This window comes from Mucilaginibacter achroorhodeus (assembly GCF_007846095.1).
Classification (GTDB): Bacteria; Bacteroidota; Bacteroidia; order Sphingobacteriales; family Sphingobacteriaceae; genus Mucilaginibacter; species Mucilaginibacter achroorhodeus.
The window spans coordinates 979,767-1,037,437 of record NZ_VOEI01000001.1 but is presented as its reverse complement, the minus strand read 5'-3'; the positions used below and the strand labels follow the sequence as shown (position 1 = coordinate 1,037,437).

The 57,671-nt window shown below is 43.7% G+C and carries 48 protein-coding genes (2 of these 48 cut by a window edge); 26 read left to right on the top strand and 22 right to left on the bottom strand.

The annotated features are described in order from the left end of the window. From FPZ42_RS04815 to FPZ42_RS04800, 4 genes are all read right to left on the bottom strand, one after another. Window positions 1-349, bottom strand: the start of a protein-coding gene (locus tag FPZ42_RS04815; protein ID WP_146269338.1) for a SusC/RagA family TonB-linked outer membrane protein. It extends 2,930 nt beyond the left edge of the window; the window shows 349 of its 3,279 coding nt (coding positions 1-349); its start codon is at window positions 347-349; its stop codon lies beyond the left edge, outside the window. Between the two features lie 295 nt (window positions 350-644). Continuing rightward, window positions 645-1,520, bottom strand: a complete 876-nt coding sequence (locus FPZ42_RS04810; RefSeq protein ID WP_146269337.1) for a hypothetical protein — start codon at window positions 1,518-1,520, stop codon at window positions 645-647. Window positions 1,521-1,529: 9 nt separating this feature from the next. Then, complete coding sequence (locus tag FPZ42_RS04805) at window positions 1,530-2,780, bottom strand: YdcF family protein (RefSeq protein ID WP_146269336.1); 1,251 nt, start codon at window positions 2,778-2,780, stop codon at window positions 1,530-1,532. Window positions 2,781-2,894: 114 nt separating this feature from the next. Next, a complete protein-coding gene (locus FPZ42_RS04800; RefSeq protein ID WP_146269335.1) occupies window positions 2,895-3,371 on the bottom strand; it encodes a hypothetical protein in 477 nt (158 codons plus the stop codon). Window positions 3,372-3,659: 288 nt separating this feature from the next. Here FPZ42_RS04800 and fumC point away from each other — a divergent pair, with 288 nt between their 5' ends. The 3 genes from fumC (at window position 3,660) to FPZ42_RS04785 (ending at window position 6,581) form a co-directional block, all read left to right on the top strand. After that, window positions 3,660-5,057 carry a class II fumarate hydratase gene (gene fumC, locus FPZ42_RS04795; protein ID WP_146269334.1) on the top strand — a complete coding sequence of 466 codons (1,398 nt, stop codon included), beginning with the start codon at window positions 3,660-3,662 and terminating at the stop codon, window positions 5,055-5,057. 84 nt (window positions 5,058-5,141) lie between these two features. After that, entirely contained in the window at window positions 5,142-5,777 is a 636-nt protein-coding gene (locus FPZ42_RS04790) for a fumarate hydratase (RefSeq protein ID WP_146269333.1), read from the top strand. Window positions 5,778-5,783: 6 nt separating this feature from the next. After that, complete coding sequence (locus FPZ42_RS04785; protein ID WP_146269332.1) at window positions 5,784-6,581, top strand: S1/P1 nuclease; 798 nt, start codon at window positions 5,784-5,786, stop codon at window positions 6,579-6,581. Between the two features lie 37 nt (window positions 6,582-6,618). Here FPZ42_RS04785 and FPZ42_RS04780 read toward each other — a convergent pair whose 3' ends face one another. Beyond that, window positions 6,619-8,670, bottom strand: coding sequence for a M13 family metallopeptidase (locus tag FPZ42_RS04780; protein ID WP_146269331.1), 2,052 nt, complete (start codon window positions 8,668-8,670; stop codon window positions 6,619-6,621). A gap of 576 nt (window positions 8,671-9,246) precedes the next feature. Between FPZ42_RS04780 and FPZ42_RS04775 the strand changes: the two genes are divergently transcribed. The 5 genes from FPZ42_RS04775 to FPZ42_RS04755 all read left to right on the top strand — a co-directional run bounded on the left by FPZ42_RS04775 (window position 9,247) and on the right by FPZ42_RS04755 (window position 15,240). Next, window positions 9,247-10,386 carry an acyl-CoA dehydrogenase gene (locus tag FPZ42_RS04775; RefSeq protein WP_146269330.1) on the top strand — a complete coding sequence of 380 codons (1,140 nt, stop codon included), beginning with the start codon at window positions 9,247-9,249 and terminating at the stop codon, window positions 10,384-10,386. Between the two features lie 57 nt (window positions 10,387-10,443). Continuing rightward, a complete protein-coding gene (locus FPZ42_RS04770; protein WP_146269329.1) occupies window positions 10,444-11,676 on the top strand; it encodes a peroxiredoxin family protein in 1,233 nt (410 codons plus the stop codon). A gap of 144 nt (window positions 11,677-11,820) precedes the next feature. After that, complete coding sequence (locus tag FPZ42_RS04765; protein WP_146269328.1) at window positions 11,821-12,795, top strand: lysylphosphatidylglycerol synthase domain-containing protein; 975 nt, start codon at window positions 11,821-11,823, stop codon at window positions 12,793-12,795. Then, on the top strand, window positions 12,779-13,909 hold the full coding sequence (locus tag FPZ42_RS04760) for a glycosyltransferase family 2 protein (protein WP_146269327.1): 1,131 nt from the start codon (window positions 12,779-12,781) through the stop codon (window positions 13,907-13,909). Before FPZ42_RS04765 ends, FPZ42_RS04760 begins: the two co-directional genes overlap by 17 nt. Window positions 13,910-14,001: 92 nt before the next feature. Further along, the gene (locus FPZ42_RS04755; protein ID WP_146269326.1) at window positions 14,002-15,240 is read left to right on the top strand and encodes a PP2C family protein-serine/threonine phosphatase; all 1,239 of its coding nucleotides are present in this window, start codon (window positions 14,002-14,004) and stop codon (window positions 15,238-15,240) included. A 3-nt stretch (window positions 15,241-15,243) separates the two neighbouring features. On the opposite strand, the gene radA is transcribed toward FPZ42_RS04755, so the two are convergent. Further along, a complete protein-coding gene (radA, locus tag FPZ42_RS04750) occupies window positions 15,244-16,683 on the bottom strand; it encodes a DNA repair protein RadA (protein ID WP_146269325.1) in 1,440 nt (479 codons plus the stop codon). Window positions 16,684-16,819: 136 nt separating this feature from the next. Here radA and FPZ42_RS19470 point away from each other — a divergent pair, with 136 nt between their 5' ends. Beyond that, complete coding sequence (locus FPZ42_RS19470; RefSeq protein WP_222431538.1) at window positions 16,820-17,029, top strand: GIY-YIG nuclease family protein; 210 nt, start codon at window positions 16,820-16,822, stop codon at window positions 17,027-17,029. Between the two features lie 312 nt (window positions 17,030-17,341). Here the strand turns inward: FPZ42_RS19470 and FPZ42_RS04740 are convergent, their stop codons facing one another. From FPZ42_RS04740 to FPZ42_RS04730, 3 genes are all read right to left on the bottom strand, one after another. Beyond that, complete coding sequence (locus tag FPZ42_RS04740) at window positions 17,342-18,892, bottom strand: Rne/Rng family ribonuclease (RefSeq protein WP_146269324.1); 1,551 nt, start codon at window positions 18,890-18,892, stop codon at window positions 17,342-17,344. 237 nt (window positions 18,893-19,129) lie between these two features. Then, window positions 19,130-19,975, bottom strand: a complete 846-nt coding sequence (locus FPZ42_RS04735) for a tetratricopeptide repeat protein (protein WP_146269323.1) — start codon at window positions 19,973-19,975, stop codon at window positions 19,130-19,132. Window positions 19,976-19,981: 6 nt separating this feature from the next. Then, the gene (locus FPZ42_RS04730) at window positions 19,982-20,284 is read right to left on the bottom strand and encodes an HU family DNA-binding protein (protein WP_146269322.1); all 303 of its coding nucleotides are present in this window, start codon (window positions 20,282-20,284) and stop codon (window positions 19,982-19,984) included. A gap of 175 nt (window positions 20,285-20,459) precedes the next feature. Between FPZ42_RS04730 and mutY the strand changes: the two genes are divergently transcribed. After that, on the top strand, window positions 20,460-21,503 hold the full coding sequence (gene mutY / locus FPZ42_RS04725) for an A/G-specific adenine glycosylase (RefSeq protein ID WP_146269321.1): 1,044 nt from the start codon (window positions 20,460-20,462) through the stop codon (window positions 21,501-21,503). 23 nt (window positions 21,504-21,526) lie between these two features. After that, on the top strand, window positions 21,527-21,946 hold the full coding sequence (locus tag FPZ42_RS04720; protein ID WP_146269320.1) for a single-stranded DNA-binding protein: 420 nt from the start codon (window positions 21,527-21,529) through the stop codon (window positions 21,944-21,946). A gap of 172 nt (window positions 21,947-22,118) precedes the next feature. On the opposite strand, the gene FPZ42_RS04715 is transcribed toward FPZ42_RS04720, so the two are convergent. The 4 genes from FPZ42_RS04715 to FPZ42_RS04700 form a co-directional block, all read right to left on the bottom strand. Continuing rightward, window positions 22,119-23,657 (bottom strand): YifB family Mg chelatase-like AAA ATPase, encoded by a 1,539-nt coding sequence (locus tag FPZ42_RS04715; RefSeq protein ID WP_146269319.1) that lies wholly within the window; start codon window positions 23,655-23,657, stop codon window positions 22,119-22,121. Window positions 23,658-23,828: 171 nt separating this feature from the next. After that, window positions 23,829-25,961 (bottom strand): carboxy terminal-processing peptidase, encoded by a 2,133-nt coding sequence (locus FPZ42_RS04710; protein WP_146269318.1) that lies wholly within the window; start codon window positions 25,959-25,961, stop codon window positions 23,829-23,831. A gap of 188 nt (window positions 25,962-26,149) precedes the next feature. Next, a complete protein-coding gene (locus tag FPZ42_RS04705; protein WP_146269317.1) occupies window positions 26,150-26,776 on the bottom strand; it encodes a hypothetical protein in 627 nt (208 codons plus the stop codon). 222 nt (window positions 26,777-26,998) lie between these two features. Next, window positions 26,999-27,637: a DNA-3-methyladenine glycosylase family protein gene (locus tag FPZ42_RS04700; RefSeq protein ID WP_146269316.1), complete on the bottom strand. Its 639-nt coding sequence runs from the start codon at window positions 27,635-27,637 to the stop codon at window positions 26,999-27,001. A 95-nt stretch (window positions 27,638-27,732) separates the two neighbouring features. On the opposite strand from FPZ42_RS04700, the gene FPZ42_RS04695 reads away from it, so the two are divergent. The 7 genes from FPZ42_RS04695 to FPZ42_RS04665 all read left to right on the top strand — a co-directional run bounded on the left by FPZ42_RS04695 (window position 27,733) and on the right by FPZ42_RS04665 (window position 36,281). After that, window positions 27,733-29,013 carry a replication-associated recombination protein A gene (locus FPZ42_RS04695; RefSeq protein WP_146269315.1) on the top strand — a complete coding sequence of 427 codons (1,281 nt, stop codon included), beginning with the start codon at window positions 27,733-27,735 and terminating at the stop codon, window positions 29,011-29,013. A 49-nt stretch (window positions 29,014-29,062) separates the two neighbouring features. Further along, window positions 29,063-30,538 (top strand): DUF5687 family protein, encoded by a 1,476-nt coding sequence (locus tag FPZ42_RS04690; RefSeq protein ID WP_146269314.1) that lies wholly within the window; start codon window positions 29,063-29,065, stop codon window positions 30,536-30,538. A 2-nt stretch (window positions 30,539-30,540) separates the two neighbouring features. Further along, entirely contained in the window at window positions 30,541-31,296 is a 756-nt protein-coding gene (locus tag FPZ42_RS04685) for an ABC transporter ATP-binding protein (protein ID WP_146269313.1), read from the top strand. Next, window positions 31,296-32,873, top strand: coding sequence for a M1 family metallopeptidase (locus FPZ42_RS04680; RefSeq protein ID WP_146269312.1), 1,578 nt, complete (start codon window positions 31,296-31,298; stop codon window positions 32,871-32,873). The genes FPZ42_RS04685 and FPZ42_RS04680 overlap by 1 nt, the downstream gene beginning before the upstream one ends. A 198-nt stretch (window positions 32,874-33,071) precedes the next feature. After that, window positions 33,072-33,446 carry a hypothetical protein gene (locus tag FPZ42_RS04675; protein ID WP_146269311.1) on the top strand — a complete coding sequence of 125 codons (375 nt, stop codon included), beginning with the start codon at window positions 33,072-33,074 and terminating at the stop codon, window positions 33,444-33,446. Between the two features lie 121 nt (window positions 33,447-33,567). Further along, window positions 33,568-34,650 (top strand): ligase-associated DNA damage response exonuclease, encoded by a 1,083-nt coding sequence (locus FPZ42_RS04670; RefSeq protein WP_146269310.1) that lies wholly within the window; start codon window positions 33,568-33,570, stop codon window positions 34,648-34,650. Further along, window positions 34,647-36,281 (top strand): ATP-dependent DNA ligase, encoded by a 1,635-nt coding sequence (locus tag FPZ42_RS04665; RefSeq protein WP_146269309.1) that lies wholly within the window; start codon window positions 34,647-34,649, stop codon window positions 36,279-36,281. Before FPZ42_RS04670 ends, FPZ42_RS04665 begins: the two co-directional genes overlap by 4 nt. A gap of 297 nt (window positions 36,282-36,578) precedes the next feature. Here the strand turns inward: FPZ42_RS04665 and FPZ42_RS04660 are convergent, their stop codons facing one another. The 5 genes from FPZ42_RS04660 to panC all read right to left on the bottom strand — a co-directional run bounded on the left by FPZ42_RS04660 (window position 36,579) and on the right by panC (window position 42,836). Beyond that, complete coding sequence (locus FPZ42_RS04660) at window positions 36,579-37,274, bottom strand: hypothetical protein (RefSeq protein WP_146269308.1); 696 nt, start codon at window positions 37,272-37,274, stop codon at window positions 36,579-36,581. A gap of 89 nt (window positions 37,275-37,363) precedes the next feature. Then, window positions 37,364-40,180 carry a carbamoyl-phosphate synthase large subunit gene (gene carB / locus FPZ42_RS04655; protein ID WP_146269307.1) on the bottom strand — a complete coding sequence of 939 codons (2,817 nt, stop codon included), beginning with the start codon at window positions 40,178-40,180 and terminating at the stop codon, window positions 37,364-37,366. A 283-nt stretch (window positions 40,181-40,463) separates the two neighbouring features. After that, window positions 40,464-41,444, bottom strand: a complete 981-nt coding sequence (locus FPZ42_RS04650) for an energy transducer TonB (RefSeq protein ID WP_146269306.1) — start codon at window positions 41,442-41,444, stop codon at window positions 40,464-40,466. A 24-nt stretch (window positions 41,445-41,468) separates the two neighbouring features. Continuing rightward, entirely contained in the window at window positions 41,469-41,819 is a 351-nt protein-coding gene (gene panD / locus FPZ42_RS04645; protein WP_146269305.1) for an aspartate 1-decarboxylase, read from the bottom strand. 186 nt (window positions 41,820-42,005) lie between these two features. Beyond that, window positions 42,006-42,836: a pantoate--beta-alanine ligase gene (gene panC / locus FPZ42_RS04640; RefSeq protein WP_146269304.1), complete on the bottom strand. Its 831-nt coding sequence runs from the start codon at window positions 42,834-42,836 to the stop codon at window positions 42,006-42,008. Window positions 42,837-42,996: 160 nt separating this feature from the next. On the opposite strand from panC, the gene FPZ42_RS04635 reads away from it, so the two are divergent. The 3 genes from FPZ42_RS04635 to glmS all read left to right on the top strand — a co-directional run bounded on the left by FPZ42_RS04635 (window position 42,997) and on the right by glmS (window position 47,207). After that, window positions 42,997-43,821: a glycogen/starch synthase gene (locus tag FPZ42_RS04635; protein ID WP_146269303.1), complete on the top strand. Its 825-nt coding sequence runs from the start codon at window positions 42,997-42,999 to the stop codon at window positions 43,819-43,821. A gap of 15 nt (window positions 43,822-43,836) precedes the next feature. Next, window positions 43,837-45,231: a DUF4270 domain-containing protein gene (locus FPZ42_RS04630; RefSeq protein WP_146269302.1), complete on the top strand. Its 1,395-nt coding sequence runs from the start codon at window positions 43,837-43,839 to the stop codon at window positions 45,229-45,231. Window positions 45,232-45,371: 140 nt separating this feature from the next. Further along, window positions 45,372-47,207 (top strand): glutamine--fructose-6-phosphate transaminase (isomerizing), encoded by a 1,836-nt coding sequence (gene glmS, locus FPZ42_RS04625; RefSeq protein ID WP_146269301.1) that lies wholly within the window; start codon window positions 45,372-45,374, stop codon window positions 47,205-47,207. Between the two features lie 74 nt (window positions 47,208-47,281). Here the strand turns inward: glmS and dtd are convergent, their stop codons facing one another. Together dtd and rsgA are read right to left on the bottom strand one after the other, a co-directional pair. Beyond that, entirely contained in the window at window positions 47,282-47,734 is a 453-nt protein-coding gene (gene dtd / locus FPZ42_RS04620) for a D-aminoacyl-tRNA deacylase (protein ID WP_146269300.1), read from the bottom strand. 106 nt (window positions 47,735-47,840) lie between these two features. Beyond that, entirely contained in the window at window positions 47,841-48,758 is a 918-nt protein-coding gene (rsgA, locus tag FPZ42_RS04615) for a ribosome small subunit-dependent GTPase A (RefSeq protein ID WP_146269299.1), read from the bottom strand. A 360-nt stretch (window positions 48,759-49,118) separates the two neighbouring features. Here rsgA and thrA point away from each other — a divergent pair, with 360 nt between their 5' ends. The 5 genes from thrA (at window position 49,119) to FPZ42_RS04590 (ending at window position 55,080) form a co-directional block, all read left to right on the top strand. Continuing rightward, window positions 49,119-51,569 carry a bifunctional aspartate kinase/homoserine dehydrogenase I gene (gene thrA, locus FPZ42_RS04610; RefSeq protein WP_146269298.1) on the top strand — a complete coding sequence of 817 codons (2,451 nt, stop codon included), beginning with the start codon at window positions 49,119-49,121 and terminating at the stop codon, window positions 51,567-51,569. Window positions 51,570-51,650: 81 nt separating this feature from the next. Further along, window positions 51,651-52,655: a homoserine kinase gene (locus tag FPZ42_RS04605; protein WP_146269297.1), complete on the top strand. Its 1,005-nt coding sequence runs from the start codon at window positions 51,651-51,653 to the stop codon at window positions 52,653-52,655. Between the two features lie 121 nt (window positions 52,656-52,776). Beyond that, window positions 52,777-54,087, top strand: a complete 1,311-nt coding sequence (gene thrC / locus FPZ42_RS04600) for a threonine synthase (protein ID WP_146269296.1) — start codon at window positions 52,777-52,779, stop codon at window positions 54,085-54,087. 4 nt (window positions 54,088-54,091) lie between these two features. Next, complete coding sequence (locus tag FPZ42_RS04595; protein ID WP_146269295.1) at window positions 54,092-54,478, top strand: hypothetical protein; 387 nt, start codon at window positions 54,092-54,094, stop codon at window positions 54,476-54,478. Beyond that, window positions 54,475-55,080 (top strand): HAD family hydrolase, encoded by a 606-nt coding sequence (locus FPZ42_RS04590; protein ID WP_146269294.1) that lies wholly within the window; start codon window positions 54,475-54,477, stop codon window positions 55,078-55,080. The genes FPZ42_RS04595 and FPZ42_RS04590 overlap by 4 nt, the downstream gene beginning before the upstream one ends. Window positions 55,081-55,156: 76 nt before the next feature. Here FPZ42_RS04590 and FPZ42_RS04585 read toward each other — a convergent pair whose 3' ends face one another. Both FPZ42_RS04585 and FPZ42_RS04580 read right to left on the bottom strand, forming a co-directional pair. After that, window positions 55,157-57,457, bottom strand: coding sequence for a TonB-dependent receptor (locus FPZ42_RS04585; protein WP_146269293.1), 2,301 nt, complete (start codon window positions 57,455-57,457; stop codon window positions 55,157-55,159). Window positions 57,458-57,527: 70 nt separating this feature from the next. Further along, window positions 57,528-57,671, bottom strand: partial view of a hypothetical protein gene (locus FPZ42_RS04580; protein WP_146269292.1) — the 3' end only. 186 nt of this gene lie beyond the right edge of the window; the window shows 144 of its 330 coding nt (coding positions 187-330); its start codon lies beyond the right edge, outside the window — the gene reads right to left on this strand; it ends in the stop codon at window positions 57,528-57,530.

Genomic DNA, 57,671 nt, shown 5'->3' with positions numbered 1-57,671 from the left:
TGTTAGCCTGCGGGGCAAGTTTAATGCGTAGTGCCTTGCCATCATAAGTAACTTCCTGGTTGATGTAACCGATAAAGCTGAAAACAAGCACAGCACCTCTATCAGCATTAATAGAGAAACGTCCCTGCGCATCAGTGCTGGTGGCAATGGTGGTATTTTTTACTTTTACGGTAACGCCCGGCAAGGGCTGGTTAGTTTCGTCTAACACGGTACCGGTTATGGTTTCAAAAGCCGGGGTTTTAGTGGATGCCTTTATGGCAAAAGCGGGTATAGCAAACATCATCAGCATAACTACGGTTATACCGGCAAATGCCTGCTTCAAAAGATTGACAGTAATCTTTTTTTGCATACATTTAATTATTAATTGTTAAAAGACTTGTAGTGTAAGTTGATTGGCAAGTGATCACTTGAACCGGACAATTGTTGGCGCAACTCCGGTTTTTGTGTTTTATAGCCTGTGATTAATACGGTTAGAAGAAGTGTTACATAGGCAATGTGTTTAACAATTTTGGAATAAGTAAACAAAGAGTTAGCTGAAATAGCAAACGAAGGGGTGTGCTGTTGCTATAATGGCAACAAAGCTACCGCCGCTGTCTTAACAAAACAGCGCTAATAGATTAATTTTCTGTTAAGAAAAAGGGTGTTTACCAACTCGTGTTGGTGTAATTAACGTTGTTTTTGCGGGAGGATGTTACTGCAATACCTTTGCTCCCATCAATAAAAGTGAAGCCTTCAAGTTCATCCTGGCGGCTATCAATGTCAATCTGTTTGATAACCTGCATGGTACCTGTATCTACAGACTTTTTAAGATCCACATAGGTTAAGCGCCATTTGCGGCCTTCTATCTGGTTTTGTGTTAATATCAGAATACCCTTTTTTGCAACCCAATGCAGGTTTTGTACCCATGGCGAGCAAGTGAATTTTTTGTACAGCACGCCCGGCTCAGATGTTTTGGTGCAACGGGCAAGTTTTTCAGGGTCATACAAACGCACCTCGTTGCCTTTGTTGCCGTAGTCGGCGGTGGCTACATACCATTTGTTGTTATATTTCACATATTCCGGGCGGGTCCCCTGTATGCAAGCATCATCTTCAATAGTGCTGATGAGATTGCCATCCAGCGTGCCGGTCTTTTGCAAACCGGGCCAGTTTACGAGGTATATCACAGCTTTCCACTGCGTACCTTCTTTATTTAACCGGATAGAGTTGCCTATGAAAACTTTGTCGCTGCCATTATAAGCTATTCCCGTAGGGTGGCCAATAACGTCCTGTCCGTTTTGGGTAAGTTTATATTCCTTGTTGATATATCTCAGGCTATCTTTTTCCCATTTAAACTCGCGTATCATGCCTACCTCTCGGTCTCCGTATAAGAAAATACGACCATTTTGGTTTGATGCCCCCTGGCATGCCCCTAATGAATCTACGGTAGTTTCCCGGATGATAGTTGTATCAATACCTTTTATGATAAAGGCGCTTGATAACCCGGCGACAAGCAATGCGGCTGCAGCAAGTTTAAATTTCATAATAATATTTTATGGATCCAAAGGTTCATCGGCATCAATTTGCAGCGAGCTGATGGATGGATAAAATTCAAGTGAGGTTTCAGATAAGCGCCTGCCCAATTTGTAAGGCAGATATTTCAGCTCCTGTATACAGCGCTTATCCATTTTCTCTATAAAATCGTTCTGGTATTTGTCGGTTATAATAAGCCCCGGCTTACTGAAAGGCATGCCGTACCTGAAAACCAAACGGGCATCATTACGCAGGTTGGTGGTTGTGTGGCGGGCATGTGGATCAATAATAACCGCGCTGGCAGGCAGGTGGAGCGTGTTGATCATGTAGTGGCGCATCTCAACTGCTTCGTTGTTTTTGGTTTTAAAAGGATGCACGCTTCCGCCTGATACTACTACAAAGGGAGCCTTACCTGCAAAGTACTCCCGCGCAGCAAAGCGGCAGCGTAACATACCCTCGCCACTCAGCGGGGTAGTCAAATTATCCGGACCTGCACCCGGCACCAATATATGGCTGTAAGGGTAGGCCGCCCATTTTACTGTTTTTACTTTTTGAACGGCAGGCTTGTTTAAACCCGCTGCCATAGGCTCATAGAAGCCGGCATTGTTGCGTTCGTTTATTTCCAGGTAAGTAAGTGCAGCGTGCAGGGGTGCAGCAAAAAATACATCGGCTGGTTTAACGGCGTCAGCAACTTCTGTTGCCGCATCGTACATCAAAGTATAGTAGCTTTTTTTATTCACATCAAAGCTGATGGAATCTATCTGCGGATAATTGGGCTTTTTACCCTCGGCGTACACAGCAATAGTGAAATTAATAGCCGAGGCGTCTTGCTGCCAGGCCTTTATTAAAAGGTTTGCCGGCGTTTCATCTTTATAAAGGTTATAGCAGCCAGATGGAATGAGATGTTGCTTTACCAGCCTGTCCAAAGCATTACCGGTTTTGTACAGCGCACCTAAGCGTCGGCTTACCAGGTCTATTTCTTCGTTACTGAACTTGAGTGTGGCAGGCAGGCAAAGTCCGTCTTTACAAGTTTTCATGCCGTTCTTTAACGCATCTGTTTTTGCTTTGGCAAGGGTGGCAAGCTCTTTATCGGAGGTAAGAATCGCCTTAGCTTGCTTGTCATTTTCTATCAGCGTTAGCAGATAATAGTTTTTTGATTTTACCCAGCTGCCGCCGTCAACCAGTTTATAACCGGCTACAGCGCCATAAAACTGCGCATGGGTAGCGTTAGCAATAAAAAAAAGCGAAACAATGAGAAAGATCTTTTTCACAGGATAAAGAATTATGACAAAATAACCCGGGCGCAGTTAAATAATTGTTACTGCCGCATTACTATCGTATTATGTAATACAGATGTTACGGATATTAAAAAGGGGAAGAGGAAATTACAAAAACTTACCCAACAGAAAACCAATGATAAGCGCAACTGCAATGGCTGCCCAGCTGATGTAGAGTGTAAGTTTGGATTGATCTGCCTTTTTCTGCAGATCGCGTATTTGCGACTCGTTTGATAACTTGAGGTTTTGCAAGCGCATGTTTTGCTGCTGCAATTTTGCTAATGTACCCCCAACTTCAACAGGCTTTTGCTGCTCTTTTCGGTACAGCGCCAGGAAACCTCCCGATTTGATGAGTTTCTCGCCCTTGGGTTTCAATATCACCTTTTGAGGAATATCATAAGGGCCGTGTTCTCCGGTGACTTTGATCAACTCTTCGCGCAGCAATATCTGTATCATGGAAAATGCAGCGGCTTCATCCCCGTCAAAAAGGATCATCACCTGGTCGCGGGTAAGGCTGTCCGGAACGCCAAAGGCTTCCAGCAGGGCATCAAGCATTTCACATTCAAACTCATTCAGATCAGTCATCCTTACAAATTTCGTAATAATTCTGCATTGATAAATATAAAATATTATTCAACATGTCACTACGGGCAATTGAGCGGTAATCTCAACGCTGCAGACACGCTTGATCTTCCTGTGAGATGCCCCGTAGTCCCTATAGCCGTCGGTACTCCTCGCCATGAAATATTTTAAATGTCCTCTCGCAAAGATAAGCTGTAGATTTCCTTTACACCTTAACAAAAAGATTACCCTTAACCTTTAGCATCCTCGGCATAAAAAACTAAATTTGCTGCCCTAAAACATACTATCGTTATGAGTTTCAGAACCGAACATGATACCATGGGCGCGGTACAGGTGCCGGCCGATAAATATTGGGGTGCGCAAACAGAGCGTTCTCGTAACAACTTTAAAATTGGACCGGAAGCTTCCATGCCGAAGGAAATTATAGAAGCCTTTGCTTACCTGAAAAAAGCAGCAGCTTACACCAATACTGACCTGGGCGTATTGCCTGCCGAAAAGCGCGACCTGATAGGCCAGGTTTGTGATGAGATATTAACCGGTGCTTTAGACGCGGAGTTTCCGCTGGTGATCTGGCAAACAGGTTCGGGCACACAATCAAACATGAACGTTAACGAGGTGGTAGCCAACCGTGCACATGTGCTGCAAGGCAACAAATTGGGCGAGGGCAAAACCTTTATTCACCCAAATGATGACGTGAACAAATCACAATCATCAAACGATACATACCCAACTGCTATGCACATTGCTGCATATAAGATATTGATGGATGTAACCATTCCGGGGGTTGAGAAATTACGTGATACCTTACATGCAAAAGCGGAAGCTTTTAAAAACGTGGTTAAGATAGGCCGTACCCACCTGATGGATGCAACGCCGCTTACACTGGGCCAGGAATTTTCAGGTTATGTATCTCAACTTAACCATGGCCTTAAAGCTTTACGCAACACTTTGGATCACCTTAGCGAATTGGCTTTGGGTGGTACTGCGGTAGGTACCGGTATTAACACACCGCAAGGCTATGATGTTAAAGTGGCTGAGTACATTGCAAAGTTCACTAACCTGCCATTTATTACTGCTGAAAATAAATTTGAAGCATTGGCTGCGCATGATGCCATTGTAGAAAGCCACGGCGCTTTAAAGCAAATTGCAGTATCGTTAATGAAGATTGCCAACGATATCCGTATGCTGGCATCTGGTCCGCGTTCCGGTATCGGCGAGATCCATATTCCGGATAACGAACCGGGCTCATCTATTATGCCGGGTAAGGTAAACCCAACCCAAAACGAAGCTGTTACGATGGTTGCTGCCCAGGTAATGGGTAACGATGTGGCTATCTCTATTGGCGGCTCAAACGGTCATTATGAGCTAAACGTGTTTAAGCCGGTAATGGCTGCAAACTTCCTGCAATCTGCACGCTTAATTGGCGATGCATGTGTGTCGTTTACAGATCATTGTGCTGCAGGGATTGAGCCGAATTACGAGGGTATTAAAAAACACCTTGAAAATTCTTTGATGCTGGTTACGGCACTTAACCCGCATATTGGGTACGATAATGCTGCTAAAATTGCCAAGACTGCCCTTAAAGAAGGCACATCATTACGCGAGGCCGCCATTGGCCTTGGCTTATTGACCAACGAGCAGTTTGACCAATGGGTACGCCCTGAAAATATGATTGGTAGCTTAAAATAGCCCCCCGCCTCCCTGAAGGGGGAGTAGAATTTTTGGCCTCTTCCCTTTTACGGAAGAGGCTTTTGAATTATCAGAATACGGTTTATGAAAAAGCCTTCCGCCTTTTACCTTTCGGCTTTAACCTTCATCAGGAATGTCATGGTGAGCCTGTCGAACCATCACGGGCCGGGCCAACGCGCTACCCCGCAAAAAGCTAAGGGCGACGGACTGTTCGCTTGCGTTCTAAAACCTTTAGCCCTTTACCTTTTACCTTTCACCGTACTAACATCTGCCTGCAAATTTAACCCCGATACACAAACGCCGGGGCAAGCCTACCTGCAGGGTGAGTGGAAGCAGGACAGTGTAACAATGCAGCAACAGTTGGTTAATTATTCTTTATATAACCTTAAGTTTAACTGTGATTCGTTTTTTGTGCGGATAAATACCTTCAGCAAGGCCAACGCCGGTGCAGATAGTTGTACCAAAAGCGGCCATTGGACAGAATACGCCAAAGGTGTTTACGAGCAAAAGAATGATACCCTGCACGTACGCGGCATTTTCTGTAATGCAGATTACAGCTACAAAGACCCATCTGGCTGTTTGCGATCAGGCGTTTACGAAGAATATTTTAAGGTGACGAAAAAAGCAGATTCGTTAGTTCAACTTAGTCCAACATCCGGCGTGTTGCCTATTGATCTGAAGCTGATAAAAAGAAGTACTTGCATCCCAAAACAACTATAAAAATAAATGAAACTTAATTTAATAAAACGTATTGCTTTAGGCCTGGCTTTGTTATACCTGCCGGCGCAAGCTATGGCCTGGGGAACTAACGGCCACCGTATTTGCGGACAAATTGCCGATAGCTACCTAACACCAAAAGCCCGTAAAGCCATACAGGCCATCTTAGGTAACGAATCTATCGCCATTACCAGCAACTGGGCGGATTTTATCAAATCAGACCCCAAATACGGCTACCTGTATAACTGGCACTTCATCAACTTGGAAAAGGAAATGACCAATTCTGAATTGCAGGAGCATTTAAAGAACGATACTACAGCTGATGCCTACACAAAGATCAATTACCTTGTAGCCGAACTGAAAAAGAAAACTACCAGTAAAGCAGACAGGCTGCTTGCTTTGCGCATGGTTATCCATATTGTTGAGGATATACACCAGCCTATGCATACCGGCCATTTTGCTGATAAAGGCGGTAACGACATAAAACTAACTTGGTTTAACAACCCAACCAACCTGCACTCGATATGGGATAGCCAGCTGATAGATTTTCAGCAATTGAGCTATACAGAATATGTTGCATGGATAAACCACACCACCCTCGCACAACGCAACGAGTGGCAGAAGGCACCACTGAGCCAATGGATTTTAGAATCAAACCACCTGGCAGCAAAAATTTACGCAGGTGTAAAAGATGGCGACAAGGTGAACGTTTACCGTTACAATTTCGATTACATAGGTACGCTTAACGAGCAATTGGTTAAAGGCGGCGTAAGGCTTGCCGGGTTACTTAACCAGATATTCGGATAACAAAAAAGGAGAGCTAAACGGCTCTCCTTTTTTGTTGCTACCAGATCTTCACCCGTTTATCCGGGTCTATCCACATTTTGTCGCCTTTCTTTACACCAAACGCTTCGTAAAACTCAGGCACATCGCTGAACGGGCCATTCACCCGCAAGAAGTTTGGCGAATGCACATCCGTAAGTATCTGGTTTGATAGGGTTTCTTTGCGGCTGTGGCCTAACCAGCCCAAGGCATAACCTAAAAAGTAACGCTGTACCGGTGTTAAGCCATTAATGGTTTTGCCTTCTTTGTATTGTTTGGTCTTTTTAAAAGCATCAAGGCCGATGACTATACCGCCCAGGTCGGCAATGTTTTCGCCGAGGGTTGCCTTGCCGTTCACATGCAGGTCGTTCACCTTATAGCCGTTAAACTGTTTCACCAGCATATCGGCACGTGTTGCAAATTTGGCGGAGTCCTGCGGTGTCCACCAAGGTTTAAGGTTTCCTTTTTCATCAAACTGACGGCCTTCATCGTCAAAGCCGTGGGTTATCTCGTGGCCAATGGTTGATGCAGCGCCGTAGCCGTAAACCACCGCATCATCAATTTTATCGTCGGCAGTGCCCGGTATCGTAAATATGGCTGCCGGCAGCACTATCTCGTTATTAGATGGGTTGTAATAAGCGTTGTAGGTTTGCGGAGTCATGCCCCATTCTGTACGGTCAACAGGTTTGCCCAGTTTGCTCGCGTTAAACTTGCGGTCAAACTGTGCGCTGTTCATGATGTTTTGCACGTACTTGTGCTTATCTATCTCAAGGCCCGAGTAATTGCGCCAGTGATCAGGATAGCCTACTTTTGGATAAACTTTGGCCAGCTTCTCATAAGCGCGTTTTTTTGTAGCAGGGCTCATCCAGTCGAGTTTATCAATGTGATCTTTAAACGAAGTACGCACCGCCTCAACCATCTCCTCATAACGCTTCTTAGTTTTCTCCGGGAAATATTCTTTCACAAATATCTGCCCTAAAACTTCGCCCATAACAGCTTCCTCAACATCCAATACGCGTTTCCAGCGAGGTAATTGTTCTTTTTTGCCTGATATTACAGTGCCATAAAAACGAAAGTTCTCATCAGCAACAGCCTTATTAAGGTAAGGGCTAAATTCCTCAAGCAGGTTTTTGCGAAGGTAATTTTTCCAATCGTCAAGGCTAAATTTGGTAAGCGCAGCATTTACAGCGCGCAGATACTCCGGCTGGCCAACGATAACCGAATCCACTTTCTCATAGTAAGCTTTATCAAAGGTTGCCTTCCAATCTACCAGCGGAGATAATTTGCTTAAGCTGGCCAGCGGCATTTTGTTATAGTTATGGTAAGGGTCGCGCAGGTCCTGTAAAGTCCTGGAGCTGTCGGCCAGGAACTTTTCTATAGCATAGGTTTGCTGCGCTGCCTTTTTAGCCGCCTCGTTGTTATTACCTAAGAAATTGAATAACGCAGGAAGGTGCTTTTGCTGGTAATCATTACGCACTGCTGCGGTGTGCTCGTCGTTTTTTAAATAATAGTCGCGGTTGGGCAGCCCAATACCGGTTTGGTAAAGCTGCAGCATCATCTTCTCACTGTTGCGCTCGTCCTGTCCGGCGTAAGCGCCTATCGGCGTGTTTACGCCTATGGTAAGTAAGGTGGCGAAGGCATCAACCAGGCTTTTGGTATCTTTTATTGCGTCTATCCTGGCGAGCTGCTCTTTCAACGGTGATAAGCCCAATTTCTCTATGGTAGCAGTATCCATACCGCTGTAATAGAAATCGCCTATTTTTTGCGTGTTGGTGCCTTTGGCTGCATTGGCCTTCATGGCATCCTCGTTTATCTTACGCATCTTGTTACGCAGATCTTCCTGTACCATGTTAAAGATGCTCCAGGCCGAATAAGCGGCAGGTATCGGATGCTCCTTCAGCCAGGTGCCATTCGCATATTTAAAAAAGTCATCTCCAGGCTTTACGCTTTTATCTATGTTATGGATAACAACATCATTTTGTTCGTAAACCTTTTGCTGGTTATCGCAGGCGCTAAGCGCTAACAAAGCAACTGCCGTGGCGGCAAGCTTACTTCTGTTCAATTTTATAGGCATTTTCTTAATTTGTATTAAAATAGGTACAGCAAGTGTATGGTATAATAGATAAGTCTCAATAAATAGACGCCAATTTTCAGGATTTTTGTCCATCTCAAGGGTTCGCTAAAAGTAGCTACAAAATTTTTTAACTCAAAAAACATCACATTAAAAGTTGAGCGCGCAACAGTTAAGCAATTTATGTTTAAACAGGTAATACCCCTTTAACAGGTTAGTATTCAATGATAATCGATTTATTTGGTAGACTTTTAAACCCCGGTATTCCTAAAATGAATAACCAATCGTGTTTATAGCTACTGTTAGCAAAGCCCTGCATAGGTTTTTATGGCCTGGTGTTTGTTAAAAGCTAAACGGTCCTGCATACATCTTTGAAAAATATTTCATCTACCTGTGAAAAATTCTTTGAGTTGAAGGGCTTTATTTTGAATTCTCAGGCGCCCAAGTTGAGATGAATATGTTCTTTTATTTTGGGTTTAATCAATAGTTTAAATTAATTAGGGGAAAAGGGAGCTTCAAAAGAGCTCTCTTTTTTTGTGCTTACCTTTTTGCTATGCATGCATAACACTATATTTACATATGCATTTTGAACTAACCGAAGAACAGAAAATGATACGCCAGGCGGCGCGTGATTTTGCACAAACCGAATTGAAACCCGGCGTTATAGAACGCGACGAGCACCAGAAATTTCCTGCCGAACAAATTAAAAAGCTTGGTGAGTTAGGGTTTATGGGTATGATGGTATCGCCGCAATACGGCGGCAGCGGCATGGATGCAATATCTTATTCGCTTGTGATGGAGGAACTTTCTAAGGTTGATGCATCGGCCTCTGTTGTGATATCTGTAAACAACTCTCTTGTTTGTTATGGCCTGGAGAAATATGGCAGCGAAGAACAAAAACAAAAATACCTTGTGCCGCTTGCAACGGGCGAAGTAATAGGTGCTTTTTGCTTAAGTGAACCCGAGGCTGGTTCTGATGCGACATCGCAGCGTACTACGGCTATTGATATGGGCGACCATTATTTACTTAACGGTACCAAAAACTGGATCACTAACGGTAATTCGGCCTCTACCTATATTGTTATGGCACAAACCGATGCCAGCAAAAAACACCGCGGTATAAATGCGCTGATAGTAGAGAAAGGTATGGAAGGCTTTACCATTGGCCTCAAGGAAAATAAAATGGGCATCCGTGGGTCTGATACACATTCATTGATGTTCAGTGATGTGAAGATCCCCAAAGAGAACCGTATAGGGGAAGAGGGCTTCGGTTTTAAGTTCGCGATGGCTACTCTTGAAGGTGGCCGTATCGGTATCGCTTCACAAGCCCTGGGTATTGCTGCAGGTGCTTACGAGTTATCTGTACAGTATGCGAAAGAGCGGCAATCTTTCGGTAAGCCACTTGCCGATCACCAGGCCATTCAGTTTAAACTTGCAGACATGGCCACTGAGATAGATGCAGCCCGTTTGCTTTGCCACCGTGCGGCATGGCTAAAAGACAATGGCCAGCCCTACGCACAAGCCGCGGCAATGGCCAAATTATTTGCATCAGAAACCGCGATGCGCACTACTGTTGAGGCAGTGCAGATACATGGCGGATACGGATATGTTAAGGAATACCACGTTGAAAGATTGATGCGCGATGCCAAGATCACACAGATATATGAGGGTACATCAGAAATTCAGCGTATTGTAATATCACGTGAAGTGTTGAAATAGTTTAACTGAATTTGCTACTTTTGAAAAGTATACAAATTTAGTAGACTTTTTTCGACCATGATCAAAAAGATATTCACCAGCGCAGCGTTTGTAGCTGCGTTGTTTCAAATAAGCGTTGCGCAAACCAAAATACAAACCGGCGTTTGGCGCGGGGTACTTAAAACCGCCTCGGCGAACGAGATCCCTTTCAACTTTGATGTTACTACCACCGGGAACAGCCAACAGCTCTACATCATCAATAGTACAGAGCGCTTTAAGGTTACAGATTTAAAAACCAAAGGCGATTCGGTACTGATCAAAATGCCTTTGTTTGACTCAGAGTTTAAGCTTGTCCGCAAAGGAAAGCAACTGGTTGGCCAATACATTAAACATTTGGGTGAGAAAGATGTTCCCATGGACTTTGTTGCTACGCCCGGCCAAAAGTGGCGTTTCTTTGACAACCCCGCCAGAGCTGATAGAAATGTGAGCGGCCGCTGGTCGGCAATTATTGGAGAAGGCGATGGCCGCGACACCACCGTTGGTGAGTTTAAACAAACCGGCCAAAAGGTTACCGGTACATTTTTAACCACCACAGGCGACTATCGTTTTCTGGAGGGTACTGTAAATGGCGATAGCCTTTACCTATCCTGCTTTGATGGCGGGCATGCTTTTCTATTTAAAGCTAACATTACAGATAATAATACCATCACCAGCGGGCAGTTCTATTCAGGCCTAACAGGCAAAACTGCCTGGACAGCAGTACGTAATGAGAATGCTAAGTTGCCCGATGCATACTCTTTAACAGCACTTAAGCCGGGTTATAAAAAGATAGATTTTACATTTAAAGATCTTAGCGGAAAGCCGGTATCATTAAGTGATGCCCGTTTTAAAAACAAAGTGGTGATACTGCAGATAATGGGGTCATGGTGCCCTAACTGTATGGATGAGACCGCTTATATGGTAAACTACTACAAAAAGTATCACAGTCGTGGGGTAGAGGTTGTTGGTTTGGCTTACGAGCGCACCAAAGATTTTGCAAAATCTCAAAAAGCCGTTACCCAGATCAAAAACCGCTTTAACGTGCAGTATCCATTATTAATAACAGGTTACACCAGCAACAAAGAAGAAACTGCCAAAAGCCTGCCTGCACTTACCAAAGTAGTTGGCTTCCCTACTACGATCATTATTGATAAAAAAGGCAACGTACGTAAGATCCATACAGGCTTTAACGGCCCGGGCACAGGTAAGCACTACACCGAGTTTATAGCTGAGTTTGAAAAACTAACTGATGACCTGCTTGCAGAGAAATAGGCAAGATTTTGTTAAAACAATTTTCAAACAAAGCTGTATTAGGTATCAACTTGTTACTTTGTTGTGCTTTTAATGTAGGATTAATTACAATTAATCCTTCGCCGCTGCACAGCGCTTTTTGTAACATTGCGCAAATACTGATACTTGACAGCCTCTGCCAAAAAGATACTCTCGTACCTGCTTAAAGCATCTATACTTGTTTTAACGGTTCTGTTCGTCTATAATAAACTGCTCACTAAGAACGATAGTTTGCAACAGTTTAAGGTGTTAACATCTGCTATCGGCAGAAACCAGGTGATATATACCATGGCAGTTGTAGTATTGCTGATGGTGGTTAACTGGTTGCTTGAGAGTTTTAAGTGGCAATATCTCGCCAGGAAATTAACGTCTATTACTTTATGGCAAGCTGTAGAGGCAGTTTTCTGCGGCCTTTCATGGGCTATATTTACCCCTAACCGCATTGGTGAATATGGTGGCCGCGTAATGTTTTTGCCAAACCGTAAGCGTATACATGGTGTATTTGCTATGGCTGTTGGGGCATTTGCTCAAAATGTGATAACCAACCTGGTGGGTATTTTGGCCTCACTATGGTTTGTATGGCATTTTCTTGACTGGAACATTTGGTTATTTGTGGGCGTTGCGGTTATCTCTATCACTTTCCTTGCCGTATTCCTGATGTTATACTTTAAGATAGGCACACTGATAAGCTGGCTGGATAAGATCAGCTTCCTCAAAAAATTCCGCCGTTTTTTTGACATCATGGGGCGGTATAATAAAGATGAACTGCTAAAGGTATTTGGCTATAGCCTTGCCCGTTTCTTTGTGTTCTCGTTCCAATATTATTTGGTTATTCATTTGCTGTTGCCTACCCTGCCGTTCTTTGAAATGATGATGACGGTAATGGTTTTCATATTTATCCAGTCGGCCATGCCATCGCTTGATCTGCTGGATATAGGCGTGCGCAGCTTTACGGCCATGCATTTATTTTTGTATATAACCAACCAGCAAATTGCTATTATTGCAGCGGTATCTTCTATCTGGCTTATCAACCTGATCATACCTGCCATTATCGGTTCTGTATTCGTATTTAAATTGAGATTCTTTGATCGTACTGCATAGTTCTGTTTCCTTATTGCTGACAGCCTTGTACCTGTTAGTAGTTGCTTACCTGATAAAAGGATGGGCAGCTTTAAAGCGCACCAAGCTTGATGGTGCACCGCTGCAAACACCCATAACCGTACTCATTGCAGCACGTAATGAAGCTGAGCGTATCCATTTAACCATTGAGGATATACTTGATCAGGATTATCCTAAACATCTAACAGAGATCATCATTGTTGATGACCACTCTACAGATGATACGGCCAATATTATCCGCAGTTATGCAGACCGTGGCGTAAAGCTGCTGCAGCTTAATGAAGACAAACCACTCAATTCTTATAAAAAGAAAGCCATTGCCGAAGCGATAAGCCAGTCGACCGGAGACCTGATGATATGTACCGATGCCGACTGCCGGATGGGTACCAAATGGTTATCTACTGTAGTGGCCTATTATGAAACTGAAAAGCCTGTAATGATCTCGTCGCCGGTTACCTATTTTGAAGAAACATCATTATTTGAGCGACTGCAGACATTGGAATTTAGTTACCTGATAGGCATCGGGGCTTCATTTATCGGAAACGGAAGGGCATCTACCTGTAACGGGGCCAACTTTGCTTACCGTAAAGACGTGTTTTATGAAGTAGGCGGCTTTAAAGGGATAGATGACCTTGCCTCCGGCGATGATGAACTATTATTGCAAAAAGTGGCAGAAGTATATCCGCATCAGATAGGCTTCCTCAAAAATCAGGAGGCGGTTGTCTACACGCACGCCAAACATACGCTCAACGAATTTTTGCAGCAAAGACGCAGGTGGGCATCAAAATCAACCAGGTATAAAGATAAAAAGGTAGTTGCACTGGCTGTTTGTATCTGGCTGTTTAACCTATCATTATTGGTCAACTTTGCACTTGGTTTCTACAATGTCAATTACATGATATTGTTCCTGGTGCAATTCATGCTCAAATATTTAATTGAGGTAGCATTTTTATTGCCTATTACCGGCTTCTTTAAGCGGCCGCAGCTGGTTTCGTTATTGATCATTCTTGGGCCTATCCACATTTTATATTTCGTATACGTGGGCCTGATGGGCAATACACGCAGATACGCCTGGAAGGGCAGGGTGGTAAGGTAGCGGTGTGATGGTTTAGCATCAATATTTAAAAAATGGGCTTTCGGCCTTTCTAAAATATATTATTTACCTATTTTAGACAGGGTATTAACAAAATGCAAAACAACCAGGCAAGCTCGGGCGAAGACGAACTCATCAGGCTGTTGCTTAAAAGGCAATCGGAGTTAAACTCTTTATTGGAGGTTACCCGTGCTATAAATAAAAATACCCCTACAGCAACACTTTTCCAGATGCTTGAGGTGATCCTGAAAAATTATCTCCAGATAGGCAAATTCAGGTTCATGATTGAGAAAAGTGGTAGTTTTAGCTGTATTGCCAAATATGGTGGTGTTATCGAATCGCCTATTGTACTCAATAATACCTGGAAACAACTCAGCAAACTAAAGGCACCATCATCTTTACGCGACCATGCGGATAAGGTGCTTAATACTTACAATTACTTCATCCCCATCTATCATAAGAATAAGGCACTTGCTTTTGCGCTCATCGGCGATTTTAATATCGCCGACGATATGCTCAGCAATGATCTTAATTTTGTTCAAACGCTTATTAACGTAATTGTGGTAGCGTTGGAGAACAAAAGGCTTTTCCGCGAACGTATTGCAGCCGAGCGCTTTCAGCGCGAGATGGAGCTTGCGGTGGAGGTGCAGAACATGCTGGTGCCTTTACGCGAGCATAAAGAACAGTGTGTTGAAGTGGATGCTAAATACCTGCCTCACCAGGATATCGGCGGTGACTATTACGACTTTTTCCGTCTTAACGAGAATGAGTTTATGTGGTGCGTTGCCGATGTATCAGGCAAGGGAATTTCTGCGGCATTGTTGATGGCCAATTTCCAGGCCAGTCTGCACGGGTTGGTTGCTATTGAAGACGACCTTACAACGGTGGTAGAACGTCTTAATAAGATTGTAATACGTAATACCAAAGGCGAGCGCTTTATCACGTTATTCCTGGCCAAGTATAACGAACGTACGCGCAAACTTTGTTACGTTAACGCCGGGCATAATCCTACCATTTTATATGCCGACGGCGGCGCAGTGCAGTTAAAGCTTGGTACCACTATGATAGGTGCATTTGATGAACTGCCTTTTTTAAATGAAGGCGAAATAGATGTTGATCCGGGAAGCCTTTTATTTAATTACACGGATGGGTTGATGGACCTTGAATCGACCAGTAATAAGAGTTGGGATGAGGACAAGATGATGGAATACGTGATTGATAACGGCCATCTTGACCCTGATGCTTTTAACGAGGGCTTAATGCATCACATTAACAACGTTGTTAAGGGTAAACTTATAGACGACATTACCCTGCTTACCCTTCGCATTACGTGATATTTAGCCAAACAATAGCCCAAATACTTCCTCTATCCGGCCAACCGGTTTTACATCGATAGTATAACGCGAGAGGTCGAGTTTACCCTTATCTTTTGCTGCAGATGGCATATTGTATTTGGAGATAAAGATCTGTTCAAAACCAAGCTTTTGAGCTTCTGCAATGCGTTGCTCTACGCGGTTAACCGCACGAATCTCGCCCGATAGTCCTATCTCACCTGCAAAGCAGACCTTAGCCGAGATCGGGATATCCTCATGTGAAGAAATGATGGCCGCCGCCAATCCCAGATCGATGGCCGGGTCTTCTACACGGATGCCGCCGGTTATGTTCAGGAAAACATCTTTGGCACCCAAACGGAAACCGCAGCGTTTCTCCAATACAGCAAGCAGCATGCTCATACGTTTGGTATCAAAGCCGGTTGCGGTACGTTGGGGTGTGCCGTAAGGCGATGCGCTCACTAAAGCCTGGGTTTCTATCAGCATCGGCCTCATGCCTTCTAATGTGGCCGATATAGTAATACCGCTTAAACCATCCTCGCGCTGCGATAGTAAAATTTCTGATGGGTTGGATACCTCACGCAAACCCTCGCCTTGCATCTCATAAATACCCAATTCAGATGATGAACCAAAACGGTTTTTAATGGTACGCAAAATGCGGTACACATGGTGGCGGTCACCCTCAAACTGCAGAACTGTGTCTACCATGTGTTCCAATATCTTGGGGCCGGCTATCATGCCGTCCTTAGTGATGTGGCCTATCAGGAAAACAGGGGTTGAGGTCTCTTTGGCAAAGCGCAGCAGCTCTGCCGTACACTCCCGCACCTGCGAAACGCTGCCGGGTGTAGACTCCACATGCGCAGAATGCAATGTCTGTATCGAATCTATAACCAGCACATCGGGCTGTAATTCTTCTATCTGCTTAAATATATTTTGGGTAGAAGTTTCTGTCAATATAAAACAGCCTTTTTCGTCTTCAGACTTCAGACTTTTGACTTTTGACTTTTCACTTTCGCGCAAGCGCTCCGCCCTCATTTTTATCTGGTGATCGCTCTCCTCTCCTGATACATACAGTACCTTCACATTCGGCATATTCAAGGCAAGTTGCAGCATCAGGGTTGATTTACCAATGCCCGGCTCACCACCTATCAGCACTAACGAGCCCGCAACAATGCCACCGCCTAAAACACGGTTAAACTCCTTATCAGGTGTAAGCAAGCGATGCTCTTCCCTAAAGGTGATATCTGCTACCTCAACCGGCTTATTGGCGCGCTGCATAGATGTAGAAGCACTATTGGTTTTCCAGGTAGGGACACTTGCGTTACCTTTCTCCAGTATTTCTTCAACAAAAGTATTCCATTGCTGGCAGCTTGGGCACTTGCCCAGCCATTTAGGCGACTCGTAGCCACAGCTCTGGCAGAAATAAGCGATCTTGGTTTTAGCCATGTGTTTGGATGTACAGATATTTTGCCAATAAAATTAGCAAAATAATTTAATATTCACCCCTTGCGTAATGCCGAATTTATTTCGGCATCCGACATGTAGAGCCGTATATTAAGGGAACCAAAAGTTATCACAAACCATGCTCATCAAACCTCCCTATGTCTACATAATGACCAATTCTTATCGAATAACCTTTTATATTGGTGTGATATCAGATCTACGTGCCCGGATTTGGCAATACCTTAACAATGAATGTTCCATTTTTGTTAAGAAACATAGAGTGTTTGATTTGGTGCGTTATGAATCTTTCGAACGCATCACTGATGCAATAGACCGCGAAAGCAATTAAATAATTGACATAAGGATTGGAAAATTAATCCCATAAAGTCGGAAAATCCGAAGATGAAAGATTTGAAACATGAGTTAGATTAGCGCGTTTTACTCAGCGCGTGGGATGCAGAAATAAATTCGGCATGACGTTGGACGCGAGACTATCGTTGCCTCAAACCATATTTTACAATCTCAGCGCGTGGGATGTGAAAAAATTCGGCACATGAGGGGCGAGAACAGTTATTACAAACAAAAAGAGCAGCCATTTCTAAAACGGCTGCTCTTTCCTTCATCTGCATACCCCAATAGTTATTGGGGTAGCACATCAATACTATAGCTTTATTTCTTCGTCCTTACTTGAGAAAAACCTGAATTCGGTTATCTGGTAAGCCGGATTGCTTTTTACCTTTATCCATTGGCCATATTTGAAATACCATTTCATCTGGCGGTTGAATATGCCTTTTTTGATGTAAGCCTCAATGTATGGGTGTACACAAAGCGTAATATTTTTCTCGTTTTGCTCTTCAAGTATGTAATTGAAGTTGTTTTCAATATCATCTAAAAGCAAAATGGTTGGCCGTATGGTGCCCGTACCGTTACAAGTAGGGCAAACCTCGCTGGTAACGATATTCATTTCGGGGCGCACGCGCTGGCGTGTTATCTGCACTAAACCAAATTTGCTCGGTGGCAAAATGGTGTGCTTAGCCCTGTCGTGGCTCATTTCGGCCTTTAAATAATCAAAAAGCTCTTTACGGTTGGTAGGCTTGTGCATGTCAATAAAATCAACAACCACAATACCGCCCATATCGCGCAGGCGCAGCTGGCGTGCAATTTCACGTGCAGCCTCTTTATTCACTTGGAAAGCATTCTCCTCCTGGTTCTCTTTATTGGCAGTACGGTTACCACTATTTACGTCAATAACGTGCAGTGCTTCGGTATGCTCAATAACCAGGTAAGCGCCACCGGCAAGGTTAACAGTTTTGCCAAAGGCAGATTTGATCTGTTTCTCGATACCATGGTGCTCAAATATCACATCCTTGTGCTTGTGCAGGCGTACAATGTTCTCCATCTCCGGGGAGATCTCGTGGATATATGATTTCACCTCTTCATACATACTCTGCTCGTTCACATGAATATGCTGAAAGTCGGGGTTTAAAATATCCCTTAGGATGGTAGATGTACGGCCTATTTCGCCCAAAATCTTCTTAGAAGGTTCTGTGCTGTGCAGCTTGGTTGCAAAGGTTTCCCATTTAGAGATCAGGTCTAACAGGTCCTTTTGCAGTTCCTGCACACCCTTGCCCTCTGATACGGTGCGAATAATAACACCGAAATTTTTGGGCTTAATGCTTTCAACCACCTTACGCAGGCGGTTGCGCTCCGTGTTGCTTTTGATTTTTTTGGAGATAGATATTACCTCAGAAAAAGGCACCAGTACAACATAACGGCCCGCTATTGACAGGTCGGAACTAAGCCTCGGGCCTTTTGTTGAAATAGGCTCTTTGGCTATTTGTACCGGTACAAGCATTCCTTTAGATAACACTTCAGAGATCTTGCCGGCCTTATTAATATCGGCCTCAAGCTTAAAGTTATCCAAAAGCTTCGATTGATACCCACCGCTACGTACTTGCTTGGTAAGCTTTATCAGGCTTTGTACCTGAGGCCCCAGATCAAGATAATGCAAAAAGGCGTCCTTCTCGTAACCAACGTCCACAAAAGCAGCATTAAGGCTCGGCATAATTTTTTTTATGCGGCCCATGTAAATATCGCCAACAGTATAATTGTTAGTGATCTGCTCTTTATGGAGTTCTACAAGTTGTTTATCCTGTAATAATGCAATAGTAGCCCCGTTGGGGGATGAATCGATAATTAATTCTTTTATCAATTGCTACTCCATTTCTTAAGCGGCGCAATCATAAAAGTTGCACCGCAAGTTAGTAAGTGGATAAAACACACAGAAAAATCCCGCACAAGGGCGGGATATAAGCGATCTGTTAAGAGAAAGCTTATTTCTTTTTATGTCTGTTTTTTCTTAAACGCTTTTTACGTTTGTGAGTAGCCATTTTATGTCTTTTACGTTTTTTACCGCTTGGCATAGTAATAATGTTTTTATGTGATCAATTTATTTTTTTAATTCCTTTATGTACTCGTCAATACGCTGGCCGGCCACCGGGTCGCCCATTAACTGTTTACATTTTTCGTAAGCGGCAATAGCCTCTTCTTTACGGCCCAGTTGCTTATAGCTTTCTGCCAGGTAAAAGTAGGGCTCAACCTCTTCTTTTTGCGCTATCAGGGTTTTAAACCTTTCAACCGCTTTTTCATACTGCCCGCTCTTCATCGAGAACATACCTAAATTAAGTAAGGCCTCGTGGTTGGTTGGGTCTTTCTTTACCACATCAAGCAATAGTGCAATACCCTGCATTGGCATACCGCCGCCGTTTACATATGCAGTACCTAAACCTGTTTTAACCTCAAGGTTATCGGGCTGCAACTGGTTGGCGTGGTTAAACGCTTCAGTAGCATTAACTATATAAGTGCCCTGCGCTGTTGTATCTTGTGTAAGCTTGTAAGCCGTGTTGAAACGGTTACCTGCTGCTATCCAATCTGCCGGGGCGTTGGTTTTGCGGGCCAGATCTAAATAATAGAAACCCGCCGGAGCAGCCTGGTTAGCCGCATCCCATGCTTTGGCCAATTGCTTTTGCAATGCAGCCTTTTCTGCATCACCAGCAGTTTTTAACTTATTTTCAAGAACGCTTATTTGCTGCAGCTGAGCGGGTGCTAAACCCTGCCTCGCCATAGCTGATACAGCTTCGGCACTAAGTGTTGCCTTAGGCTTTGCTGCCGACATTTTGGCACTTGCCTGTGTGTTGTTTTCTTTAGGTTTTAAAAAACCTTTAACGGGTAACGCGTACAAATAGCCCATAACAGCAATAACTGCCACAGTAACTACTATTTGTTTCGTTCTCATACCTTATTATTTGCTTGCTTTGGCAGATTTGTTACCGGTTTTTACTTTCTCTACGAAAGTTTTAGCTGGCTTAAAGCTTGGCACAAAATGCTCCGGGATAATAATAGCAGTATTTTTAGAAATGTTACGAGCAGTTTTTTTAGCTCTTTTTTTAACTACAAAGCTGCCGAAACCTCTTACATAAACGTTTTCGCCACCAACCATTGAGGTTTTAACTACCTTGAAAAACGCCTCAACAGTTTCCTGCACGTCCACTTTTTCGATACCTGTTTTAGATGAGATTTCAGCTATAATTTCTGCCTTGGTCATATCCTGTTTTCTTTTATTTAATTGTATAAATACTTAACTGTTTTGGGGTTGCAAAAGTATCGCTTTAAAATTAAAACTTAAAATAAATGCCGGATTTTTTTTGAGGGCATGCTTAAAGCGCAATTTAAGCTAACAAATTATGATACAGCGGTGATATACTGTTACTTTGCATAAAATGGATTTTAGTGCCCAACTGATTGCCTGGTACCAGCAGCACAAACGCGACTTGCCATGGCGAAATACTACCGATGCTTATATAATATGGCTGTCTGAAATAATACTGCAGCAAACGCGGGTTGAACAGGGAATGCCCTACTTTTACCGCTTTGCAGAACGCTACCCAACGGTTACAGATTTTGCTGCCGCATCTGAAGATGAGGTGCTTCGGCTGTGGCAAGGCTTAGGTTATTATTCACGTGGCCGCAATATGCTTAAAACTGCACAATTGGTGCAAGAAGAGTATGATGGCAAATTCCCAACCACCTACAATGAACTGATAAAACTGAAAGGCGTGGGCGAATATACCGCTGCAGCCATATCATCATTTTCTGCCAACGAGGCAAGGGCTGTTGTTGATGGAAACGTTTACCGTGTGTTATCAAGGTATTTTGGGGTAGATGAGCCTATCAATTCTCCTAAAGGTAAAAAGCTATTTCAGCAAATTGCCGATGATGTTTTAGATAAACAACGGCCTGCTTTACATAATCAGGCAATGATGGAATTTGGGGCAATGCTATGCAAGCCTAAGAACCCTGCATGCGGGATATGCCCGGTTAAACTACACTGCGAGGCCTTTAAGCATAACGCAATTAATAGTTTGCCTGTAAAGTTAAAGACTATTAAAATCAAGAAAAGATTTTTTAACTATTTGTTAATATTTGATGATAAAACGGTACTGATGAACAAGCGTGGCGACGGCGATATTTGGGCAAATATGTATGATTTGCCGCTTGTTGAAACCAATGCTTTGTTAGAACCGATGGATGTTCTTCAACTACCGGAAATGACTAAATTTGGGAAAACTAATATTTTAAAGGACAATTCAGGTGTAATCAAGCATGTTTTAACTCATCAGCAATTATTCATCAGGTTTTTGATACTGGACAAATTTCCTGAAAAATTACAGGATGGTTGGTTTTACGCCAATATTGATGATCTTGAGAAGCTCGCTATGCCTAAATGTGTTTTTATATTTATAAAAAATATTTTTAATTTCTAAATAATTCTCCGTTAATTTATGGCATGTCTGGAATTAATAAAGTTATACTCGTTGGTCACCTGGGCAAGGACCCTGAAATTAGGCATTTAGAGGGCGGGGTGGCAGTTGCGAGTTTTCCGTTAGCTACATCTGAAACCTTTAATAAAGATGGCCGAAAAGTAGAGCAAACTGAATGGCATAATATTGTGATGTGGCGGGGATTGGCCGATGTAGCTGCCAAATACCTGCAAAAAGGCAAATTGGTTTACATTGAAGGTAAACTACGTACCCGTTCTTTTGAGGACAAAGAAGGCATCAAAAAATACACTACAGAAGTTGTTGCAGAGAACTTTACGATGCTTGGCCGCAAAACCGATTTTGAGACCGAAGGCGCACCACGCAACGGTGCCCGCACAGCAGAAACCGACGGCTACCGTAACGACGCCGATGACTTACCGTTTTAATACACCTGATAATTATAAATTTATTGTTGTTTGAAAACCCGCGCTGTAATAAGTTCGGGTTTTTTTGTTGAATAACATTATACCTGCACTATGGTGTTAGTTAAATTTATCTGACAAGGGCTGACAAAAATCTGTCAGCGTTCACGGGTGTTCATCGCGTGAACGTGAACACTTAACCCGCCCAGCCTTCTCTGTCCAAACTGCGGAAATGTATCGCTTCGGCAAGGTGTTCCAGTAGTATTTCCTCGCTGCCGGCAAGATCAGCGATTGTACGGGCGACCTTCAGTATGCGGTCATAAGCCCGTGCCGACAAGCCAAGCTTCTCCATAGCCCGTTTCAACAGCGTTTGGCCTGCAGCGTTTATCTTACATATCTCGCGCACCATTTGCGGGCTCATCTGTGCGTTGGCATGCAGATCGGGCTTATTGCCGAAGCGCTGCGATTGCAGATCTCGCGCTTTTACCACACGTTCGCGGATCAATTCGCTTTTCTCGGCTAACCGCTCTGCCGATAGTTCATCAAAATTAACAGGCGTAACCTCAACATGCAGATCGATGCGATCCAGCAGCGGGCCGGAGATCTTACTCAGGTATTTTTGTACCGTTCCCGGCGGGCAGATGCATTCTTTCTCCGGGTGGTTATAATAGCCGCAAGGGCAGGGATTCATGCTGGCAACCAGCATGAAACTACTTGGGTAATCAACCGTAAACTTTGCCCGGGAAATAGTAACACGGCGTTCTTCCAAGGGCTGGCGCATTACTTCAAGGGCCGTACGCTTAAACTCGGGTAACTCATCTAAAAACAATACACCGTTATGCGCCAGAGAGATCTCTCCCGGTTGCGGATTACTACCGCCGCCCACGAGCGCCACATCGCTTATAGTATGATGCGGCGACCGGAATGGCCTTGTAGTAACCAAAGCATCAGCGGTAGAAAGCTTGCCTGCAACAGAGTGGATCTTGGTTGTTTCTAAAGATTCATGCAAGCTCAAGGGTGGTAATATAGAAGGCAGCCTGCGGGCAAGCATAGTTTTGCCTGCTCCCGGCGGGCCTATCAATATTACATTGTGGCCGCCTGCAGCTGCTATCTCAAGAGCACGTTTAATATTTTCCTGGCCCCGTACATCGCTAAAGTCGCTGTCATAGTTGGCAAGGCTATCATAAAATTCCTCACGGGTATTTACAACCTCGGGCTTCAAAGCATTATCACCGTTAAAGAAATCGGCAACTTGTTTGATATTTTCAACGCCATAAACTTCAAGGTCATTTACAATGGCTGCTTCGCGGGCATTTTGCTTGGGGAGGATAAAACCTTTAAAGCCTTCTTTGCGTGCCTGTATGGCAATAGGTAAAGCACCCTTGATGGGTTGTAAGCCGCCATCTAAGGAAAGTTCGCCCATGATAAGGTACTTGTTTAATTCCTCCGCTTCTATCTGGCCTGAGGCAGCTAAAACACCGGTTGCAATGGTAAGGTCGTAAGATGATCCTTCCTTTTTTATATCGGCTGGGGCCATATTTACCACTACCTGCTGGCGTGGCATGCGGTAGCCACAATTCTTTAATGCCGACTCGATCCTGAAATAGCTTTCTTTAACAGCAACATCCGGCAAACCAACAATAAAATACTTGGTGCCTGCGGCAATATTTACTTCAACGGTGATGGTGATAGCCTGTATCCCATAAACTGCGCTTCCAAAGGTCTTAACTAACACGTGACAGGTTATTTATAAGGCGGAAGATAGCGTTTTTTTGAAACATTGCACTTTCTTGTTAATCCTGAGGGGATGATTTTATTATTGCTGAATTAATATTTGCAAATGTGACCGTATAAACAAAAAAAGGGAACCGCACGCAGTTCCCTTTTTTGTTAGTATCTGATAATTTTATGGGTTAACTACCGCTGTTTTATTGCCAAGTGTAATGTAGTCTGTCAATATTTGACCGGCTTCTTTTTGCAGGAAGTCAAGATCTTCGTTCTTAGGTTTTGCTTCGCCCTTTTTAAGCGGACGTAGCCCAAGTGCTACACGGCGGAGATTATTACGCTCAAATACTTTTTGCTCGTCTGCATCTCTTTGCTTTTTCAGGTCAACTTCGTTAAGTGTTATTGATTTTTCAGCGTCTTGTTTTTTAGCATCCTGGATATCTTCAAGCAGGTACTTGTAGCTTTGGCTTGTTGCCATTCTCTCATCATGCATTTTGCGCAGTTCAGGTATCACGGTTGAGAAATTACCAACAGTGGTGTAGCTTGTTTTAGCGATCATATCAAACGGAAGTGCAGATGGTTCGGTATCTTCTCCGTATTTATCAAGCGGTATGATAGACGGGAACTGAACATCAGGTATTACACCTTTGTGCTGTGTTGAGCTGCCGCTGATACGATAGAATTTAGCTATAGTTAAGTTAAGCTGGCCAAATTTGTTTTGGCTGCCGGTGGCAACCGTTTTCGGTTTGCCTGTAAGTGACATCAGCTTATCCTTAAGTGTAGGCGCTATGATCTTATCAAGATCAATAGCGTTTTGCACGGTACCTTTACCGTAGGTTTGTGTACCAATGATCAGTCCGCGACCGTAATCTTGTATAGCACCGGAGAAAATTTCTGATGCTGATGCACTAAACCTGTCCACAACTATTGCTAACGGGCCGGTATAATTAACTGTTTCGTCCTCATCCTTATCAACCTCTACCTGGTTGCGTGCATCACGCACCTGTACTACAGGCCCGGTTTTGATAAACAAGCCAGTTAATTCAATAGCTTCCATTAAAGAACCACCACCATTTTGACGAAGATCAATCACAACGCCATCAACATTCTCTTTCTTCAGGCTGTCTAAGATCAGTTTTACGTCGCGAGTGGTGCTTTTGTAGTTAGGGTTTCCTGCTTTGTAATCAGCAAAGTCAAGATAGAAAGCCGGGATAGATATCACACCTATCTTCACCTTTTTACCATTGCTATCATAAGTGCGGATGTCTTTCTTAGCAGAAATATCCTTAAGGATTATCTTTTCACGAACCAACTCAATAACCCTTGGCTTTGCAGTTGGGGAAGCGCTTTTAGCTAATAATTGCAGCCTTACAACAGTGCCTTTAGGGCCGCGGATCAATGCAATGGCGTTATCTATTCTCCAGCCAACAATGTCCTGCCATTCGCCGGTTTTACCTTGCGCAACAGCAATAATACGATCATCAGCATTTACCAGTTTGCTCCTATCGGCAGGGCCACCAGGTGTTACACTTTTAATGGTTACATATTCATTTTCACTTAAAAGCGAAGCGCCTATACCTTCCAGTGAACGCGACATATCTATATTAAAATTAGCCGCATTTGATGGATTAAAGTAATTGGTATGTGGGTCAATCGCCTCGGTAAAAGCATCCATAAACGCCTGGAACACGTCCTGGTTGGATAACTTGTTAGATTGCGAAAGAATATTAGTGTAGCGTTTCTTGAGTGTTACTTTATTTGCCGCCAGGTCTTTGCCGGTAAGCTTTAAATTAAGCAGATCGTACTTAACACGTTTTGCCCAAAGTTCGTGCAGCTCATCATCAGATTTTGCCCATGGCAAGCTGTCCCTGTCATAAGTGTAAGTCTCGTTCTTAGTAAAATCAAAGTTTTTGTTTAACTCAGCAACTGAGAAGTTTACATATTCGTTGTAACGTTTCTGAAATATATTAAAGATATAAAATACACTATTAAGGTTACCTGCTTTAATATCATCATCCAGAATATTACGGAACTGGTCGATATTTTTTATATCGCCCTGTGTAAGATAGTTGTGATTTTCATCGAGCTTCTTAAGGTAGCTGTTAAAAATAATGTTCGAGATAGAATCGTTAAGCGGAACCTTTTTGTAGTTATAGTCTGTAATAAGCTTCGCAACGTAGGTTAAAACTACACTTTGCTGCTCATCAGGTTTAAGGTCATTTGGGCCTAAAGGTTTGTACGCTGGTTTTGACGGAGATGCATTGCAGGCCAGCGCAGCCGCTAAAACCAGCATTAAATATAATTTCTTGAACATATCTTTTACACTATTAAGATCGGGAACCTGGTTAAACATCAATACTTGTGCCTGTTTTAAATGCTACTATAAAAAAAGAGACAGCTTAATAGCCGTCCCGAATATATTGAATAAACAATATTACAATAATGTTTGCTTTGATTTTTTATAGGACCTGCATTTTACGCAATTGTTACAATGCCAGTATGTTATTTGGATTTGGCTGTGGTCTCAGCAGCATCTGCGTACCTAAGTTCTGATTTTGGAAGCCACGTTTTATTGGTCTGCAAAAATTTTAACTTTTCTTCAACCAGTTTCAGGTCTTGGGTGCGGCCGGCATTGCGCGCCATTTCACGGGCTTCGGTGAGGTCTTGTTGCGCTTGCGTAAGGTCGCCAAGGTCTGCCTTTACAAGGGCCAGGCAAATAAGGTTACTTATAGTGTGCGGGTAATCATTTTGCTGGCGCGATATTAAATTGCTTTGTAAATAGTACCACTTGGCTTCAGAAAGGCGGTTAGCTTTAACATATAGTTGTGCCAATTCGCTAAAGCGGTAACTGGCTTCACCGTATTGACGAAAGCGCATATTATGTTGAGCAGCGCGCATAATTACCCTTTCACCTGCCTCTAATTGTAACTGACTTATTACTGTAGGTATCGGTGCGAGTTTTTTGTTTGTAACAACCGGATAGGTAGCCATCAGCCGCTTCATAGCGTTGTACTTAGTTGAAGCGATCTGAGAATATCTTACATGTTTTTTAAAATCAAGCTTATACCACTGCGCAGATGCAGTAAGGTTGAAAGCAAAAAGGATAACCAATAGTAAAGAATATCTCATGTAATTTTTGAGGGGGAGATGGTAAATAATTAACCGTTTAACAAACTTAAAAATTAGTTTTCTGATTTACAATAGCTTAAAAACATCGCAGAACCCGGGTCAACACTTAATCTTTTTAACGCAAAGTAAACTTTTGTGCCTTTATACCGGCTTTTTAACTAAAAAGTTTCAATCAACCTTAAACGAATAAGTGCCTTACTTATTACGCCTGTAAAAAAGTGATCAGGTTTTACTTTTTGGCTTCCGTGTTTGCAGGTAAAAATGCCATAGCAACATGCTGGCAACTGTACGGTATGGTTTCCAGGTATCGGCAATAATTAGCAGATCTTCTTTAGGTGTATCTTTCTGCAGATTTTTTAATTGTTTGATCGCGTTAACAATTGCCAGGTCGCCAATTGGTAAAACATCTGTATGATGCAAGGCAAACATCAGGTAAACATCAACCGTCCAGTTGCCAATGCCTTTTAAAGCAGTTAGCCTGCTTCGTATGTCGTCATCTTCCATTTGCTCAAAATCTGAAAGATTTATCTGCCCGCCCAGTATAGCTTCTGCAAGATACCTGATGTAAGCCGTTTTTTGCCTGCTGCAATAACACTCCCGCATTTCTGCATCAGTTAAGACCAATACACGGGCTGGCGTAATTTCACCAACGCGCTCACGGAGTTTGTTTAGTGCAGAAAGTGCCGAAGCCAACGAAACCTGCTGCTCTAATATAATATGCACCAGGCTTTCAAAAGTATTAGGCCTGCTCCAGAACGGCGGGTAGCCGTGTTGTTTGATCACCATTGCAAAGTCAGTGTCCATAATTGTTAATTCGTCGCAAAGTTGATAGTAGTTGACCTGTGTAAACTGTTGAGGCATGTGGTTGTTAGGACAATAGAAAATGACGCGATAAAGAATTTTAAAATTACTAACTTTTTTAGGATTTAGCGGTTCTATTTCTGACTTTTACCATTATGAATAATCTGCCGCCTTTAGCCGAACGTATGAGGCCTGCATCTCTCGATGATTATGTAGGCCAAAAACACCTTGTAGGTAAAGGTGCTGTTTTGCGCAAAGCTATAGAGAGCGGGGCTCTGCCTTCAATGATATTCTGGGGGCCGCCGGGTGTGGGGAAAACCACCTTGGCTTATATCATTTCACAATCGCTATATCGTCCATTCTTCTCACTTAGTGCTATTAACTCGGGCGTTAAGGATGTGCGCGAGGTGATAGAGAAAGCATCTGTACTTAAGGAACAGGGCGAGGTATTGCCGGTGCTGTTTATCGATGAGATCCACCGCTTTTCCAAATCGCAACAAGATTCGCTGCTGGGCGCTGTTGAACGGGGTATAGTTACGCTGATAGGCGCCACTACCGAAAACCCATCCTTTGAGGTGATATCGGCTTTACTTTCGCGGTGCCAGGTTTATATCCTTAAAGCCTTGGAAGAGCAAGACCTGCTTGACCTGCTTGCCGAAGCCATGAAAGAAGATGTGGTGCTGAGCAAACGCAACATCACCATTAAAGAACATGAAGCTTTGTTACGCCTCAGCGGTGGCGATGCCCGCAAGCTGCTTAATATTTTTGAACTGCTGGTGAACGCCATCGACAGTAAAAAAATCGTGCTTACCAATGATGTGGTGCTTGAGCATGTGCAGCAAAACATGGCCCTGTATGATAAAGCTGGCGAACAGCATTATGATATCATATCAGCTTTCATCAAATCTATGCGGGGCAGCGATCCAAACGGCGCCGTTTATTGGCTGGCGCGGATGATTGCAGGGGGCGAGGATCCGCTGTTTATTGCCCGGCGTATGCTGATACTGGCATCAGAAGATATTGGTAACGCTAACCCTAATGCTTTGCTATTGGCTCAAAGCTGCTTTAATGCTGTACAGGTGATCGGGATGCCAGAGTCGCAGCTGATACTTTCGCAAACCTGTATCTATCTGGCAACTTCGGCTAAAAGTAATTCTGCCACTACTGCTATTGGTTCGGCTATGTCTTTAGTGCGTGAGACCGGCGATCTGCCTGTGCCTTTGCATCTGCGAAATGCGCCAACCAAGCTGATGAAAAATATTGGTTATGGTAAAAATTACAAGTATGCCCACAGCTATGAGGGCAACTTTGCCGATCTTGATTTTCTTCCTGAGCAAATACGCGGCACTAAAATTTATGAGCCGGGTAACAATCCACGAGAGGCCGAGTCAAAAGAACGTTTAAAGAAATTATGGGGCAGCAGATACAATTATTAGTATCTTAAGCACCGCAATTCTTTTTGCGTCACCTTACACACACTCATTAATGATACTCACTTTTTTTAACCATGAGCTAAAATCTTTTTGGCGATCGAGAAATACAGGTAAAAGCATTGCCGTAAAGATCTTCCTCGGTTTGATGATCCTTTACCTTTTGGCTTGTGTAATTGGCCTGGGCGTTGTGCTCGATAAGCTTTTAGAGGGACTTTTTCCGCATGACGACCTGGTTGTTGCCTTTTGCGGCATCTTGCTGGTTTATTTTCTTTACGACCTGGTGATGCGCTTGCAGCTGCAGGAACTCCCTACCCTGAAAGTTCAACCCTACCTTCACCTACCTATTAAGCGCAACAAAATAGTAGGTTACCTGGCACTCACGGCTATTTTCTCGGTGTTCAATTTGTGGCCTATTATTTTATTTACTCCGTCCATCGTAAAGATAATAGCGCCTGAAAATGGTGCTATGGTGGCATGGGCAGTTTGGTTATCCATTATCGCATTTTCTATTTTTAACAACTACCTCGCGCTTTACATCAAACGCCGCTCTAACCTCAATGGCTGGATCTTTTTAGTGGTTGGTGTATTGCTTTCTCTGGTTGTTTGCGGCGATTATATATGGCATTTATATTCAATTCAGCATGTATCAAATTTGTTCTTTGGTAACCTGATCAAGATGCCTGTATTAGTGGTTGTTCCGGTGTTGCTGGCAGTGGTGATGTTCTTTGTAAACTTCTACTACTTAAAGGCCAACCTTTATCTGGAGGAGCTAAGCTCTAAAAAAGCCGAAGACCGCAAAAGCAGTACAGAGATTCCCTTCCTTGGCAGATTTGGCCATATAGGAGACCTGGTGGCTAACGAGATCAAGTTAATACTCAGGAATAAGCGCCCTCGCAGCGCGCTTATCATGGGCTTGTTCTTTATGTTTTACGGTTTGATCTTTTACACGCAAAAAGCCTATGGCGAAAGCATGAAGGTTTTTGTAGGCATGTTCATGACCGGTATCTTCATCATTAGCTACGGGCAGTTTATGTATAGCTGGCAGGCTGCACATTTCGATGGGATTTTGGTTAGCAAAGTAAAGTTTAAGGATTTCCTTCGGGCTAAATACATCCTTTTCACCGCTGTATCTACAGTTGCGTTTATCCTAACGCTGCCTTACGCCTACTTTGGCTGGCGCGTAGTGATGATCCATTTTGTAATGTATTTATGGAACATCGGTATCAATACAACAGTAGTACTTTGGTTTGCCAATTTCAACCAAAAGCGTATCGATCTGAGTAAAGGTGCATCATTCAACTGGGAAGGTGTTGGTGCAAGTCAATTGTTACTGTCTTTCCCTTTGATAATTTTTCCTTACGTTATTTACCTGCCGTTTTACCTGCTGCACCGTGTTGATATCGGCTTCGCGTTTATGGCAATAATAGCTATTGTATTTATTGCGACACGCGAGTACTGGATAAAACAACTGAGTAAAGATTTTGAAAACAAACGATATAAAATAGCCGAAGGCTTCAGAAATAAATAGCCATGATAGAGATAAAAAACTTAAAGAAAATATATAACGGCGTTACCGTTGTAAATGTACCTGCGCTGCAAATTAATAAAGGCGAAAGTATTGGCCTTGTGGGCAACAACGGCGCCGGTAAAACCACGCTGTTCCGTATGATATTAGATCTGATACGTGCCGAATCGGGCGAGGTATTATCTAATGGCGAGGTAGTGGCTGGCGGCGAAAACTGGAAGAACTATACGGCCGCCTACCTGGACGAAGGTTTCCTGATAGATTACCTCACCCCCGAAGAATACCTGTATTTTGTTGGTGGATTGCACCAGCAGAATAAGGCGCAGGTAGATGAGCAAACGGCTGCCTTAACCGAATTTTTCAACGGCGAGATCATCAATAAAGGCAAGTACATCCGCGACCTGTCTAAAGGGAACCAATGTAAAGTTGGTGTAGCAAGCTGCCTGTTGCAAAAGCCTGATCTATTGATGCTTGATGAGCCTTTTGCCAACATTGACCCCAGCACACAGTTCAGGTTAAAGAATATTCTTAAAGACCAGAATAAGAACAAAGGGGTCACCACCATTGTATCCAGCCATGACCTTAACCACGTAACCGATGTTTGTGACAGGATACTACTTATGGAAAAAGGCGTGGTTATAAAAGATATTGCAACCAGTTCTTCAACCCTGTCTGAACTGGAAGAGTATTTTGGTGTTGGGCAAACTATTGGGGCTGCCAAGCAAACTATCGAGTTTTTAGATAAAGAAGAGAACCACTAATGCGCATACGGTTATCACTTTTAGTTTCGTTTGTGTTTGCCGCCCAGGTTTATGCACAGCAACCCGGCCCGGCTATTGATGTGCAAAATTACCGGTTTGGTATCACCCTTACCGATGCGACTAACCTGATAAAAGGGGATGCGAACATAACTACGAAGATTCTCAGATCAACCCGGGAGATCAGCTTCGACCTGACCAAAAAGAATGCTACCGGTAAAGGCATGTTGGTATCTAAAGTTAAGGAAGCAGGCAAGTCGCTCAAATTTACACAGGACAGTGCCCATTTGGTAATAAATACCGTGGCAGTAGCTGGGACGACACATACGTACCATATTTCTTATGAAGGTATACCGTCAGATGGTTTAATCATTTCTACCAATCATTACGGCAAACGTACATTCTTTGGGGACAATTGGCCTAATCGTGCCCATAATTGGCTGCCGTGTGTTGATGCGCCTGCTGATAAAGCTTCGCTTGAATTTGATGTTACTGCACCGGCTAAGTACACCGTTGTTGCCAACGGCCTAAAAATAGCTGAGCAGCAATTGCCCGGGGGAAATAAATTAACCCGTTGGAAAGAGACAGCAAGACTACCTGCAAAGGTTATGGTAATTGGTGTAGCCGAATTTGCCGTTGATAAAGTTGCCTCACCGGATAACGTGCCGGTTAGCACTTATGTGTTTCCGGAAGATCAGGAAGTTGGTTTCAGATCATACGCTGTAGCAGCAGAGATACTGCCATGGTTTGCAAAACGGATCGGTACTTTCCCGTATAAGAAGCTGGCTAATGTACAATCCAAAACCATTTTTGGTGGGATGGAGAACGCAGGCGCAATCTTTTACTTTGAAGAGTCGGTTAAAGATAAAGGTATTGAGGCTTTGATGGCGCATGAGATAGCACATCAATGGTTTGGCGATGCTATCAGTGAGAAAAACTGGCAGCATGTATGGCTTAGCGAAGGATTTGCTACTTACATGACCAACCTGTATTTAGAAAGCAAATACGGTGTAGATAGTTTAAATAAGCGCCTGATGGCAGACCGCAAACAGGTCTTTAACTTTGAGAAAAGCTATAATGCTCCGGTTGTTGATTCGGCATTTAAAGGCAGCTTGATGAAGCTGCTTAGTCCCAACGCCTATCAAAAGGGTGGATGGGTGTTGCACATGCTTAGGCGTAAAGTTGGGGATGAAGCCTTTTGGAAAGGCATAGCTGCATATTACAAACAATATAACGGCGGTAATGCCAATACCGACAATTTTAGGATTGTGATGGAAAAAGCCAGCGGGCAAGATCTTAAAAACTTTTTTAATCAATGGCTTCGCACAGCCGGTCATCCTATCCTGAAGATGACCCGCAGCTATGATGATAAAACTAAAGAGATGGTTTTACATATTGATCAGGAAACCAACAAGCCTTTCAATTTCACATTAGAAGTTTCCGTTGATGGCAAACTTTACAAGCGTGAAGTAAAAGATGTAATCACAGATCTGAAATTTCCTGCCGGTAGCGCAACTGCCGAATTAAAATTAGACCCTAATACAAATTTGCTGGCTTCTTTTGTAGATCAATCGAAGTAAAAGTTTCTAATTATTTATTGCTTAAGTTTGGATAATATTAAATAATTGATATTTAATTTTGATAATTTCAAAAATTCAAAACTTTATATCTTTTTTATTTGTTTTTTCGTATAATTGAATATTGATAGTCACCGGGACACGACTTCTAAATATTTGAGAGAGTTATAAACAGATTGTATTACTTCTAAATTTACTATCATGACAAAAGCCTATCAATCCATTTATGTAGCATTTTACAGATGGAGTTTCAAAATTTTCGGCCAGGGTAGCTTACCTCAGTTTAAGTCGTTATTTAACGTGAGCTTTTTGCTGGTAGTGGTGCTTACCAATGTGATGCTATTAACCAAGCTGATGCTTAAAAGCCATTTGCTTACTTTAAATATGGGCACTGTTGTTTTAATAACTGCAGGTGCAATTTTCTTCCTGCTATTAAGCCATTTTGTGTTGTTAAACAATAGGATGTTGAAGTCGCTGAATACTAAGCTCGCTACTGTTAGCCGCCACAACAAGAACTTTTTTAGCGTAGTGCTATTGGTGAACGTAGTGTTTGCCTGCAGCCTGTGCTTCTTATAAGATACCAACCAATTATAAACCGATTAAGGGCTTGGGTAATACTTACCTGAGCCCTTATGTTTTTAATGCACCAACATCCTCATTTAAAACTTATTCACCATCTGCAGGTTATTTGTAAACTATGGCCAAACCATTGCTTGAGTTTACAGACCGCGGCATTTACTGCGAAAAAGGCAAATTTTACATTGACCCCTGGAAACCTGTGGACGATGCAGTGATTACCCACGCACATGCCGATCACGCTTACTGGGGCCATAAACGCTACCTGGCTCATCATTTATCCCGCGAGGTTTTGTTATATCGTTTAGGGGAGATAAACCTGCAAACGGTTGAATACGGTGAAACCATTGTTAAAAACGGTGTAACTATATCTATGTTCCCGGCGGGGCATGTGATAGGTTCTGCGCAGATAAGGGTTGAATATAAAGGCGTGGTGTGGGTGGTGTCCGGAGATTACAAAACACAGGACGACGGTATTTCTACACCTTTTGAACCGGTTAAATGCCATCACTTTATATCAGAGTGTACTTTTGGGATGCCGGTATATACCTGGAAACCCCAGGCAGACATTTTCAGAGATGTGAACAGCTGGTGGCAAAGTAACCTGGAACATGGGCTGGCCACGGTTATAGTTGGCTATTCGTTAGGCAAGGCCCAGCGCATCCTGCAAAACCTCGATCTGAGTTTGGGCAAGGTTTACACACATGGGGTTATAGAGAATACAAATGAAGCTTTACGCCGGAATGGCGTGATACTTAACCCTACTGAGCGCATAACCTCAGAATCATCAAAAGAAGAAGTCAGGAAAGGTATCATTATAGCGCCGCCATCGTCCGTAGGAACGCCGTGGATGCGCAAGTTTGGCCCATACAGTTTTGGGTATTGCAGCGGCTGGATGGCTATTCGCGGGGCCAAACGTCGCAGGGCGGCAGACAGAGGTTTTATCATGTCTGACCACGCCGATTGGGATGGCTTGGTAAGCGCAATTGATGCTACTGATTGCGAATGCGTATATCTTACCCATGGTTATACAGCTACGTTTACAAGATATTTAAATGAGATAGGTTTTAATGCCCGCGAAGTGCATACGCTATATGGCGGAGAAGAAGAAGATGCTACTGTTACTGAAAAAGATGAGAAAGAAGAAATAAGCGAACTGCCGAAAGATGAGCGTTCACCGCAATTAAAGGAGGCTGCTGAATGAAGGTATTTGCAAACTTATTTCTGGCTTTAGATGAGACCAATAAGACCAACGAAAAAGTTAAGGTACTCAAAGACTATTTTAACAGCGTACCCGATACGGATAAGATGCACATGCTGGCTTTGTTTACCGGCCGCAAACCAAAGCGACAGATCAATGCTACTTTGATACGTCATTGGGCCATTGAAGCATCAAATATACCGGCCTGGCTTTTTGAGGAAAGCTACCATGTAGTGGGCGATCTGGCCGAGACCATGTCATTACTGATGCCGGCTACGGAGAGCAGCAGCAGCAAATCGCTTACCGAATGGATAGGCGAAATAAACGACCTGGCTGACAAAACCGAGGAGCAAAAGAAAGAATGGCTCCTGGCATCATGGGCGATGCTGGACAGCCAGGAACGCTTTGTATTTAATAAGCTGCTCACAGGCAGCTTCCGGGTAGGCGTATCGCAAAATCTGGTAGTAAAGGCCCTTGCAGATGTTACCAGGATTGAGGCACCTGCACTTACCCACCGCATTATGGGTAAATGGATGCCTGAGGATTATACTTATGACCAATTGGTGGAGGAGCAAACAGCCTCTGATGATATATCCCGACCGTACCCCTTCTTTTTGGCTTACCCTATACAGGAGACTTCCGAAAGGCAAAAATCAGCCGAAGATCTGAGCGCTGCACTCGGCGAAGCATCAGATTGGCAGGCCGAATGGAAGTGGGACGGCATCCGCGCCCAGATGATCAAACGCGATGGCGAGATCTTTATCTGGAGCCGCGGGGAAGATCTCGCTACAGAGAAATTTCCGGAACTGCATCCGTTTTTATATGGCCTGCCGGATGGAACTGTGCTGGATGGAGAAATATTGAGTTTTAGTAACGGAAAACCAATGCCCTTTAACGTGCTGCAAACACGGATAGGGCGTAAAAATATCAGTAAGAAAATACTTGCCGAAAGCCCTGTGGCAACCATTGTTTATGATTGCCTTGAGTACAACGGAGAAGATATCCGCTCTAAAACACAAACTGAGCGGCGGGAGATATTAGAAAAACTGCAAAGCCAAACCAATGATCCTGAAACCTTCAGGATATCATCATTAATAAATTTTAGTAGCTGGCAGGATTTGGAAACCCAACGCGAGCAATCGCGGGCTATGATAGCCGAGGGCATTATGCTGAAACGCAAAAGCGCTACTTACCAGGTTGGCCGCCGCCGTGGCGATTGGTGGAAATGGAAGATAGACCCGCTATCTGTTGATGCTGTAATGGTGTACGCCCAAAAGGGTCATGGTCGCCGCGCCGACCTGTATACCGATTACACATTTGCGGTATGGGATGGCGACAAACTGGTGCCGTTTGCAAAAGCTTACTCTGGATTAACAGATGCCGAGATCAATAAGGTAGATTACTTTGTAAAGCGCAACACACTGGAAAAATTCGGCCCGGTGCGTACTGTGAAGCCTGAATTGGTGTTTGAGATAGGTTTTGAAGGGATCAATAAATCATCACGCCATAAATCGGGGATCGCCTTGCGTTTTCCCCGAATATTACGATGGAGGCATGATAAGCCAAAGGAAGAAGCAGACACTATTGAGAGCTTGAGGGCTTTGCTGGATGTGGGGTATGAGGGCGAAAATTAAGGAGCGGGTGCTTATCGTAGGAAGGGAATCGCTTTGACTAACCCCTCCCTGCAATTGCGCTTCTACCTTCCGCACCCCTCCCCAAGGAGGGAATTGGAAAATATCTCCTCATCAACTAAAACGAAGCTCCGGTGCTATTCCCTCCCTTAAAAGGATTTCGGCGCTTTGATAAACTTCTCTTCGTCATTACGCTTACGTCAGCAGCGCCCCTTCCAGAGGCGGGAATGAGAAAATATGTTCCAAACAAAAAAGCGACGAAGTATTACTCCGCCGCTTTTTATTTATAAGTACATCTGCTTATGCAAATCTTACTTGCTTAGTTAGGCTGGTAGGCTCAAGTTGCAGGTATTCTGCAAATACCCCACGTACCTTGTCTACGATCTCGTTACGGTTAATGGTCTGGGCATCACGGCGGCATTTCAGGTAATGCTCACGGGCAATTTTCTCTGCCAGATCGCCAAGGGTTTTTACCTTAAGCTCTTTACCGAATTTTCCTGCAAGTACCAATCCTGTTATAGAAGCAACCATCCCTATATAACCAATGGTACTGTATACAAAGCTTACGGTAATAAACAGCAATAGCGATAACGCAAAGGCCCAAACTATACCTTGTTTAGGGCGCAACAGGTTCATGTGTAAACCCATTTCATGCTCAACATCAGCAACAACCTCAATGCGGTTGTCACGTGGGAAAAGCTCACAAAGCTTAGTTGTAGGCTTAAGATCGCAACGATCTACTTCCTTTTTGGCATTAATGGCATTGCGTAATTTATAAAAAGCCTGCTGCGTGGTGCAGCTGCCTGCCTGTACCTCTTTAACCTTATTAACAACCAGATCGCATAAAGCGCCAAAGGTTTTAACGTGGTTAAGATCATCATTTTCGAACCTGATATTGAACGAACACTCAATTTTCGCCAATATATCGCCTATATTTTCCGGGTCGATAGTGTTTAAATTGACTATCGGCGCGCCATTCTTAAAACTTACTTTCAATCCTGTAGCACTAAATTAAACAAATGGGGTAAGCCGCCGCAAATATACGGCGGCTTACCGGATAATTCAAAACTGATGCCAGTGCTGAATTACTTACTTAAATACATTGATTTTTCTTTATATAGATGCCTGAAGTAAGGATCCATCAGGTTAGGAATAAACCTGATAGCCTCGCCTGTCGATTTCATCTCAGGACCAAGCTCCTTATTTACTTCAGGGAATTTATCAAACGAGAACACTGGTTCTTTTATTGCGTAACCTTTAAGCTTACGCTGAATAGTGAAGTCCTTTATTTTGTTAACACCCAGCATTACTTTAGCAGCAATGTTAATGTATGGCACATCGTAAGCTTTAGCGATGAACGGCACCGTACGTGATGCACGCGGGTTAGCCTCAATTACGTAAACCTTATCATCTTTAATGGCAAACTGAATGTTAAGCAAACCACGAACGTTAAGCGCGCGAGCTACTTTTTCAGTGTATTCTTCCATCTGGCTGATCACGTTATCGCTCAGGTCGAACGGAGGCAATACTGCATACGAGTCTCCTGAGTGGATACCGGCAGGCTCAATGTGTTCCATCATACCAATGATGTGTACATCCTCACCATCGTGGATAGAATCTGATTCTGCCTCAGCCGCGCGGTCAAGGAAATGGTCTATCAATACACGGTTACCGGGGAGATTTTTCAACAAATTAACCACAGCTTTCTCCAGGTCCTCATCGTTTATCACAATGCTCATACCCTGGCCGCCAAGTACGTAGCTCGGGCGAACCAATACTGGGTAACCTACCTCGTGTGCAACTTCAAGGGCTTCTTCAGCGCTTTCGGCAACGCCATATTTTGGATAAGGGATACCCAGGTCTTTCAACAGGTCAGAGAAACGGCCACGGTCTTCGGCAATATCCATATTATCAAATGAGGTACCGATTATTTTGATGCCGTGTGCGTGTAACTTCTCAGCCATTTTAAGAGCGGTTTGGCCACCCAGTTGCACAATTACACCCTCAGGCTTTTCAAGGTCGATGATCTCACGGACATGCTCCCAAAAAACCGGCTCAAAGTATAGCTTATCTGCCATATTAAAGTCGGTAGATACGGTCTCAGGGTTACAGTTAACCATGATAGCTTCGTAACCGGCCTCTTTTGCAGCAAGTAAACCGTGTACACAGCTGTAATCGAATTCGATACCCTGGCCTATACGGTTAGGGCCTGAGCCCAATACGATGATCTTTTTGCGGTCTGATACTTTCGACTCATTTTCACCTTCGTAAGTTGAGTAGTAATATGGTGTTTGTGCGGCAAACTCTGCAGCACAGGTATCTACCATTTTATAAACCCTTCTTAAGCCTAATTCCTTGCGGCGTTGGTAAACATCCTCTTCAGTAACATTACCAAGAATGTAAGCGATCTGCGTATCAGAGAAACCTTTTTGTTTAAGGGTGTAGAAGAAATCATCAGGAATGTTGTTAAGCGAATACCTGCGTAACTCATTCTCCAGGTTTACCACATCCTGTATCTGGTTCAGGAACCAGCGGTCTATTTTGGTTACCTTACGGATAGACTCCATTGGTACACCAAGGCTCATGGCATCGTAAATGTGGAACAACCTGTCCCAGCTTGGATGCTCAAGGCTGTGCATGATTTCCTCGAGGTTGCGGCTCTGGCGACCGTCTGCACCTAAACCTGCACGACCGATCTCCAAGCTCTGACAAGCCTTTTGTAAGGCCTCTATAAAGCTACGGCCTATACCCATTACCTCACCAACAGATTTCATCTGCAGACCAAGCTCGCGGTTAGCGCCTTTAAATTTATCAAAGTTCCAGCGAGGGATCTTCACGATAACATAATCAAGCGTTGGCTCAAAGTAAGCCGAAGTAGTTTTGGTGATCTGGTTCTCAATTTCGTCAAGGTTGTACCCTATTGCAAGCTTGGCAGCAATTTTAGCGATAGGGTAACCGGTTGCTTTTGATGCCAGGGCTGATGAGCGCGATACACGAGGATTGATCTCGATTGCGATGATCTCCTCGTTTGCAGGGTTAACAGAGAACTGTACGTTACAGCCACCTGCAAAGTTACCAATGGCACGCATCATTTTGATGGCCTGGTTACGCATCTGCTGGTAACAACGGTCGCTCAGGGTCATGGCTGGTGCCACGGTTATGGAGTCGCCGGTGTGGATGCCCATTGGGTCAAAGTTCTCGATAGAACAGATGATAATTACGTTGTCCCGGTTGTCACGTAACAGCTCCAGCTCATACTCTTTCCAGCCCAATACTGCCTGCTCCACCAATACCTCGTGGGTAGGTGAAGCCTGTAAACCACGGCTAAGCGCGGCGTCAAAATCTTCTTTTTTATGTACAAAACCTGCGCCTTTACCACCAAGCGTGTAGCTTGGGCGTATAACCAGCGGGAAACCGATTTCCTGCGCACCTTCTTTACCTTCAAGGAAAGAGTTGGCAATTTTTGATTTGGCAACACCTACACCGATGTCAACCATCAGCTGGCGAAATGCCTCTCGGTTTTCAGTTTTCTCAATGGCTGCTACGTCAACACCAACCACTTTTACGCCATATTTTTCCCAAATACCGCGTTCTGATGCTTCAATACAAAGGTTAAGCGCAGTTTGGCCACCCATTGTAGGTAATACAGCATCAATTTTTTGTTCCTGAAGTATTTGCTCAATACTCTCGCAGGTAAGCGGTAAAAGGTAAACATGGTCGGCTATAACCTTATCTGTCATGATGGTTGCCGGGTTGCTGTTGATTATGGATACGGAGATGCCTTCGTCTTTCAGCGAAAGGGCAGCTTGCGAACCTGCATAATCAAACTCACACGCCTGACCGATAATAATAGGGCCAGAACCAATAATTAATACGGATTTGATGGAGGTGTCCTTGGGCATAGGGCTTTAAATCAAAAAGTTAAAAACGGGCGTTTAGCCATTTAACAACAAGTTCTATGCGCTGAGATTGTGAAGTATTTTCCCGACTCAGCATCGGGGTGCAAAGATAGTAAGTTGCAAGGATTTACCGTGTTAAATTTTCAAATTTAATGCGGGGCAAATAAAGGATGGGGTTTAGCAAACTTGAGGGTATGTTATTGGGTATTCATAGCTAATTCGAAGAAGTAAAATTGGTGCACTTAAAACGATATTTATATCCAATTTAACTTATGTGATGAGGTATCTAATTTATTTGCAAATCAAATGTTAGCGGCACATTGTATTTAGCACTTACCTGCTGCCCATACTTTGTTGCAGGTTTCCACTTCGGGCTCATTTTTATAGAACGTACAGCTTCATCATCAAGGCTTTTACCTGCGGAGAAAATTACTTCAATATCAGCCACGTCGCCGGCTTTAGTTATTGTGAAGCCTGATATAACTATACCGGTTTTGTTTTGTTCCCGTGCATCAGCAGGGTAGCGAACGGTGCGACCCAGAAATCTACCAAAGCCCATATAGCCATCGCGAAACTCCGGATTGGTAAACCTGTTTTTTGTGTACGTAGAAGTAATACCGTTAAAATTGGCAGAACCGGCCACCAATTCGCCGTTGCTGTATGTCTCTTTAAAGGTTGCGTTATTTACTTCGTCCTTGCCAGACCATTCTCCTTCACGCTTTCCATTTTTGACAGATCCTTCTTCTGCCACGGCAGTGAAAGAAATGTTATAAATTTTTAATATTCCGTTACCATCGGTGATCTGCTTAACCCCTGTGGAATCGTACCCGTCCGTAATAGTAAATTCAGATTTTCTAAGGGGCCATTTAGTTTCAGGTTGCGGCGTTTCAGTAATTATATGTTTCTTATGCAGATACAGCTTTCCATTAGGGAAATAGTCGTCAGACTCTCCGGTGAGTACACCTTTATCAAACGTCTCAGTTGACTTTCGTCGACCGTTTTCAAAAAAAGTTAATTTAACACCGTCAAAGCTGGCGCTATTCATGACAACAGACTTGCCTACTGCTTTTCTTTTACCGCTTTTGTAATATTCAACTACGTTAAAAAGCTCAGAACCTTTATCTGGTTCACTAATAACTCGGATATAATCTGCGCTGTCTTTTGATACGACCAAAGTACCGTCATTCTTTAGGAAGAATACATTCTGAGCTTGCGCAAAACAAAATATAGGGAAAATTATAAGGGCTACTGTAAGAAGAGATTTCATTTGAAGGGTTTAAGTCCCTCAAATTTACCTAATCAGCTTGTTATTTCCATCAGGGAAAATCAAAATAGGCTCGTATTGCTTAGCCTCTTCCATTTCCATATAGGCGTATGACATGATGATAACAATATCGCCCACCTGTGCCAAGCGTGCGGTTGCGCCGTTAAGGCAAATGGTACCGCTGCCGCGTTCACCTTTAATAACGTAGGTTTCAAAGCGTGCACCATTGTTGTTATTAACAATCTGCACTTTCTCGTTAGGGATGATATTAGCAGCTTCAATAAGGTCTTCATCAATGGTTATACTGCCAACATAGTTCAGTTCGGCCTGTGTAACCTTAACCCGGTGAAGCTTTGATTTTAATACCTCAATAATCATGGCGTAAAGGTAGGAATAATTTTAGTCGATAGTCCATAGGCAATAGTCCATGGTAAGTAAAGATTTGTTTGATTCATAGTTGATAGATCATAGTTCATGGTTAAAGAAATGATGTTACTGGCTGATACATTATAAGAGTAGCTGCTATGAACCATCAACCATTATCTATAAACCATAATTTACAGGCTAATAAATCAACATATTGTCTATCAATCTTGTTTTGCCAACGCGTGCGGCAGTAAGGGCAACAACAGATGTTGATGCGGGAGTTGCCGGGTATAAAGTTTTACCATCCACAATACGGAAATATTCGGGCTCAATACCTTCCTCTGCAGCCAGCAACTCCATTGCCTGTTCTTCTAACTCCGCTTCGCGGTTAATATCAAAATGATCTTTTATGTAATTAAGGGTTTTTGATAACACCAACGCACGCTTACGCTCAACATCAGATAAGTGAACGTTGCGCGAACTCATGGCCAGGCCGTCGGCTTCGCGTTCTATAGGGCACATCACCATGTTAACCGGGAGGCTGAGCAGCTCGACCATGCGGCTCACCACTAAGAATTGCTGATAATCCTTTTGGCCCATATACAGGCTGGTAGGTTTAACTATATCCAATAGCTTGTAAACAACTTGCGTTACACCCTGGTAATGGCCGGGCCTAAATTCGCCCTCAAGCAGGTGCTCAAGCGGGCCAATATCCAAATGCCATTGCTCATTATCGTCATACATTTCGTTCACTTCAGGAGCAAAAAGCACGTCGCAGCCGGCAGCTTCCAGTTTAGCCGTATCAGCCTCAATCGGGCGAGGATATTTCTCCAGGTCTTTAGGGTCGTTAAACTGGGTAGGGTTTACAAATATGCTGCAAACCGTTATAACATTTTCTGCTTTGGAGCGTGCTATTAAGGATAGATGGCCGTTATGCAATGCGCCCATAGTAGGCACAAAGCCAATTGTTATGCCAGCTTGCGCCGACAGGTATTCGCGGATGGACTGCCTTGTCTTAAATGTTTTCAAATCAGCTGAAAATTTGTGGCAAAAATTTGGCAAAGGTGTATAATTCTTTAAAAACTACCAAAACATAGTTGCACAAGTGGTTGCCAGTGTTTATAATAATGCTTATATTTGCAAACTCAAATTTTTTTGACTCTTACATTTACATTAATATCGATTAGTGATGGGTAAATCAAAACTACTGTTCATAACTCATGAAATGTCTCCTTTTCTCGAAATTTCTAAAATTGCAGAAATAACCCGCCAGTTGCCGCAAGCAATGCAGGATAAGGGGTTCGAGATCCGTATACTGATGCCGCGCTTTGGTAACATTAATGAGAGAAGGAACCGTTTGCATGAGGTTATCCGCTTATCGGGCATGAATATCATTATCAATGATAATGATAACCCGCTTATCATCAAGGTAGCTTCGATACCAGCTGCACGCATGCAGGTTTACTTCCTTGATAACGAGGAGTATTTTCAACGTAAACACGTATTTAACGATAAAGACGGAAAATTTTACGCTGATAACGATGAGCGTATGATCTTCTTCTGCAAAGGCGCTTTAGAAACCGTTAAGAAATTAGGTTGGGCACCTGATGTGGTACACTGCCATGGCTGGATGAGCTCTTTAGTACCGGCTTATTTAAAAACTACCTACAAAGACGACCCTACATTTAAAAACTCAAAGGTTGTTTACTCTATTTACGGTAACGATTTTACCGGTAACCTTGATGCTGATTTTGCGCGCAAAGCAGTAATGGGTAACATGACAGAGGAACACACCGAAGTATATAAAGAGGGCACTAACACCGCTCTTTATGCCGGTGCTATCCAGTATAGTGATGCGATAGTTTTGGGCAGTGCTGATGTAGATGCTGATGTGTTAAATATTGTTAAAAACAGCAATAAATCGGTATTAGATTACGTTTCCACTTCTGATTTCGAAAATTATTACAATTTTTACGAAGAAATCACCGATGAGCAATTGGTGGATGTTGCATAAGCTTTAAAAGATCATATGAAATTTTACAAATTAGGCTTATTAACCCTGTTAATAAGTCTTTTTATTTTTAGCAGTTGTAAAAGACAGGAAGGCATCGGCTTAGATGTTGACCCCGCTAACCAGATAAATGGCACTTTGCTTGTTGATACCAGCATTGTTCTTACTACCGTTCCGGAAGATACTGTGGTTACCAACGGCGTATCGGCCAGGGCACCGTTATCTTATTTTAATGACCCATTATTTGGTAATACAAAAGCAGATATTGGTGCCATGCTTAATTTGCCGGGTACCGTTGCTTACACAATTCCTACCGGAGAGATATCTATTGATTCGGCCGTACTAATATTGCCTTATGCATCTGATGGCTTTTATGGTGATTCATTACTTTCAACGTTTAAAGTAAACGTTCATCAATTAAGCCAAAATATTGTAACAACGCAAAATTATTACAATACCAGTCAGTTAACGTATGCCAGCGATATTATAGGTACTAAAACATTTAAGGCCCGCGCTCATGATACCCTGCAGGTGTATAACATTGTAAAAGGCAAGGCCGATACCCTGGCCAAGGTAGTGCCACAGGTCCGTGTCCCTATAAGTTCATCCTTCGTTTATACGAATCTGTTTAACGCCCCTGCCAGCATATTACGTAGCAATGCAGCGTATCAAAACTATGTTAAAGGACTGTATATAACCCTTGATAAAAGCGGAACTACGGGTATAGGCGGCAATATGTTCTTTAGGGTTGATACAAGCGCTAAGGTGCAGGTGTATTATAAATTAACCACAGGCGGCACCACAGATACAGCATCACTTGCGCTGCCTTTGAGTAATAATGTAAATCTTATTAAACACGCTTACAGCAGCAACGTCACGGCGGCTCTAAATCAAACCTCTAAAGATGGCTTGGTTTATTTGCAGGGCCTTGTGGGGCTTCGGTCTAAAATTACTTTCCCTGATGTTAAGAACATACTTGGTGCTGTAGGCAAAAACGCTATTATAAACCGCGCAGAACTTGTGGTGAATGTTGCGCCGGGCACGGGAACGCCATTTGCACCTAACCAGCAGCTTACGCTTTACAGGCTTGATCTTTCGAGGCAACGTGCGCTGTTGCAGGATGCATCACCATCAGACCCGCGAAATGCGCAGGTTTTCGGAGGCAGATACGATGCAAATGAAAATGCTTACCATTTCCTTATAACGGCCTATTTACAAGATCTTATTAGCGGTAAATCTGTTGATTACGGTACTTACCTTGCACCGGTTACACCATCGCCAGCCACTACATCAACGCAGCAAACCGTTAACATCGGTGTCACTTCTACCTATGCCCAGCGTACAGTTATAGTTGGTAAAAATGGAGCTAATAGAGCCCGGATCAACATATACTATACAAAGATAAATCCATAGAAAACTTTTTAAATTTTCTTAAAAAGATGCCCCTAATAAGGCATCTTTTTTTGTATGTGAACTTTATTATTGATAATAGAATTATTCAGTTAATTTTGTTGCTGATTTTTATCAGCTAAACAAAAAAAGAATATCTATTTATGTGTGGTATAGTAGGTTATATAGGCTTTAGAGATGCCTATCCAATAGTTATAAAAGGGTTGCACCGCCTTGAGTACAGGGGGTATGATAGTGCCGGTATAGCACTGTCAGACGGTGACCTGAAACTTTTTAAAAAGGCCGGAAAGGTAAGCGATCTTGAAGCCTTTGTTGAAGGCAAAGATGTAAGCGGTAGTGCTGGCATGGGCCATACCCGTTGGGCTACACACGGCGTGCCAAGTGACAGAAACTCTCACCCACACACTTCTGGTGATGGTAAGCTTACCATTATCCACAACGGTATTATTGAAAACTATGCCGTTTTAAAGGAAGCCTTAACTTCAAAAGGGCACGAGTTTAAAAGCGATACAGATACAGAGGTGCTGATACACCTTATTGAGGAGATAAAAGACGTTACGGGCTTGGGTCTTCGCGAAGCGGTAAGGTTAGCCCTTAACCGTGTTGTAGGTGCTTATGCGATTGTTATCATGAGCGAGGAAGAGCCGGATGAATTGATAGCAGCACGTAAAGGCAGCCCTATGGTTATCGGGGTTGGTAATGGCGAGTATTTCATTGCTTCAGATGCTACTCCAATCGTAGAATATACCAAGAACGTAATTTATCTTAACGATAACGAGATCGCTTACGTTCGTCGGGATGACCTGCTGATCAAAAACATTGATAATACTGTTCAAACTCCTTACATACAGGAGTTGGAGCTTAAGCTGGAGATGCTGGAAAAAGGCGGCTACGATCACTTTATGCTAAAGGAGATATATGAACAGCCCCGTTCAATACGCGACTGTCTGCGTGGCCGTATCTATCCGGAACAAGGCATTGTGCAATTGGGCGGTATCAAAGAGTACATTGAAAAGATAAAAAATGTTGATCGTATCATCATCGTAGCTTGCGGTACATCATGGCACGCCGGCTTAGTTGGCGAGTACCTGATAGAGGAGTATGCCCGTGTACCTGTTGAGGTTGAGTACGCTTCAGAGTTCAGATACCGTAATCCTATCATCACCCCTAAAGACCTGGTAATAGCCGTTTCACAATCAGGCGAAACCGCAGATACCATGGCAGCTATTGAACTGGCTAAAGAAAAAGGTGCAACCATATTTGGTATTTGTAACGTGGTGGGCGCTTCCATACCACGTATTACGCATGCAGGTGTTTATACACATGCGGGGCCGGAGATAGGTGTGGCATCAACCAAGGCATTTACTGCCCAGGTTACGGTTTTAACTTTGATAGCATTTTACATCGCGCAACAACGTGGTACCATTACGCAAAGCAAATTTGTTGAATACCTAACCGAACTTGACGAGATCCCTCAACTGGTTGAAAAAGCACTGGAATGCAATGATGAAGTAATTAAGATAGCTGAGCGTTTTAAAGATTCTGCCAACTGTTTATTCCTTGGACGCGGCAACTCGTTTCCTGTGGCATTAGAAGGTGCATTGAAGCTTAAGGAGATATCGTACATCCACGCCGAAGGCTACCCTGCTGCCGAGATGAAGCACGGCCCAATTGCACTTATCGATGCCGATATGCCGGTTGTGTTTATTGCTACCAAAAATTCACAGTACGAGAAAGTGGTGAGCAACATACAGGAAGTAAAGGCGCGTGGCGGGCATGTTATTGCCATAGTATCGGAAGGGGATACAGATGTTAAAGCAATGGCCGATTACACCATTGAGATACCTTTGACCAGCGAAACCTTTGTGCCGCTGCTTGCTACCATTCCGTTGCAGTTGTTATCATACCATATTGCGGTAATGCGTGGTTGCAACGTAGATCAGCCGCGCAACCTGGCAAAATCGGTTACGGTTGAATAAAACTAACCCAACTTTAAACTTAAATAGAAAATGCCCTGTAATTGCAGGGCGTTTTTGTTCATAAGCGAATTCGTTTATTCTTTTACCTTGGTATCGATCGTAATCGTGACAGGACCATCGTTAACCAGGCTCACTTTCATATCGGCACCAAAAATACCGGTGGCTACTTTTTTACCGGTGACCTGCTCAAGCGTGCTGATCATTTTTTCATAAAGAGGGATAGCTTTATCAGGTTTGGCTGCCCTGATGAAAGAAGGGCGGTTACCTTTTTTGGTTGCGGCAAACAGGGTAAATTGGGAGATCAATAAAATACCGCCATCTATATCTGCTAATGATCTATTCATTAAGCCCTGCTCATCGCTAAAAACACGTAATCCGGTTATTTTTTGGGCAAGCCATTGCAAGTCTTCATCGGTATCAGCATCTTCAATACCTAACAATACCATAAAGCCAATACCTATCTGTCCTGTGATGTTCCCTTCAACTTGGCAAGCCGCCTCGGAAACTCGTTGTATAACTGCTCTCATTGTATAGATTCAGGAGTCAAGATATAAGAATCGGGACTCGGATTAATAAGTTGTTTTTGACGTGATAAGTTGCCTTGTTTCTTGTCTCGTGTTGTCTTGCTTCTCATTAAGACCGTGTATCGTTCCCATTATAAATACTCAGGTAGCTTTCATAACGGGTGATGGCTATTTCATCTTCATCCAATGCTTCTAAAACAGCGCAACCCGGCTCATTAATATGGCGGCAGTTGTTAAAGCGGCACTCGTTCATACGTTCGCGCATCTCCGGGAAAAAATGGCCAAGTTCCTGTTTCTCTATATCGATAACACCTAACTCGCGAATACCAGGTGTATCGATTATATAACCGCCCTGCGGCAGGTCAAACATCTCGGCAAACGTGGTAGTGTGCATTCCCTTATCGCTCCATTCAGATATCATGTGCGTTTTCAGCTCAAGGTCGGGCAGTAGACGATTGATCAAACTAGATTTTCCCACACCGGAATGTCCCGTTAGCAAAGTGACCTTGTCTTTAAGCTGAGCTTGAACTTGCTGAATATTGGTGCCCTCTTTGGCCGATACCTCGTAGCAGGGGTAGCCGATACGCTCGTAAATATCTTTATAATCTGCGAGTATTGAAAGGCCCTCATCACTGAACAGATCGAGCTTGTTGAATATCAATCTCGCAGGTATATCGTAGGCCTCGGCAGTCACCAGAAAGCGATCAATAAAACCTAACGACGTACGGGGTGATGCCAAAGTAACGATCAAAAAAGCCTGATCGAGATTGGCGGCAATGATCTGAGCCTGTTTGGAAAGGTTTACCGATTTACGGATAATGTAATTTTTGCGCTGATGCAGGTTAGTGATAACACCTGTACCCTGTTCCGGCTCCATTTCAAAATCAACTACATCCCCAACTGCAATAGGGTTGGTGGTTGTGATGCCCTTTATCCGGAACTTACCTTTTATACGGCAATCAAACACCTCATTCCCCGCCTTTACCTGGTACCAGCTTCCGGTTGATTTTGTAACTAAACCCTGCATATGATGCGCAATTTACACACATAAAGGGCTTTGAGAAAAATAAATACAAATTGCCCTTGACATTCCGATTATTATCTACTTACTTTACCGACATTATATATGACAATTAACAACACCACAATTACAACAATTATTACCACCGGTATAAACCTCGGAGGAAGATAATCGTATGGTGTAAAAAACATAAATGAAACCAAACAGAAAGCCTTCCTCCTAAACGGGGAAGGCTTTTTTTATGGCCTCCCCCCGGCCTCTCCAAAAGAGAGGGTTCTAAAGAGTTTTAAAGTCCCTATCCAAAAGAGAGGGGTTTGGGAGAGGCTACCGGGCTTGAGAGATATTAAATAGATATTTTATATAAAAATGAAAGTATTAAAATTCGGAGGTACATCAGTAGGGTCAGTAGGAAGTATAAAAACCCTGCTTGATATTTTAAAGGCCGAGGACAAGCCACAAAGCAGGCCGGTAGTAGTTCTATCGGCAATGGGTGGTGTTACCAACCTTTTGATAGCCATGGCCGAAGGTGCCGCAAATGGCAAAGAATTTACCGCCGAGCTTGCCGAGCTGGAGAAACGCCACTTTGATGTAGTTAAGGCACTGCTTGAAGTGCAGAACCAAAACCCTGCATTTACCCGACTTAAAATTCATTTTAATCAACTTGAGGAATTGCTGCAAGGCGTACTTACCCTGCGCGAACTTACCCTTAAAACCCGCGACCAGATCGTTAGCTTCGGCGAGCGCTGCTCCGCGCTAATGGTAAGCAAGATTGCTGCGCAGCATTTCGAGGATGTGCTTTTTGTAGATGCATCTGAACTGATCAAGACGGATAGTGCTTTTGGCAACGCCAAAGTGAACAGCGAGCTTACTAATATGCTGATCAATACTTTTTATCAGCAACATAAAAACCAACTATTGATCGTCACCGGTTTCATCGCCGGGAACGATGCAGGGCAGATCACTACGCTTGGTCGTGGTGGTAGTGATTACACCGCAGCAATATTTGGTGCAGCACTAAATGCTGAAGAGATACAAATATGGACCGATGTTAACGGCATGATGACCGCCGACCCGCGCATGGTGCAAAAGGCTTTCCCGTTAGAAGAACTCTCTTACACCGAAGCTATGGAGCTTTCATACTTCGGTGCCAAAGTGATCTATCCGCCAACCATGATCCCGGCCTTTTTGAAGAAGATCCCGATAGTGATCAAAAATACTTTTGAACCGGCTTTTGCCGGTACGGTTATCCGTCACGATTGTAAATCTTCAACGCTGCCCATCAAAGGTATCTCTTCGATCAACAACATCAGCATCCTCAATTTGCAGGGCAGCGGCATGGTAGGCAAATCGGGCTTTAGCGGCAGGTTGTTCTCCTTATTAGCCAGGGAACAGATCAACATCATCCTGATCACACAGTCGTCATCAGAGCATAGTATCACTTTTGCCGTGCAACCACAAGATGTTGGAAAAGCTAAACAAGTGATTGAACAGGAATTTGAGCTGGAACTTTTAGCCAATAAGCTTGAGCCGCTTGTGATTGAAAGCAACCAGGCAATCCTTGCCATAGTAGGCGAAAACATGAAACAAACTCCGGGAATGAGCGGTAAACTGTTCCATGCACTGGGCCGTAATGGTGTAAATGTACGTGCCATTGCACAGGGCTCATCGGAATATAACATCTCGGTTATCATATCTGCAACTGATCTTTCGAAAGCCCTTAATGCAGTACATGATGCTTTCTTTATTGAATTGACTAAAACCTTGCACGCCTTTTGCCTTGGCACCGGCAACATCGGTAAAACGTTATTTGCTCAACTGAATGCGCATAAAGATTACCTGCAAAAAAATAATGGTATACAGGTAAAAGTGGTAGGCATCAGCAACACGCGTAAAATGGTTTTCAACAGCGATGGCCTGTCCTTAGATAACTGGCAGGATGAATTACAGGAATCAACCCACGAGGCTGATCTGCCAGGCTTTATCACTAAAATGAAGGAGCTGAATTTGCCAAACTGTGTGTTTATAGATAACACTGCCAGCCCTAAACCGGTTGATTTTTACGAGGAAGCTTTTAAAGCAAACGTATCTGTAGTAACCTGTAACAAGATAGGTAACTCGGCTTCGCTGGCCCAGTACCAAAATTTCAGAGATACTGCCCGCAGGCATGGGGTTGATTTCTTCTATGAAACCAACGTGGGTGCAGGCCTGCCTATCATCCGTACCCTAAAAGACCTGATGAGCAGCGGCGACAGGATCCAAAGAATCGAGGCCATTTTGTCTGGAACTATATCCTTCATCTTTAATCACTTTAAAGGCGACGTCAATTTCCACGATGTGGTTAAAGAAGCACAGGAAAAAGGGTATACTGAGCCGGATCCGCGCGATGACCTGAGCGGTAAAGATTTTACGCGTAAAATCCTCATATTGGCCCGCGATGCTGGTCACGAAATGGAAGAAGCGGATGTATCTATAGAAAGCGTGCTGCCAAAAGCCTGCCTTGAAGCTAAAACTGTTGATGATTTCTACGCAGCTTTAAAAGCTGAAGATGCTTACTTTACTGATCTGAAAAAGCGTGCTGAAAGCGAGAGAAAGGTACTGCGCTACATTGGTAAACTGGAAAATGGCAAAGCATCCATCACCCTGCAAATGGTTGATGAGAACCACCCCTTCTACATGCTCAGCGGCAGCGACAACATCATCTCTTTCACTACCGACAGGTATCGCGAGCGCCCGCTGGTAGTAAAAGGCCCCGGTGCAGGTGCCGAAGTAACCGCCGCCGGCGTATTTGCTGACTTGATAAATGTGGGAGCGAATTAAAGCCCCCCAGCCCCCTGAAGGGGGAGTAAAATTTGATAAAGAGCCCCCTAAACTTTGAAAGGGGGAACAAAAATTAAAGCAATGGAAAATACTATACAAGATTTAAAACAACCAAGCCCTTCAACAGCTCCCCCTTTAGGGGGCGGGGGGGGCTTGGACAGCGTTCACGTCTTTGCCCCGGCAACCGTGGCCAATGTGGTTTGCGGGTTTGATGTGCTGGGCTTTGCCGTAAACGAACCGGGCGATGAGGTGGTAATGCGCCGCACTGAAAAGCCAGGCATCACCATCAGCAAAATTACCGGCGATAATGGCCGCCTTCCGATGGATGCGGCGAAAAACACAGTTAGCGTGAGCGTTGAGCATTACCTTAAAAGCATTGGCCGCTTAGATGTGGGCGTGGATATTGAGCTGCATAAAAAAATGCCGATAGGCAGCGGCCTGGGCTCAAGTTCGGCCAGTACCGTAGCTGGTTTGTATGCCATCAAGACATTATTGGGTGATAACTCTGAACCATCAAAGCTGTTACCTTTTGCCATGAAGGGCGAAGAATTAGCTTGTGGTCATGGACATGCTGATAACGTGGCACCGGCGCTGTTTGGTGGCTTTGTGCTGATACGCAGTTATGAACCACTTGATGTAGTACGACTACCTCACCCTAAAGACCTATGGTGCGCTATTGTGTTCCCGGATGTAGATGTACCTACCCGTGAGGCCAGGCAGATCATCCGCAACAAAATAAACATGAAGGATGCCGTAACCCAGTGGGGCAACATTGCCGGGTTGGTTAGCGGCCTCTTTATGCAGGATATTGACCTGATAGGCCGAAGTATGCAGGATGTATTGGTAGAACCGGTACGCAGCATGCTGATCCCCGATTTTTACGAGATGCGCAAAATGGCTATGGACCTTGGCGCGGTAAGCTTCGGTATCTCAGGCTCGGGCCCGTCGGTTTTCGCCTTTACCCGCGATGAACAAACCGCAAGGCTCATTACCGGTAAACTTAAACAACACCTCAATAGCATCAAAATAGGCGCTAATACTTATGTATCTACCATAAATGATGCAGGGCCGAGGGTGATTGGGTAAATCAAAATTCAAAAGGGATCAGAATTTACAGGATTAAAGGATTTACAGAATGCCTTACGTCCGCTCTGATTCATAATCAATTCAGTTAATTCTCAAATTCTGTAAATTCTGATTCTGACACATGAAATTCTACAGCACAAATAACAAAAACCTTAGGGTTGGTTTTAAAGAAGCGGTTTTTAACAGCATGCCGCAGGATAAAGGCCTATACATGCCGGAGCATATCCCTCACCTGGATGATAAGTTTCTGAACAATTTGGATCAGTACACGCTGCCCGAGATCGCTTACCACGTAGCGCAAAACCTGTTGGGTGACGATATACCGGCGGATGATCTTAGGGCCATCATCAACGATGCCATTAACTTTTATGCGCCCATTGTAAAGCTGGAAAAAAATGTTTTTGTGCTGGAGCTTTTCCACGGGCCATCATTAGCCTTTAAGGATTTTGGGGCAAGGTTCATGAGCCGCGTTATGGCTTATTTTCTTGAAGAGGGTGAGAAACAACTGGATGTGTTGGTGGCTACCTCCGGCGATACTGGTGGTGCAGTGGCACTGGGCTTTTTAGGTGTTCCTAATACGCGGGTAACTATTCTTTATCCCAAAGGCAAAGTAAGCCACATACAGGAATTGCAATTAACCACCAATGGGCAAAACATCCGCGCTTTAGAGATCGACGGTACCTTTGATGATTGCCAGGCGCTGGTTAAACAGGCATTTACGGATAAGGAACTTAATGAAAAGTTCCGCCTAACATCGGCTAACTCAATCAATATCGCAAGGCTTATCCCGCAAACGTTTTACTACTTCAACGCATACGCACAGCTGCTTCGCCAAGGTATAAGCAAAGCGGTGTTCTGCGTGCCGAGCGGTAACTTTGGTAACATTGGTGCAGGCTTATTGGCCTGGAAGATGGGCTTGCCTGTTGAGCATTTTATTGCAGCAACTAACGCAAATGATACCGTACCTGCATTCTTAAAGAGCGGTGTTTACGAGGCTAAGCCATCTGTTTCTACGCTATCGAATGCAATGGATGTTGGCAACCCAAGTAACTGGGTGCGTATTGCCGACCTGTTTGATGAAGACCTTGACACTGTAAGGCAACTCATCACCGGTTACAGTTACACGGATGAGGATACGTTGGCTGCTATCGAACAATTATCAAAAGATGATAACTATGTAGCCTGCCCGCATACCGCTATTGCCTGGAAGGCCTTAAAATCATATCAGCAGGAGCATACCGCGGATGATACTGCATGTATATTCTTGTCAACCGCTCATCCTTGCAAATTCCCGGATGTATTTAAGCCGGAGATAGCCGAAAAGATCAAGATACCTGCACAGGTAAGCGAATTAGAAGAAAAAGAAAGCCATGCAGTAAGTTTAGGCACCAGCTTTGAAGAATTTAAGAGATATTTGCTAAACAATGCATAGCATAATGGATCGCTTTAAACTCCTGATTACTTTTTTAATATGTGCCGCCTTTGCTTATGGTTGTACTGCCAAACAAGATTTTGACCGCAAAGGCTGGAATGATGGCGATGGGCTCGATTTTCCGCGCCGTAACCTGATGATTGATGATCTGCTGCAGAAATACCAGTTCAAAGGCATGAAATATAAAAACGTTGTAGGCCTTTTGCATGAGCCGGATCGTTTTAGTTACGACAGCACGAACTTTCATTACCAGATAATCCTGAAAATGCAGGGCTTGGATACAATCCGCACTAAAAACCTTGTTTTCTGGTGGAATAAAAAAGACTCCGTAATTACTGATTATAAGGTGACTGAAAAAGACTATCCTAAAAAAGAATACAAGAAAAAGTGATCAATACCATCATATTTGATTTAGGCGCCGTTCTTATAGACTGGAACCCGCATTACCTGTACCGCACTTTGTTTGACAGTGAAGAAGAGATGATCCATTTTTTGGCCAACATTGCCACCTCTGATTGGAACGAGGAGCAAGATGCCGGTCGGTCGTTAGAGGAAGGTACTGAAATGCTGGTAAAGCGCTTTCCAGACCATGAGGCTAATATCAGGGCTTTTTACGGCCGATGGAACGAAATGTTGGGCGCCGCTTTTGATGACACAGTTGCGATCCTAAAAAAACTGAAAGAAAGCGGCAAGTATAAAGTTTATGCTTTAACCAACTGGTCGGCAGAGACCTTCCCGGTAGCTTTGGAGCGTTTTGAGTTTCTGAGCTGGTTTGATGGCATTGTGGTATCGGGCACCGAAAAGATGCGTAAACCCCAGCCGGAATTTTACCAGCTATTGCTTAGCAGATACGATGTTAAACCCGAAGAAGCTTTGTTTATCGACGATAACAAACGCAACATTTTAGCTGCCGAGCAATTAGGTATCAGGTCAATCCACTATCAATCGCCAGAGCAGCTTACAACAGAACTGCAGCAACTCAATATTTTATAAACAAGGTCTTGAAATCGAAAAGCCCCGTTATCACTAACGAGGCCTTCTTTCTAACTAAACTAACTAACTTGTATTTTTATCTATTTGTCCCGAAAGGGATATAAACTCCAAATGTAATGTTGCGGCCCATATTGTAAATACCAAACGTTGGGTCTTCCTGGCTAAAGCGGCCCGGCCTTAAACGGCTAAGCGCATCATAGTAAGCCTTATTGGTTAGGTTTGTACCAGAAACATATAATTTAAGTGGTTGTTTGCCAATATTGAAAGTGGCACCTATGCCTGCATTCAACAAGGTGTAGCCACCAGCGGCGGTCTCAAAGGTTTCATCTACACGGCCCTGTCTAAAGAAATTGTCTATACCTGCATAAAAGTAGAAGTCCTTAATTCTTTTAACCTTTGGTTCAAAACGCAAGGTATTGTGCAATACACCGGCAGGTATCAGGGCCAGCGGCCTGTCAAAAGTCTCGTTTTGTGCGTGGGTATAGCTAAACGTGTTTTCAAAGTGGATAAATGATACCGGGTGCAACGTTAAGTTACCTTCAAAACCATAAAGGTTCGCATTTACCTGTCCGTAGCGGTAAGTGTCGTAAGATCTGCTTTGCCCGTCCTCTCCAACCACGGTGGTTTGCTCTTTGTTGGTATTTGAGGCGTATATGTAATTGTGGATATAGTTCTCATAAATACCAAAGCTTCCTGTTACAAATCCAGAACCATACTCCAGCGTTGCATCTGCCTGGTAGCTGCGCTCAGGTGACAGGTTGGGGTCACCTATTTCATAGCGGGTAGTACCTTCGTGCACACCGTTAGAACCCAATTCGGCCGGGTTTGGCGCGCGGAAAGCGGTACCGGCGTTAGCCTTAAAGCTCAGGTCATCGTTAAATATATGTGTAAAGCCCAATGCACCGCTCACGTTTGAGAAACGGTTATCAAAGCCTGTAAATATCGGCTCGCCTTCGGCGTTATTCTGTGCCTTACCTTTGTTGCTGATGAAATCATAACGGGCACCCGCACTAAATGTATTTTTATCCCAGGCTTTCTTTAAGTAAACGAAAGCGCCGATACTGAATTCGTCATATGCGGGTATCAATAGTTCCTCGCCAAGATTAACGCTATGGCTCAAAGCACTGCTTACGCCAATAACCGGGTGCCAGCCATTGCTCTCAGGCAGGTAATATTTAGCATCCAACGAGTAGGTGTTCATATCAAAGAACAAATTTGGGGTAGTGGTTTCCTCCAACTCACGGCGCTGGTTTTTCTGGAAACCGAGATCAAGCTTTAACGAGCTGCTGCCGAACAGGAAGTTGTTGTTTAGGGCAACCTTGTAGTGGCGGATATCCTGGCGCGGGAAATCAAGCGTGCGGCTGGTTGATGTGTTGTACAATGGATCGCCGGGTTCTGCATCAAGGAAACCGATGTTATTTTTATAGTAGGAGAAATTAAGGTGCGAATAACCCCAGGGCTTGTTTACACCCAGCATACCGCTGGCATTGGTTTGGTTGAATCCGCTGTTTATTACACGGCCTGCAGGGGTGTTGTAAGAGTATGCGTTTTGATAACTTCCGCGGCCTCTCCATACAAAACCATTCTCGTTACCGCTCAACATTACTGATGTATTGCTTAAGCCGTTGTTTGTAGAATAATTTGTTAAAACCTCACCCGCAATATTGCCCTCTGCAGGCGTAGGCGGGTCTATAACATTGATAACACCACCCAATGCATCAGAACCATATTGCAATGATGCAGCACCTCTTAATACCTCAACCCTGCCGGCAGAGAACTGGTCCATTTCAATACCGTGCTCATCACCCCATTGCTGGCCTTGTTGTTTAACACCATCATTTAAAGTAACCACACGGTTGTAACTTAAACCACGTATAACAGGTTTTGAAATAGCCTGGCTGGTGGTTATCTGGCTCATGCCCGGCACTTGTTTAGCCAATGCATCAATAAGGTTTGTTGACGAACCTTGCAGCTGGTCTTTAGTAACCACCGTGGCGGATGTGCTGTTATACTTGCTGCCTGCTGTAATTGGCGTACCGGTAATTACTACCTCGTGCGCCTCTATAACGCTGGGCTGCAAAGCAAATACCAGTGGTGCTTGGGATGAAAGATCGATAGTTTGGGTAAGAGATTTATAACTTACATACTGCACCTGCACCACAAAGCGGCCGCGTTGCGGGATGGATCTGAAAGTGAATTCGCCATTTAAGTTGGTAGCTACGGCAAGGCGCAGATCGGGGATGCTAACGGTAGCGCCGGCAAGCGGCTCGTTAGTCTTAGCGTCAACAACTTTACCTTTAAGGTCAATAACATCAGTTGCCGAGGCGGTAAACTGTACAAGTAAAAATATAAAGCAATATAAAAGCTTTAGTTTCATAATTAAAAATTAAAGAATCAGACAAAAATCAGCCACGCAGAACCGCGGCTATCTAAAAATTGAACGGTAATTATGAAATAACGGGAGGAGCCCTGCCAGAGGCAAGGATGAGGCCTATACTTTGAAAATGGTACTGTTTAAAAGTGTAAACACGGTCGGTTTTGCTAAAGTGTAAAGCAAACTGCGGTTTAAAAAGTTCCATAAAATCATGGTG

Excerpts from the sequence above, each read along its gene's own strand:
- FPZ42_RS04810 (WP_146269337.1), bottom strand. The coding sequence starts at position 1,520 with ATGAAATTTAAACTTGCTGCAGCCGCATTGCTTGTCGCCGGGTTATCA.
- FPZ42_RS04800 (WP_146269335.1), bottom strand. The coding sequence starts at position 3,371 with ATGACTGATCTGAATGAGTTTGAATGTGAAATGCTTGATGCCCTGCTG.
- fumC (WP_146269334.1), top strand. The coding sequence starts at position 3,660 with ATGAGTTTCAGAACCGAACATGATACCATGGGCGCGGTACAGGTGCCG.
- FPZ42_RS04790 (WP_146269333.1), top strand. The coding sequence starts at position 5,142 with ATGAAAAAGCCTTCCGCCTTTTACCTTTCGGCTTTAACCTTCATCAGG.
- FPZ42_RS04785 (WP_146269332.1), top strand. The coding sequence starts at position 5,784 with ATGAAACTTAATTTAATAAAACGTATTGCTTTAGGCCTGGCTTTGTTA.
- FPZ42_RS04780 (WP_146269331.1), bottom strand. The coding sequence starts at position 8,670 with ATGCCTATAAAATTGAACAGAAGTAAGCTTGCCGCCACGGCAGTTGCT.
- FPZ42_RS04775 (WP_146269330.1), top strand. The coding sequence starts at position 9,247 with ATGCATTTTGAACTAACCGAAGAACAGAAAATGATACGCCAGGCGGCG.
- FPZ42_RS04770 (WP_146269329.1), top strand. The coding sequence starts at position 10,444 with ATGATCAAAAAGATATTCACCAGCGCAGCGTTTGTAGCTGCGTTGTTT.
- FPZ42_RS04755 (WP_146269326.1), top strand. The coding sequence starts at position 14,002 with ATGCAAAACAACCAGGCAAGCTCGGGCGAAGACGAACTCATCAGGCTG.
- radA (WP_146269325.1), bottom strand. The coding sequence starts at position 16,683 with ATGGCTAAAACCAAGATCGCTTATTTCTGCCAGAGCTGTGGCTACGAG.
- FPZ42_RS19470 (WP_222431538.1), top strand. The coding sequence starts at position 16,820 with ATGCTCATCAAACCTCCCTATGTCTACATAATGACCAATTCTTATCGA.
- FPZ42_RS04735 (WP_146269323.1), bottom strand. The coding sequence starts at position 19,975 with ATGAGAACGAAACAAATAGTAGTTACTGTGGCAGTTATTGCTGTTATG.
- FPZ42_RS04730 (WP_146269322.1), bottom strand. The coding sequence starts at position 20,284 with ATGACCAAGGCAGAAATTATAGCTGAAATCTCATCTAAAACAGGTATC.
- mutY (WP_146269321.1), top strand. The coding sequence starts at position 20,460 with ATGGATTTTAGTGCCCAACTGATTGCCTGGTACCAGCAGCACAAACGC.
- FPZ42_RS04720 (WP_146269320.1), top strand. The coding sequence starts at position 21,527 with ATGTCTGGAATTAATAAAGTTATACTCGTTGGTCACCTGGGCAAGGAC.
- FPZ42_RS04710 (WP_146269318.1), bottom strand. The coding sequence starts at position 25,961 with ATGTTCAAGAAATTATATTTAATGCTGGTTTTAGCGGCTGCGCTGGCC.
- FPZ42_RS04705 (WP_146269317.1), bottom strand. The coding sequence starts at position 26,776 with ATGAGATATTCTTTACTATTGGTTATCCTTTTTGCTTTCAACCTTACT.
- FPZ42_RS04700 (WP_146269316.1), bottom strand. The coding sequence starts at position 27,637 with ATGCCTCAACAGTTTACACAGGTCAACTACTATCAACTTTGCGACGAA.
- FPZ42_RS04695 (WP_146269315.1), top strand. The coding sequence starts at position 27,733 with ATGAATAATCTGCCGCCTTTAGCCGAACGTATGAGGCCTGCATCTCTC.
- FPZ42_RS04690 (WP_146269314.1), top strand. The coding sequence starts at position 29,063 with ATGATACTCACTTTTTTTAACCATGAGCTAAAATCTTTTTGGCGATCG.
- FPZ42_RS04685 (WP_146269313.1), top strand. The coding sequence starts at position 30,541 with ATGATAGAGATAAAAAACTTAAAGAAAATATATAACGGCGTTACCGTT.
- FPZ42_RS04680 (WP_146269312.1), top strand. The coding sequence starts at position 31,296 with ATGCGCATACGGTTATCACTTTTAGTTTCGTTTGTGTTTGCCGCCCAG.
- FPZ42_RS04675 (WP_146269311.1), top strand. The coding sequence starts at position 33,072 with ATGACAAAAGCCTATCAATCCATTTATGTAGCATTTTACAGATGGAGT.
- FPZ42_RS04670 (WP_146269310.1), top strand. The coding sequence starts at position 33,568 with ATGGCCAAACCATTGCTTGAGTTTACAGACCGCGGCATTTACTGCGAA.
- FPZ42_RS04665 (WP_146269309.1), top strand. The coding sequence starts at position 34,647 with ATGAAGGTATTTGCAAACTTATTTCTGGCTTTAGATGAGACCAATAAG.
- carB (WP_146269307.1), bottom strand. The coding sequence starts at position 40,180 with ATGCCCAAGGACACCTCCATCAAATCCGTATTAATTATTGGTTCTGGC.
- FPZ42_RS04650 (WP_146269306.1), bottom strand. The coding sequence starts at position 41,444 with ATGAAATCTCTTCTTACAGTAGCCCTTATAATTTTCCCTATATTTTGT.
- panD (WP_146269305.1), bottom strand. The coding sequence starts at position 41,819 with ATGATTATTGAGGTATTAAAATCAAAGCTTCACCGGGTTAAGGTTACA.
- FPZ42_RS04635 (WP_146269303.1), top strand. The coding sequence starts at position 42,997 with ATGGGTAAATCAAAACTACTGTTCATAACTCATGAAATGTCTCCTTTT.
- FPZ42_RS04630 (WP_146269302.1), top strand. The coding sequence starts at position 43,837 with ATGAAATTTTACAAATTAGGCTTATTAACCCTGTTAATAAGTCTTTTT.
- glmS (WP_146269301.1), top strand. The coding sequence starts at position 45,372 with ATGTGTGGTATAGTAGGTTATATAGGCTTTAGAGATGCCTATCCAATA.
- dtd (WP_146269300.1), bottom strand. The coding sequence starts at position 47,734 with ATGAGAGCAGTTATACAACGAGTTTCCGAGGCGGCTTGCCAAGTTGAA.
- rsgA (WP_146269299.1), bottom strand. The coding sequence starts at position 48,758 with ATGCAGGGTTTAGTTACAAAATCAACCGGAAGCTGGTACCAGGTAAAG.
- thrA (WP_146269298.1), top strand. The coding sequence starts at position 49,119 with ATGAAAGTATTAAAATTCGGAGGTACATCAGTAGGGTCAGTAGGAAGT.
- FPZ42_RS04605 (WP_146269297.1), top strand. The coding sequence starts at position 51,651 with ATGGAAAATACTATACAAGATTTAAAACAACCAAGCCCTTCAACAGCT.
- thrC (WP_146269296.1), top strand. The coding sequence starts at position 52,777 with ATGAAATTCTACAGCACAAATAACAAAAACCTTAGGGTTGGTTTTAAA.
- FPZ42_RS04595 (WP_146269295.1), top strand. The coding sequence starts at position 54,092 with ATGGATCGCTTTAAACTCCTGATTACTTTTTTAATATGTGCCGCCTTT.
- FPZ42_RS04585 (WP_146269293.1), bottom strand. The coding sequence starts at position 57,457 with ATGAAACTAAAGCTTTTATATTGCTTTATATTTTTACTTGTACAGTTT.